Raw genomic sequence first — 55,171 nt, forward strand, 5'->3', positions numbered from 1 at the left:
TCCCAGGGTGCTTCGATGGTTCAGGTTGCCGACGGCGGCCTGGCACGTATCGGCGACGTTCTGCAGCGGATGAAAGCCCTGGCGGCGGCCTCGCTGTCCGGTGTTCCGACCGATAACGAACGTGCTTTCATCGACGCAGAATTTTCCGAGCTGACCAACGAAATCAACGGTATTGCGTCGACAACCCGCTTTAACGGTGATTCGCTGCTCAGCGGTACCACGACAAACACGTCCTTCTTTGTCGGTACCGATGCTGCCGATCTGATCTCGGTCAACTTTACGTCGCTGGCCGGCGGTACGGCCGGAACAACCTTCGGTGCGACTGCCCTGGGTATCGCATCCACCGTTGCGACCGCAGCCAATGCGGCCTCCGCGATGGCCCAGGTTGATACGGCCATTGACACGATCTCTGAAGCGCGTGCCAACGCTGGTGCGTTCATCTCGCGTTTTGAGTTCCGTGGTCAGCAGATTGCGACTTCTACCGAGAACATCCAGGCCGCTGAATCGGCCATCTCCGACGTCGACCTCGCGGCTGAACAAGCCAAACTGGTGTCGTCGCAGGTGTTGGTCCAAGCCTCGGTCTCGGCCTTGTCACAGGCAAACCAGATCCCGCAGTCGCTCCTGCGAGTTCTTCAGTAGGCTTAGTAGACACTTTTTAGGGAAGGGCGGCGTGCGCATTACGCCGCCCTTTCTGATTCTATGACTGGCTTCATTCCACGCCCAGGCGCTCGCTCGCCATCCTGGTTCCATCGACACGCGCCTTGATCTTGGCGAAAGCTGTTGCTCGTGCGGTCACGATGTCGTCGCCGAAGGGCGAGAAACCACAGTCGTCGGTTGTTCCCAGATTGCTGACGCCGATATGCTCCGCAGCCTCCATCGCGCGTTCGCAGACGGTTTCAGCCGATTCAACGGTCTCGTTGATCGGATCAATGACTCCGATATAGATTTTTTGCCCGGCACGCCGTTCGCGCGCGATGATGTCCAGCACCCGGGGACGGTCCGGTTCGCTCGCCATCTGAATAAAGAAACGTCCCGCGTTGAGGGCGAAGAGATCAGGCAGAAGTTCGGCGTAGTCGACATCGGCGGAATGGGTGGAATCGTGATCGCCGCCGGGGCAGGTATGAACGCCGATCATGGACTTTTCGTCTTCCGTGAAGCGATCGATCACCGCATTGTTCAGCGCGATGAAGTCTCTCAATAGGCTCCGGGAGGGATCAATTTTGCAGGACAAACGGCCTTCGGTGAAATCGATCTGCACGCTGACGGCGCCGGCATCGATTGCCGACCGGATGTCTTTGGCGCATTCGTCGATAAGGTCGGCGATGAAGGCGTCGCGGCTGTAGCCTTCGATCCCGTCCTGCGGATAGATCAGGCTCAAGGCCGAAGGGGCAATGACCGCCTGTTTGATCATCTTGCGGCTATGTCTGCGGGCCTGTTTTACATAGTCGCCGGTGAAGGCACCGTAGCGAAATGGGCCCTGGGTCAGGCGCGGTAACTGCCGCGTATGGCCATCCTCGAAGGGAATGACAACGCCATCTGCGGCCAGATTGCCCATACCCGCCAGTGGATAAGACACGAAGCTCGGTTTCGACTGTTCGCCATCGGTGATGATTTGCGAACCGGTGGCTTCCATCTCGGCGATGGTTTCTGCAACCGCCTGGTCCGCGGCAGCCGCGAAGCCGACATCGTCAAGCGTTCCCTCCGCGTGTTTCTGCATTGCCTCGATAAGATAGGCCGGGCGCGGCACGCTGCCGATCGCCTCTGTCGGAATCCCCATAACAGCCTCCCGATTTATATTTATTTTTTTGGATGCTTTAGGCTCGCACCCTCTTCACAGAATTACAATGCTGCTTACGGCGGTGCAGGTGGTCATGCTGCCCAGTTCCCAATCCTCAATTCCCAGTATCCAGCATTCAGCCCGAGCGTGGTGCTGTCAGAGAGCAAAGGTCTTGAACGGCAACGCCAGCCTGTTACAGACGCAGCTCCATCTTCGCCTTCACGCGGTCCATTGACACAAATGTACGAAACTTGCGCACGATCTCGTTCTCAAAAAACAGACTCCGCGTTAGTTCTTCATATTCAGCCATGCTTCCGACGACCATCAACAGCATGAAATCAACTTCACCTGTTACGTAGTAGCATTGCTGTATTTGTGGGGTTTCAGAGAAGAGTTTCTTGACCGTGTCGATCCCCTCGGCCGTTTCACTCACCAGTTCGACTTCAACGATGATCGTCAGAGGCAACTCGACTTTCGTGGGATCGACAATTGAGACGTTGGCCGCAATGACACCGGAGTTCTCCATACGCCTGATCCTTCGCTGAACGGAAGGGGCGGAGAGATTCACCTGCTCACCAATCACACGATGCGGGACTGCATTGTCCTTCTGCAGAATCCTCAAAATGGCCAGATCAAATGTGTCCAGCACGGCACTGGTATTTTCTTTCAAACCGCGGCCCTCTATGAACAAAACTTGCAAAATATAGGCTGTTATAGAGCAAACAAACCAACCGTTTTGCAATAAATATACATATCTATCTCATTGAAGGGTCAGGAAGCCGAACCATGCTGAGCAACTTCGAAACCGCGACAGTCGCCCACACCAAAGGCCCCCGTCTTTCCGGGCAGGCCGCCGAAAGCGTGATCAATTCAAAGGACTTTGATGCCGCGAGAGTGGAGATTACCGCCTGGCCAGGCTACGCGCCGACCCCACTTGTGGAGCTCGGAAACCTGGCTGCGAAACTGTCGGTCGGAAATGTGCAGTACAAGCATGAAGGGCCACGCTTCGGACTTGGCAGCTTTAAAGCGCTGGGCGGTTCCTATGCGGCCTTCCGGGTCCTGCAGCGCGAGCTTTCTAAGGCGCAGGGTTATACAGTGCCCCTGGCAGAAATCAGTGATGAGAAGTTTTCGGATTTTGCATCACGAACCACCGTCGTTTCCGCAACCGACGGCAATCACGGGCGCGCTCTTGCCTGGGGTGCGCAACGCCTGGGGATGCCCTGCCGCATCTATATTCATGCAGAAGTCGCGGAAGAACGCGCCGAGGCGATACGCAGCTTCGGCGCCGAAGTGATCCGCGTCGATGGCGATTATGATGCATCGCTCGCGATGACCCGTGCGGAGGCGGCGGCAAACAATTGGTTCATTGTCTCGGACACGTCCTGGCCGGGTTACACCGATACACCCAGGGACGTGATGGCCGGCTATGGCGTCATGGTCCATGAAATCAATCAGGAGCTTGAATGCGCACCCACACATGTGTTCCTTCAGGCTGGCGTCGGGGGACTTGCGGCCGCGGTAACGGCGGCGCTCCGCCAGCATTGGGGGGCCGATAGTCCGAGAGTCATTATCGTGGAACCCGACTTGGCGCCGTGCCTGATGGCCAGCGCGAAAGCCGGAAAACTGACGGTGGCGCCAATCTTCAATGAAACCTTGATGGCGGGCCTGTCCTGCGGCGAACCTTCGCAAATTGCCTGGGAGATCCTGGCGGAAGAAGTGTCAGATTTTATGACCATCCCCGAGAGCCTTGTGGCACCTGCCGTAAGACTGATGGCAAAGCCGATTGACGGCGATCCAGCTCTTGAGGTTGGAGAAAGCGCGATTGCCGGATTGGCCGGGCTGATCTGTGCGGCAACACAAAGTGGATTGCGCGACAAGGTTGGCCTTGATGAAAGTTCCCGGGTTCTGCTGATCGGCTCCGAGGGCGTGACTGACCGTTCCTCCTTCAACGAAATGACAGCCGCGGCTTAGCAAAATCCTGGATGCGGGTGTAAGAGCTCGGCACTCGGCTCGATTCTGAGAAATCACTTGTTTGCCATTAATAGTTATGTAATAACATTACAATTGATGGGCTATGGATGACGGCGAGGTCGGCAATCGACATATGAGTTGCGTAGGAGTGAAGGAGTTTTTGGGGAAACATTTCTAATGCAGACTTCTTTCTGCGTTTAGGTAAACCTAACGACGACAACGGGTTTCGCACCTTCAAGAACCCGACAAATCCAAACTTGACAAGTTGCGTGATTCGCTTCTTTCTGAGCGCGATGGTTCTCGGAGTCTGAAGCTGCCTCCGGGATTAAAAGGGAACACGGTGCGGCGTACCCATCAGGGACCAAAACCGTGGCTGCCCCCGCAACTGTAAACGGTGAGTTTTTTCCGAACGAGGCCACTGGCCGGACGAAGTCCGGATGGGAAGGCAGGGAAAAATCCGTAGCCGTGAGCCAGGAGACCTGCCGTCGCTTGTTCAACTCAGCCCGGACGGGGTGTTCCGGTGGAGCGACGAACATGATCGGAAGTACGACCCTTTCCGGATCTTTGTCGGCCCGCTGACTCCACCTTGCAGTGCTGTAGGGGTGTGCATGGAAAAGAGCGGGCAGAAGCGGTGGCGCCATCGCATTCGCGTCTGGAATGGCGGACAATTTTCGACCCTTGCGGAGCGGGCGTGATGCCGGCTGCGCTCGAGGTTCGGAATCTCTCCTGGGGCGTCGACGGCAAGGCGCTTTTGGCGGATGTCAGCTTCACAGTTGCGCCGGGTGAAACCCTGGCTGTTGTCGGGCCGAACGGCGCCGGCAAATCGAGCCTCTTACGCTGCCTCTATCGTTATATCAAACCCGCCCAGGGCACCGTTCGGATCGACGGCGAAGACATCTGGGCCTTGAGCGCCCGGGCCTCCGCCCGCCGGATCGCCACGGTGCTGCAGGAACAGCCTGCGGACTTCGGACTGACAGTGCGTGAGGTCGTGGCACTCGGCCGGACACCCTACCGGAAAGGCCTCGCGGGAATTGGTTCGCATGATCGATTGATGATCGACGCCTCACTCAGCCGGATGAAACTCGGCGATCTGTCCGGACGTCAACTCACCTCCCTGTCAGGTGGTGAAAAGCAGCGGGTGATGGTCGCCCGTGCGTTGGCGCAGGAACCGGAACTGATCATTTTGGACGAACCGACCAACCACCTGGACATCCGTCACAAGCTCGAACTGCTGACCATGATGCGCGGCCTGAGCCCGACGGTGATCGCAAGCCTGCATGATCTGAACCTGGCGTCCGTATTTTCCGATCGCGTCTTGCTGCTCTCCGGCGGCCGGGTTCTCGGTGAGGGCGCGGCGGTTGATGTTCTGACCGCTGAACGGGTCCGCGACGCTTTCAAGGTCGACAGCTTTATTGACGCGGAACCCCTGACCGGTGCGCCGCGATTTTCGTTTCAACTGCCATCCAACACCTGAAAGGATACCTCAAAGATGCTCCGAGCGTTTTCCCGGCTCACTTTTGGTTTAAGCGCGATCCTGCTGAGCGTTTCCTCTGCCGCGGCCGAGCCTGTCACCGTCAAGAGCTGCAATCGGGACGTGGTCTTCGATGCGCCGCCGCAAAGGGCCGTCTCGAACGACGTCAATCTGACTGAGATGATGCTGGCGTTGAAGCTTCAGGACCGTATGGTCGGCTATACCGGCGTCTCCGGCTGGAAGACCCTTGATGAAAAACTGCGCGCCGGTATCGAGGAACTGCCTGAGCTCTCGCCGAAGTATCCGAGCAAGGAGGTTCTGCTGGGAGTCGATGCGGATTTCTATTTCGCCGGCTGGAATTACGGCATGAAAGTGGGCGGCGACGTCACGCCGGAGAGCCTCGATCCCTTCGGCATCAAAGTCTACGAACTGACCGAGTCCTGCATCCACATCATGAAAAAGAACAAGGCCTCCATGGAGGACATGTATGCGGATCTGCGCAATCTCGGCGCGATTTTCGACGTGCGCGAGCGGGCAGAAAGTCTTGTCACCGGCTATCAGGCAGAGCTGGCGGCCTTTGCTTCGAAACTCAGCGCCAAGGCGGAACCTGTCCGCGTCTTTGTCTATGATTCCGGTGAGGATCAGGTCTTTACCTCGGGCCGCTATGGCATTCCCACCGCAATGATCGAGGCTGCGGGCGGGCGGAACATTGTCGATGATGTCGAGGCTAACTGGGTCAAGATCGGCTGGGAAGCCGTGGTCGAGCGTAATCCCGAAGTGATCGTGATCGTCAACTACGGCCAGGTGACCGCCGAACAGAAGCGTGCCTTCATGATGAGCAACCCGGCCTTCAAGGATATCGATGCAGTCAGAAACGACCGATTTGTTACCCTGGAATACGTCGAGGCGACACCCGGACCGCGCAACATCGGCGCAATCAAGCGTCTGGGTGCTGCTTTCCATCCCGAAATGTTCTAACCGGCCGTATTTGAAGCGAGCCCGAGCGGAGAAAATTTGATGTCCAGCGAAACCATAGGAGCAGGTCGGATTGCCTTAGAGCGTGGCCTTCCAAGCCTGGGTTTCTATGGCACGGGCTTCATTCTGCTGGCCGTTTCAATCCTGGTGGCGGTTTCTCTTGGGGCGGTCACGATCCCCCTGGAGACCGTCTGGGCAATCGTGGCCAATAAAATTTCTCCTGACACGATCGACGTGACCTGGTCGCGCGGGCGCGAAAACATCATCTGGGAGATCCGCTTTCCGCGGGCGTTGCTCGCCGCACTGGTGGGGGCCGGGCTTGGCATGGTGGGGGCAGCGCTGCAGGCGGTGACCCGCAACCCGCTCGCCGATCCGCATTTGCTCGGTATTTCTTCCGGGGCGGCATTCGGTGCCATTCTGGTGTTGCTGCACACCGGGTTGTTTCTCGGCCTTGCGACCGTACCCTTGTTCGCTTTTTTCGGTGCCCTGGCCGCGACTGCCGTCGTCGTAACGGTTTCACGACTTGCCGATGCGACCAGCGTTGGGCGCCTCGTCTTGGCCGGTGTTGCGGTCTCCTTCGTGATCATGGCACTGGCCAACCTTTTGATCTTTCTGGGCGATCCCAAGGCGACACATACAGTCGTGTTCTGGATGCTCGGCGGATTGGGTCTCGCGCAGTGGAGCCATCTGCTATACCCCCTGGCAGCACTGGTGATTTGCGGCGCTTATCTGCTGTTCCATGCTGGTGAACTCAACGCCATGACCATCGGCGACGAGACTGCCACGACCCTCGGCATCCAGGTGACACGCTTCCGTTTGGGCGTCTTCATCTGCACGGCATTACTTACCGGCGTACTGGTCGCTTTCTCCGGGACCATCGGCTTCGTCGGGCTTATGATCCCGCATATCGTTCGCTTCATTGTAGGCGGCGACAATGCCAGGGTTCTGCCGCTCTCGGCGCTGGCCGGCGCGATTTTTCTGGTCTGGGCCGATGTTTTTTCCCGCCTGATTCTGGCACCGGAGGATATGCCGATCGGCATCCTGACGGGTTTTGTCGGCGGTCTGTTTTTTATTTTCTTGCTGGGCCGCAGACGCCCCTGAACCGATAGGCTCGAGCGCTTTGCTCAGGCAATCTCCGTGGGGCTTCATTACCGACCCACGGATTTGGCCGAATCTGTTGGTGACCAGCGATTCCGGATGAGGAAATTCACCGGAAACCGATCTCAGAATGATATTATCGCTGCTCGGTTCTTTATTCGTTCAATTGAAATCCATCGTTCAGTGCAAGCTAATCGGGGGAATCGTTAATGGCTTACTATGATCTTGGAACACATTCACGGGCGGTGACAACGTCCTCACCAACCGCCCAGCTCTGGTTCGACCGCGGGCTTGTATGGATCTACGCCTATAATCACGAAGAGGCGATCGTCTGCTTTCAAAAGGCGCTTGAGGCCGACTCAGACTGCGCCATGGCGCACTGGGGCATCGCCTACGGGATCGGTCCCAACTACAACAAGCCCTGGGAAGCATTCGAAGACGACGAGAAACCCGATGCGTTGACTCAGGCCAGGAATGCGGTCGCGCAGGCATCAAAGCTCTTGGACAAAGTGACGCCGGTCGAAAGAGCGCTGATAGAGGCGATTTCACACCGCTATCCCGAGGATGCCTCCATCGAGGATTTCGCACCCTGGAACGACGCCTTCGCCGATGCCATGCGCAAGGTCCACGAGGCCCATTCCAATGACCTAGACATCTGTTCCCTCTTCGCCGAGGCCATCATGAACCGGACCCCCTGGCAGCTGTGGGACCTGCCGTCCGGCCAGCCAGCTGAGGGCGCGGACACGCTGGAAGCCATCACTGTGCTCGAGACGGCTTTTGATCGGCTTGATGGTGCCTGGGATCATCCTGGCCTGCTTCACATGTACATTCACCTGATGGAGATGTCGCCGCATCCCGAACGCGCGCTGCGGCAGGGCGACCGCTTGAGCACGCTGGTCCCTGACGCCGGCCATCTATTGCATATGGCCACTCACATCGACGTGCTCTGCGGCGATTACATGAATGTCGTTTCCAGGAACCATACGGCGATCCTGGCCGACCGTAAGTTTCTGGAACGGGATGGCGCCGAGAATTTCTATTCCGTCTATCGCTGCCACAATTATCATTTTAAGATCTATGGGGCGATGTTCCTTGGCCAACCTACGCCGGCGCTCGAGACCGCCGATGAGTTGATCAAGACGCTGCCTGCGGAGACTCTGCGGCCCCTGGCGGATTGGTTCGAAGCCTTCGTTCCCATGAAGCAGCACGTTCTGATACGTTTCGGCCGCTGGCGCGACATCCTCGCCCAGAGACTTCCGGAGGACGAGGCGCTCTATTGTGTGACCTTCGCCATGATGCGGTACGCGCGCACGGTTGCACTTGCCAACACCGGCGATATCGCCGGCGCGGAAACCGAACGGGATTTTTTCCTCGCCGCGCGGGACCGCGTGCCGGAAAGCCGGATGCTCTTCAACAATACCTGCCGGGATATTCTCCAGGTCGCCGAGCAGATGCTGCTGGGCGAGCTGGAATACCACAAGGGCAATCACGAGGGCGCCTTTGGTCACCTGCGCCGCTCGGTCGAGCTGGATGACAACATGCCTTACGACGAACCCTGGGGATGGATGCAGCCAACCCGTCACGCTCTTGGCGCGCTGTTGTTGGAGCAGCGCCAGTATGACGAGGCGGAAGCGGTTTACCGGGCGGATCTCGGTCTGGACGCAACGCTCAGCCGTGCGTGCCAGCATCCGGGGAATGTCTGGAGCCTGCACGGCCTGCATGAGTGTCTGACTCAAAGAGGTGAGGCGGTCGAAGCGGCCCTGATCAAGCTGCAACTCGACAAGGCGATCGCCCGCGCAGAGGTGCCCATCAAAGCCTCCTGCTTCTGCCGCCGAAAGGCCGCCGCTTAGAGCAATCTCAGAATATTGCATCTGGTTTGGTGTCATATGCGATCTGTGTGGCTGGCAAAGACAGAGTAGAGAAATGCGAACGAACTACCCGCCACTTGATGAAGTGCGAAAAGATCTTCGAGTCAGGTGGTATCGAAGCCCCATCGGCCACGAAAGACTTCGCGAGCTTTCGAAGCGAAGCGACCTTCAGGGATGGTTTCAGGCAGGGGGACACCTCGCTTTGTTCGCTTGCTCCGGCGCCCTTACGTACTTTTTCTGGTCGCAGCAAATGTGGCTTGGGTTTGCCCTGGCTCTTTTCGCCCATGGGACGATTGCCAGCTTCTTTGCCGGGGTGGCGCCGCACGAACTTGGCCACGGCACGGTGTTTCGCACAAAATGGCTGAACAAGTTCTTCCTGTATCTCTTCAGTCTCTTCAGCTGGTGGGACCCGTTTGACTATGCTTGCAGCCACACCTATCACCATCGCTACACACAGTATCCGGAAGGGGATCGTGAAAACCTGATGCCGCTCGAGCCGTCGTTGGACTTCACCTTGCTGCTGCAGATCTTTACAGCGAATCTGTTTACGCAACCGGGCCGCAATTTTGGCAAGGGCGGGCTCTTCTCTGCGATCTTCGTCACCATCAAATCCGCCTTTGGCACAATCGGCTCCACGGAAATTCCGAGCCGGGAATGGCTGCAGGCTTTGCACAGCGATCAGCCGAATTCTGCTCGCAAGTCGATGCAGTGGTCGCGCCTGCTGCTCCTGTTCCATGGCGGCTTGATGGCGGTTTCGATTGTTACCGGCCTATGGATACTGCCGCTACTCCTGACTTTCCCATCGTTTATAGCGAATTGGAGTGCCTATTTCGTCGGTAAAACACAGCATTGCGGCCTGCGCGAATCTGTCCCCGATTTTCGAAAGAGCACACGTTCGATCACGCTCAATCCGCTCGCGGAGTTCCTCTACTGGCGAATGAACTGGCACACCGAGCACCACATGTACGCCGGTGTACCCTGCTACAATCTGAAGAAGCTCTCTCGCGAGATTGCCGAGGACATGCCGGCCCCGCGCAGCCTGTGGGGCGCCTGGCGCGAAATGCGTGAGACCTGGCGGCGGCAACAGACCGACCCGGACTATCAATTCGACACACCCTTGCCGGCGAACGCGAAAACCCGCCGGACCGATACACCGGATGAGCTTGAGAGTTCTATCGGGGAGTTGGCTCCCAAGAATTTGAAGTAAGAGGGGGAACGCGCTGTATTGAGCATAGGTGCGATCGAGGAGAGGTAAAGCGAGCCAAACACACAACAGAGTATCCATTGCGATTGGAGTAATCTGTTTTAATCTCTATCCCGTTCCCGGCCAATAGTGGCTGTCGGGCGTAGCGCGGGGGCCGAAAATCGCCTGACCGACCCGCACGAGGGTCGAGCCTTCCTCGATCGCGAACTCGAAATCACCGGACATGCCCATGGAGAGTTCGTCGAAGGACAGGCCTGCCGGCGCGTCCTGTTGTAGCTGTTCCCGAAGATTGCGCATGCGCCGGAAACAGGCCCGCACACGATGCTGGTCCTGTGAAAAGAGGGCGAGGGTCATGAGGCCGCGCACGCGAAGAGTCTCGAAAGCAGGAAGCTGCCTGACGAACGCCAGCACCTCTTCCGGCGGCAGGCCGAACTTGCTTTCCTCGTTCGAGGAGTTGACCTGAACGAAGACATCAAGACTGCGCCCCTCGATCTGCAGCCGCCGGTCCAGCGCGCCTGCCAGTTTGAGGGAATCCAGCGCCTGAAACTCATGGGCAAAGCGCGCCACGTACTTGGCCTTGTTGCTCTGGAGATGACCGATAATCGACCACTTTAGGCCGGTGAGGTCGATCATGGACTCCGCCTTCTCCTGGGCCTCCTGAACCTTATTCTCTCCGAGAAAGCGGCAGCCGGCGGCATAGGCCATCCGAATCCGTTCTTCCGGAACGGTTTTGCTCACGGGGAGCAGGCGGACCTCGCCCGGATCGCGGCTGCTGCGCTCGCAGGCAGCGTTAATCTTTTGCTGGACGGCATCCAGATTTTTGCGGAACTGGGTGACGCTAGATGCGGCTTCTGCCGGGACGGTGGATTTAGTAGCTTCCTGCATAGGAACGACTCAACGGGAATTTGACTCTCTCAGCAAGAGGTAGCTTGTGCAGCGGCTGATGCGAAGTGCCACTTGCCGTTTTGCAGGAGGGCCATGTCGGTTTCAGCGGGCCGCAGCACATAGTCTCCGGAGAGGTTCGCAATCAGCCAGTCTATATCTTCCTCTGTCGCGCGGTTGCTCGGACGCCGTTGCGGAAAGATTGCTTTCAGGCCATTGGCTGTCTCTTCCGCGATGGAGAACCGGAAAACGTATTCGGGCGTTAAGCCCATGCGCAGATCCGAGACAACCACCCGGCCATCCTCACGGTCAATCCGGTAAAAACCTTTACTGAATTCCGCCAGTTTCTGCAGGCTCGACGCGTCATCGAGACAGCCGATGGATCTGGCGCCGCGGGGGTGCGCATAGGCGGTGATGCTGTCCGTGTCGCCCAGCAAGGGGATGTAGAGATTATAGTAGCGGTCGCCGTCGATGGCGGTGGCTTTCCAGAAAATGCTGTTGAAAGGTGCGGCCGTCGCGATGATGCGCTCGGGCACGATATCCTGGCGGGCCAGGACATCGCTGGCTTTCGAGAGGGCGATCTGCTGTGCGATCAGGCCCCAAGCCATATAGGCCGTCGAGATCGCCAGGCTGAAGGTGACCGCGCGTCTCAATCGTGCCGACCAGGAACCGACGCATAGGGCCCAGATAGTGATGACAAGAAGGGGCAGCGTATAAAGCGGATCGATAATGAAAATCGACCCGGTGCCGAGCGGTTCCTTCCAGACCGGCCAGAAGAGCTTGGTGCCGTAAATGGTTGCCGCGTCGATCAGGGCGTGAGTCGCGAAGCAAAGATAGATGGCCAGATAGGTCAGGATGCGCTGGTCGCGCAGACCCTTGAACAGGCGAATCAGTCCTTCACCGAAGAGTGGTGTCACCAGGGCTTGCAGGATCAGCGAGTGGGTTGCACCTCGGTGCAGGATGAAGGAATCAATCGGATCATCGAAAGGATACAGGACATCCAGGTCCGGTACCGTGCCCAGAAGTCCACCGGTGATCGCCGCCTTACGCGGCCCTATCTTGCGGCCGAGGACGGCCAGCCCGACGCCGGAGCCGAGTACGAACTGAGTGACTGAATCCATAAAACCTTCTGCTTACAGGATTGAAACGAGTTTTTTAGTGCGCAATACCAGTGGTCATATAGCGCGGCAGGGTCGATTGTCACGTTCTCGGTTCGGGATTGGATCTGCGAAAGGCAATGAGAGTCATGGCGAAAGCCAAAGGCAGCAGGACCCAGTCCTGCGGCATTGGCAGCAGGTAGGCGACGAGGGCGCCGCTCAAACAACAGAGAAGCGGGAAGATCAGAAGGCGCTTTTGTTTATCGGGTTGACAAAAACATAAGATCCCCAGCGTAAAGACAACGGTCCCGGTCGGGCTGACTCCGACCCAGGCAATTTCGGCCAAATCCTGCCCGGCAAGGATTGAGGCCAGCGGATAAAAGATCAGTGCGATCGTCAGGCAGATTAAACCCAGCCAGCGCGCTGGTTCGTTCATTGCGCGAATGGGCTTCAGCCGGTTGCTCAGGAGTCCGCGCCAGACGAAAGCCAGGCCCTGGAGTATGAACAGGACACCGAAGCCCTGATCCCAGAAATTGATCGAGGCGAAAAACTGCAGGTGATAAACGGAGCCCGTCCAGAGCCAGAAGGCCGTCAGCACAACGCCGACGCAGCGGCCGGAGTGAGGCGCGGGTTTCAAGGCGCAGAAGATAGCGATGCCCGCCAGAATGTAGGCCAGGATCTGAAACGGCCATATCGCTGCATTGTACTGCGCCAGAAAGCTGAAAAAGACTTCCGGAGAAAAGGGGATCATGCGGCCGTTGCGGACATTTGGTCCGGTCGTTGGATCATAAGGTTTCGATGTCGGCGATCATGCGTTTGCGTAGAGCGGCGTCGGGCATCGCGCCCCGGCAGGCCGCCATATTCTCGGCCATATGATCGATCCGTGAGGTTGCGGGAATGGCGCAGGTGACTGCTGGGTGGGAGATCACGAACTTCAGCAGGACTTGCGCCCAGGTCGTGCAATCGATTTCCGAGGCCCAGCCGGGTAAAGGATGTTTCGCCAGCTTTGCGGTCAGTTCGCCCCGGCGGAAAGGCCGGTTGATGATCACGGCACGGCCATTGTCTGCGGCCAGAGGCAGTAGACGATTTTCGGCTTCGCGATCCTGAATGTTGTAGGTCAACTGTACGAAATCGAAAGGCTGTTTCACGAGGATATCGGCGAGCTCATCGTGGCGGCGTCCATGGGAGGTCGTGATGCCGGTGTAGCGTAGCCGGCCTTCAGCCTTCCAGTCCTTGAGCGTCTCCAGATGGGCCTCCCAGTCGAGCAGATTGTGGATTTGCATGAGATCGAACTGCTGCTCGCCCCAAAGGCTTTCCGATTCCCGCATCTGGCGGACTCCGAGCCACTTGGAGACGGTCCAGACCTTGGTCGCTGAAAAGAGAGGCTTCCGGTCGCCGATCCGATCCATGCAGTAGCCGATCACCTCTTCCGACGACCCGTACATCGGTGACGAGTCGACCATGGCGCCACCGGCAGCAAAGAAGGTCTTCAGGATCTCAGTGCGCTGTTCCCGGAGCTTTTCATCGTTGCCGACGTTAAAGGTGATCCAGGTCCCCATACCGACGGCCGGAATTTGCTCGCCTGTAGCCGGAATTGCATGAGTGAGGAGTGTCGGCGCTGGATCTGCTGCCATAACGGAAGAGGGTAGGATGCGGCTCGCCAGCATCTGACCGGCAAGCGCCGAAGCGGAAGCCATCATGCCTCGCCGGCTTATTCTCCTGACCGTCGTCCGATCGATCATCGTTCACCTATGCCGTCGTCTTGTTGTCTGATTTCGCCATTTTGCCAGAAACGGCCTGCATCTTCGATCAAGATTCCGCGACCTCAGCACAAGTTGCTCTTTGTTGAGTCATACTCCGGCGTCGGTATTGGGGAGTGGGGCATGCGGATTGCGTTTCTTCTGACAATTGTATGGCTTTTTGTTTCCCTGAGCGACTTTACCAGGGCCGCGGCCAGTGACTTCGATTTGGTCGAGGTTCCTGCAGGACGTGTGCAACTGGGCGATGCTCAGGGTGACGACAACGAGGTTGTCCGGAAATTCGACATTGTGGCCTTTCGCATTATGCGCCTGGAAGTCACTAACGCTCAGTTCCGCCGTTTCGTCGCAGAAAGCGGATATCGCACGACCGTGGAACAGAAAGGCGCAGGGTTTGTGTGGTGGTCCCGCTGGGATCTTCTGACGGGCGCCGACTGGCGGCGACCGCAAGGCCCCGGCAGCACGATTGCAGACAAGGCAGAGCATCCGGTCGTGCAAATTTCAGCACAGGATGGCGATGCTTTTTGCCGCCACTACGGTTTGCGCCTGCCAAGTGACGAGGAGTGGGAGTATGCCGCGCGTGGGACCGATGGCCGCCGGTTCCCCTGGGGAAACAATGCGCCCGTGTCATCTGGCGAAAAGCTGGCCAATGCGGGAACCATCGACTGCTGTGGGCCGGATGATGGTGACGGCTTTGATCGTACGGCGCCGGTTGGAAGCTTTCCTGCGGGCCGGTCGCCGTTCGGTCTGCTCGATATGGCCGGCAATGTCTGGGAATGGACCGCGAGCAGCTTTCCGGGAAGACCAGACGAGCGTGCCTTGCGCGGCGGTGGCTGGGGCAACAATCCCTATTGCCTGCGAACGGCGTACCGTCACGGCAATCCGCCGACCATTGGACTCGACATGGTTGGGTTCCGTTGCGCCGCGGACAGTGGGTGAGGCTCTGACGATTCGAAAAAAAACCGCGCATAGAGCTCTCTAACAAGCCTTGATCTAAGTCAATGCGCCCCCGCGGCGCCAAAATTATGTTATCCTCAATCGACGCTGAGAAGTCTTACGACGTCGAGCCAACAACAAGGTGAGGTGACGAGATGACTGAGACCGGCGAGAGCGGGGGTATGGCCGTGTCTGGCCAGTCACTGCGAAAACTCGAAATACGAATGTTCCTCTTCCTGACGGTCGTCCTCGCACCTGCACTGTCGGTGGCGCTGGTCGGTGGCCTGGGTTTGGCGATCTGGATTTTCCAGGCGATAGCCGGACCGCCGGGGCCGCCCGCGTGAAACCCGCGATGGAGCTTGTTCCGCATTCGGGCAAAACGTCCAACACGGCGCCAATCGAGCGACGTAGCTTTCTGCGCGGCCGTTTCAAGAAACCCAAAGAGACAGTCAAAATCCGACCGCCCTGGACAGATGAAGCCAGGATTGCAGAGGCCTGTACGGCCTGCGGCGACTGTGTTCGCGCCTGTCCGGAAGGAATCATCGTCCGGTCTGAGAACGCTACGCCGGAAGTCGATTTTTCGGCTGGCGAGTGTAGCTTTTGCGGCGCCTGTGCAGACGCATGCCAGGAGCCGGTCTTTTGGGAAAGACAGGCTCTGCCTTGGGAGCTGTCTCTGGCGATTACCGAGACTTGCCTTGTAAAGAAAGGCGTCTACTGCCGCAGTTGCGGTGACGCCTGTGCCGAACGAGCGATCACTTTTCAGCCGAAAATCGGAGGCGAAGCCGAAATAGAGTTTGTGCAATCCAATTGCACTGGCTGCGGTGCCTGCGTTTCAACCTGTCCTGTCAATGCGACCTCTCTGTCGCCGACTACGCTAATTCAGGGAGGCGGCGTTGGCTGAAGACATCAATATTTCGAGCCTGGTCGTTCAAGTCCATCCGGAATCCATGGCCGGTATCATGAATGCAATTGAGCGATTGCCCGGTGCCGAAATTCACGCCAGCAGCCCTCTCGGCAAAATCGTTATCGTCCTCGATCTGAATGACGACAGCGCTCTGTCCGACCGGATTGGGCAGATCCAGAAAATGCAGGGCGTGCTGAGCGCCTCGCTGGTCTTTCATCACGTTGAAGACGCATTCGATAGCACAACAGACGCCTCGGTCGAACAGGCGTAAGGACGAGTAACATGACACACAAAACCCCCATTTCCAGACGTGACGCGATCAAAATCAAAGCGGCGGCGGTCGCCGCGACCGCTGCTGGAATATCCGGCGGCGCTTCTGCGGCTAACTTGGTGACGGACGCTGAAGAAACTGAACTCAAGTGGTCAAAGGCGCCCTGCCGCTTCTGTGGTACCGGCTGCAGCGTGATGGTCGCGACCAAGGATGAACGGGTGGTGGCGACTCACGGCGATGTTCTTTCGGAAGTCAACCGCGGTCTGAACTGTGTCAAAGGCTATTTTCTGTCGAAGATTCTTTACGGACGTGACCGCTTAACCCAACCGCTGTTGCGCAAGACCAATGGCGTTTACGACAAAAACGGCGAGTTCACCCCGGTTTCCTGGGACGAGGCCTTCGACACGATGGCCGAGAAGTTCAAGAAGACGTTGAAGGAGAAGGGGCCGACGGCGATCGGCATGTTCGGGTCGGGGCAGTGGACGGTTTGGGAAGGCTACGCCGCTTCCAAGCTGATGAAGGCCGGTTTCCGCTCCAACAATATCGATCCCAATGCGCGCCACTGTATGGCCTCGGCGGTCGGCGGCTTTATGCGGACCTTCGGCATCGATGAGCCCATGGGGTGCTACGATGACATGGAGCACGCTGACGCCTTCGTGCTCTGGGGATCAAATATGGCAGAGATGCACCCGATCCTCTGGACTCGGGTGACTGACCGGCGGCTCAGTGCGCCTCATGTGAAGGTTGCAGTGCTATCGACCTACGAGCATCGCTGTTTCGATCTCGCCGATATTCCGATGGTCTTCTCGCCGCAGACCGACCTGGCGATACTGAACTACATCGCAAACCACATCATCCAGACCGGGCGGGTAAACAAGGATTTTGTGGGTAAGCACGTCAATTTCCGGCGCGGCAACGACGATATCGGCTATGGGTTGCGCCCTGACCATCCACGCGAAAAGGATGCCAAGAACCGCACCAAAGCCGGCGGTTCCAGCGAAATGACGTTCGAGGAGTTCGCCGACTTCGTGAAGGATTACACGCTGGACAGGGCGCATGAATTGTCCGGTGTTCCGAAGAACAGGCTGGAAGCTCTGGCGGAGCTCTATGCCGATCCCGACACCAAGGTTACGTCCTTTTGGACTATGGGTTTCAACCAGCACACCCGCGGCGTCTGGTGCAATAACCTCGTCTACAACATTCATCTTCTGACGGGGAAGATCTCCGAACCCGGCAACTCGCCGTTCTCTCTGACCGGTCAGCCTTCGGCCTGTGGCACAGCCCGCGAAGTCGGCACCTTTTCGCACCGCCTGCCGGCTGATCTGGTGGTCGCCAAGAAGGAACACCGCGACATCGCAGAGAAGATCTGGAAATTGCCCGAGGGCACCATTCCGCCGAAACCGGGCTATCACGCCGTGCTGCAGAACCGCATGCTGCGAGACGGTAAGATCAATGCCTACTGGATCCAGGTGAACAATAATCTGCAAGCGGCAGCCAACATGAACGAGGAGACCTATCCCGGTTACCGCAACCCGGATAATTTCATCGTCGTGTCCGATGCCTATCCCACCGTCACCGCCCAGGCCGCTGATTTGATCCTGCCGACCGCCATGTGGGTCGAAAAGGAGGGGGCATACGGTAACGCGGAACGGCGCACGCAGCTGTGGCACGAGCTTGTGCCCGCACCGGGCGAGTCGAAGTCCGATCTTTGGCAACTGGTGGAGTTTTCCAAACGCTTTAAGATCGAAGAGGTTTGGTCCGAGGAGCTGCTTGCCAAGAAGCCGGAATACCGCGGTAAAACGCTTTACGATGTCCTCTACCGCAATGGTCAGGTCGACGCTTTTCCAAACTCGGAAATCACCGGCGGATACGCGAACCACGAGGCCGAGGACTTCGGCTTCTACATTCAAAAGGGATTGTTCGAGGAATACGCCACCTTCGGCCGCGGACACGGTCACGATTTGGCGCCCTTTGAGACCTACCACGAGATTCGCGGGCTGCGCTGGCCGGTGGTCAACGGCAAAGAGACGAAATGGCGGTTTCGTGAAGGGGAGGACCCTTACGTCACGCCAGGCAGCGAGGTTGAATTCTACGGTCACAAGGACGGCAGGGCGCGTATCTTTGCGTTGCCATACGAGCCCGCAGCAGAATCTCCCGACGAGGAGTATGATTTCTGGCTCTGCACAGGGCGTGTGCTCGAACACTGGCATTCCGGCAGCATGACCCAGCGTGTCCCTGAACTCTTCAAGGCCTTTCCGGATGCGGTTTGTTTCATCCACCCGGAGGATGCAAGGGAACAGGGGCTGCGTCGGGGCGATGCCGTGCGGATTGTATCCCGGCGCGGGGAAATTCAGACCCGTGTGGAGACCCGGGGAAGAAACAAGCCGCCGAAAGGCCTTGTCTTTGTTCCCTGGTTCGATGCCAGCCAGTTGATCAACAAGGTTACATTGGATGCCACGGACCCGATTTCAAAACAGACCGACTACAAGAAATGTGCGGTCAAGCTGGTGAAGGCTTGAGGCTCATGAGGAGGACTAGTCAGATGTTCAGATTCTCGATTGCTCTCTGCAGCCTCGTCGCAGCAGCCTTATTGATTTTTGTGTCAGATCAGGTCTCGGCCGACGGAGTTGCGACGCTGCGCGGAGAAGCGGTGTTGAATGGTCAAAACGAAGCGCCGCGCATGATGCCCTTTATAAACAACGACATTCGGGAAGCGCGGAACTATCCGGAACAGCCGCCGGTCATCCCCCACAAGACCGACGGCTATATCGTCGATCTGAACAGCAACAAATGCCTGTCCTGTCACGCCCGTTCGCGCACCGGGGAAAGTCAGGCACCGATGGTTTCGATTACCCACTTCATGGATAGGGAAGGGCAATTCCGCGCTTCGGTGTCGCCACGCAGGTACTTCTGTAATCAGTGTCATGTGTCACAGCGCGAGGTGAAGCCTCTGGTAGGGAACGACTTCGTCGACGTCGATACCTTGCTGCTCAATCGCGCAAAACAACAATAATCCAGCCGGGAAGGCAGGCAGATGCTGAATTTCATCCGTAAATACTGGCAGGTGCTGGCACGGCCCAGCACGAGCATCGGTCTCGGTGTCCTGACACTCGGCGGTTTCGTCGCGGGGGTCATTTTCTGGGGCGGTTTCAACACAGCGCTGGAGGTCACCAACACCGAGACCTTCTGCACCGGGTGCCATGAGATGCGGGACAACGTTTTCGCGGAGCTTCAGACCACGATTCACTTCACCAACCGCTCCGGCGTGCGTGCCACCTGCCCAGACTGTCATGTGCCTCATGAATGGACGCAGAAAATCGCGCGAAAGATGCAAGCGAGTAAAGAGGTCTGGGGACATCTCTTCGGGACCATCGACACGCGCGAAAAGTTTCAGGACAAACGCATCGATCTGGCGATTCATGAATGGACCCGTCTGAAAGCAAACGACTCTCTGGAATGCCGCAACTGCCATAGTGATGAATCAATGGATATCACGCGGCAGAGCGTGCGTGCCGCCGATGCCCATGAGCGCTTTCTTTTCACTGGAGAAAAAACCTGTATCGATTGCCATAAGGGTATCGCGCATCGTCTGCCGGACATGTCACAGGTGCCGGGCTGGCAGTAACCGAGCAGTAACTGAGCAGTGTTTTCCAGCGTGGAATTTGGAGCGACTCTGCCTTGCCATAAAATGGCCATTCTTGTGCCATTGTCTGCTACTAGAAGTAGGTATATCAACCGCATCCTCTGATCTCCATGGAAGGATTTTTAGCGGTGCCTACTTCAGATGATTCCAAACGGGTTTTGGGCGGATGTTTCGCGATGATGAAAAAGCGGTCCGCGGTGGTTCGCGGCGCTGCGTTTTTGACCATAGCCGTCCTCGCTTCGGCTCCAGCTTTGCTCCTGGCAGCAACAGTGTCGCCACCCGAAGTGATCGACGTTCGCGATTTATCGGAAAAGATTGGCGAGCGCGAGGTCGTCTTTTACGCGCTGGATCTGGAGAACGGTGAAAGCTTCGCCGTGCAGCCGGGCCGGCTGGACGAACCGCACTCTCCCTGGTCGACCTTCAAAGTTCCCAATCTTCTTATTGCCCTTGAGAGCGGTGTTGCGGGCGACCTCGACTATGCAAAACAATGGGACCAGGAAAAGTATCCTGCGCGTGATTATTGGCCGAAAGCCTGGCGCAACGATCATACCTTGCGCTCGGCCTTCAAGCACTCCGTGGTTTGGTACTTCAAGGAAATAGCACTTGAAGTCGGGCTGGAACGCTACAGACAGGACGTCGTGAAATTCGGTTACGGCAATCGCGAGATCGCTGACAAACTGGACAGTTTTTGGCTCGGTGACCCCCTTGAGATTTCTCCTCGCGAGCAAGTGGCGTTCCTGACCCGTCTGCTTTCAGGTGAACTGGGCGTGTCGGACTCCAGTATGAAGGCTCTCGGCGAGGTTTCGATGTCGAGTGCCAAAGATGGCTTTGTTCTTCACGGTAAGACCGGCGCTGGACCTAGCGAATCCGGAAACTTCAAAGGTCCCTTCGACGGCTGGTATGTGGGTTGGGTCGAGCGACCGGATCAAGACCCGCTTGCGTACGCCCTGTACATAAAGGGCAAAGGCTTCAAAGCCATCCAGAACAACATCCGGCAGGATCTCTCCGTAGATCTATTGATGAAAATCGGCGCTCTGCCTGCGAACTGGAAGTAACACCTGAGCGCGATCGCTCTCGACGGAAAGGCTAGAGAGCGATCGCATATCACGTCGTTACTTGAGAGTCTGCTACACTCACTCCATCAGGTGACAATGGAGACCGAGTTTATGACCAAACCAGATGATCGCCCCTACAGTATTGAAGGGCGGCAATTGATTGCCGAAACACCGGACCTGCGGGTACAGATCCTGACTTTGGCTGCGGGTGAGGAAGTTCCTTGGCATTATCACAGCGAGATTGCCGATAGTTTCATCTGTCTCGACGGTCCCATGCTTGTCGAGACCAGGGCGCCGCGCGTGAACCATCGGCTCGAGACAGGCGAAAGCTGCGACGTGCCGGCGAAGACAGCACACCGTGTGAGCGGGGAAGAGGGCGGTGCCTGCCGCTTCGTGATTGTCCAAGGTGTCGGCACCTATGATTACATTCCAATCACCCAGGCTTCGGACGGTTAACCCTCTGTGAGGGATGTTTCCTTTTTAAGCCAGTCGATTGCAGTTGTGACGGCGACACGCTCCTTCGCTTGAGGATCGCGGACGATCCAATAGGCGTCTGGTATTTCGATGCGATTTTCCCCGAACGGACGCACCAGCGCTCCCGAAGCGACATCGTCACGGGCGAGCCTGTCGCGCGCGAGGGCGACGCCCTGGTTTTGACTGGCGGCTCTTAACACCAGATCCGACGAGGCGAACCGCGGGCCCGTGCGCAGGTTCAATCCTTTGAGTGGATAACGCTTTTGCCAGCTCTGCCAGGCTGCCTGCGGATCCCGGTCGTGGATCGCCCGGATGCCAGTCAGATCGTTGTTTGACAGCTTTCGCCGCTTCTCTTCCCACAGGTTACGGCCGACCACCGGATAGAGTGCGTCATCCATCAGTGCTTCACACACAAGGTCTCTCCAGGGGCCGCGCCCCATTCGGATGGAGAAGTCGCTAGTGCCTGTGGCCTGATCCGTCAGCTTTTGCTCGATGACGATGGAGACTTCGATCCAGGGGTGTGCTTCTTCCAGAGCGGGAAGACGTGGTAGGAGCCATCTAGCTGCGAAGGAAGGTGTGGTCTCGATTGTGATGCTGTTGCCCCTGCGCTGCTCCCGCAACGATTCGACCGCCGACTCAAGCGCTCTCAAACTGGAAAGCGATGCGCGTCCCAGGGCTTCGCCTGCTGGAGAGAATATGAGCAGACGATGCCCCTCGCGTTTTTCAAACAGCTCGACCCCAAGCCAAGCTTCGAGTTCGCGCAGATGACGGCTGACCGACGAGTGGGTGACTTCCAGCAGGCGGGCGGCCGGGCGGACGCCCCCGGAATCGTAAACAGCGGCAAATGCTCTGAGCGCATTCAGAGGAAGGTTTTTCATGGTCTCAATAATAGACCAAAAATATTAATTTTGAGAACAGTAAATTCTGCAATCTGTCTTTATGTTCCCTGCGTTAGCTTTTTGAACGTGGAGTGAAGCGATGGGAACGATGGTTAAAGGCCGATGGGTTGAAGAGGACCGCATTATTGAAGATGGCGGTTTCAAACGGCGACCGAGTGTTTTTGGTACGTCGCTCGCGTCGGATCTTGCATCTGCTATCCGCACAGAGGCCGGGCGGTATCATCTGATTGCATCGCTGAGCTGTCCCTGGTCGCACTGCACGATCATCGCGAGAACACTGAAAGGTCTGGAAAGGGAAGTGCCTCTGCAAATCGCGGGCGGCCCTCGGGTGCAGGGTTATCCGGTGAACGCTGGCGCAGCTTGGACCGTCCCAGGCAGCGACCATCAGATCGTCCATATGCACGAACTCTATAGCCTATCCGACCCAAATTACAGTGGGCGCTCCACGGTCCCCGTGCTCTGGGACAGTGTTCGACAAGAGATCGTAAGCAACGAATCTGCTCAAATCCTGCGCCTTTTCGACGCTGTGCCTCCAAGTTCCGATGGCCTCGATTTTACCCTCGTTCCGCCCGGCCTGACCGAACAGATCGATGCTCTCAACCAGCGTCTATATGGTGATCTCTCCAATGCCGTCTACCGGGCCGGTCTGGCTCAGCGCCAGGATCTCTATGAAGAAGCCGTCGATCAAGTATTCGCCATGTTGGACGATTTGGAGGCAAGGCTTGTGGCACAGCGCTTTCTTTTCGGTCCGGTACTGAGCGAGAGCGACTTGCGTTTGCTGCCGACGCTTCTGCGCTTTGATTCAGTCTACCACGGTCACTTCAGATGCAGCCGCAGAAGGCTTGCCGACTACCCCAACCTTTGGGCCTATGCCCGGGATCTCTACGCCTGGCACGGGATTGCTGCGACGACCGACTTCCAGGTCATACGTGAGGGCTACTACCTGAATGACGGTGCGGGAAATCCTTTCGGGATCGTCGCGGTTGCACCCGATACTGATTGGTCAGTAGCGCATGGCCGTGAAGAGCTTTCGCCTGCGTTTCTTTTCGCCCGAGACGGCAAGCCCTTCGAAGTGGATCCCCTGACGCTGCAAAGAAGGGGTAAAGGGTGACTGTCATGGAGACGCTCATCGCGGTCGCGGGTCTGATCACCGTCGCCGCCATTACGCCTGGTCCCAACAATTTCATCGTCCTGGAGCGGACGGTACGGGGTGGATTTCGTGCCGGCCTTCCGGCTATTGCAGGTGTGATGGCGGGAACGCAGCTGCTCCTCCTTTTGATCTGGTTAGGGGCCGGCGCGTTGTTTGCAGAAGAACCGCGGTTGCGCGACGCACTGATGCTGATCGGCGCAGGCTATCTCCTGTGGCTTGGTTTCAATATGGTCCGGCAGAGCTTCGCACGCTCCACAGATAACGAGACGGCGTCGCTGGTGCCAATCCGCTCGTTTGCCAGTCTGGTTTTGTTTCAGTTCCTCAATCCCAAAAGCTGGGTTCTGGTGTTAACGGCAACGGCTGCGTTGTCCGGAGACGTCTCCGACCTGTCTACGTTATTGAGCCTGACGCTGTTATTCCTTGTGATAACCGGCACCTGTTTGACGCTCTGGGCACTTATGGGAGCAGGCTTGACACACTTGCTTGCTGATCAGGCGTGCAGCCAATGGTTCGACCGTGCCATGGGTGTTCTTCTTATCATTTCTGCGGCATTGCTTTTGACCTAGAGCTCTTCTGTTACGATGAATAGCAAACGGACCTCGTGTGCGTTTTCATAGTCATGGCATATTCCCGCGGATGCCGATTATGCTAGCGCGGGAGAAACGCCAGAATGAGGAGTTGGCAGAGCGGTTGAGAGTGGTCGCTGCCAATCGTGGCAACATTGGCGATGTAGACTCGCCCCGTGATCAACTCCAATACGATCTGATCAGGGCTTTTCGCAGTTAAGCCGAAAATCATGAATGGACCTTCACTGCGACGTGCATTAACAACGACGCATGTTTTCTGACTTTACCTCCTTCGATATCGATAGTGATGGGGCACGTATTCATGGCGTAACGGGCGGGCAGGGGCCTGGACTGCTTCTGCTCCATGGTTATCCGCAGACCCATGTCATGTGGCACAGGATCGCACCGGCCCTGGCGCAGCATTTCACTGTGGTCGCTGCCGATCTGCGCGGGTATGGCCATTCGTCAAAGCCGCCGAGCACTGAAAATCATGACAGCTATTCCAAGCGCGCCATGGCGCAAGACATGGTCAGCGTGATGGATGAACTGGGGTTCGAGCGCTTCATGGTGGGGGCCCATGACCGCGGGGCACGGGTTGCACATCGCCTGGCATTGGATTGGCCCGATAAGGTCTCGCGTCTGGCGGTGTTGGACATCGCGCCGACACGGGAAATGTACGCCAATACAAGCGACGGCTTTGCCCGTGCCTACTGGCATTGGTTTTTCCTGATCCAGAAAGCGCCTTTTCCAGAACGGATGATCGAGGCTGACCCCAAAGCCTACTGGCTGAAGAAGTGCGGATCCGGCTCTGCGGGGCTCTCGGCCTTCAGCGAAGCTGCGATGGCGGCGTATCTGGAGGCCTTTCAAGACCCGGAGGTCATTCGCGCATCCTGCGAAGACTATCGCGCCGCAGCGACCATCGACATCAGTCATGACGATGCCGATAATGGTCGCAAGATCGCCTGTCCGCTTATGGCCTTGTGGGGTGAAAAGGGCGCCATCGAGGCTCACTTCGACTGCCTGGCTCTCTGGCGGGAGCGTGCCGAAAAGGTGCGCGGCCGGTCGCTTCCCGGCGGACACTATCTCGCCGAAGAACTTCCCGACCAGGTGCTGCAGGAATTTACCGATTTCTTTTCCGAGGACTCATCATCGTGACAAACCGTATCTACAAGATCGCTTCCATTCCAGGTGACGGCATTGGCAAGGAGGTGATTCCGGTCGGACAGGCCGCTGCTGACGCCGCGGCTGCAAAGCACGGCTTCGCGATTGAATGGACGGAATTCGATTGGTCCTGCGAGCGCTTTGCGGAGACCGGCCGGATGATGCCGGAGGATGGCGTCGAGCAGATGAAAGCGTTCGATTCTATCTATTTGGGGGCCGTCGGCTGGCCGGGCGTACCCGACCATGTCTCGCTTTGGGGACTTCTGATTCCCCTGCGCCGCGAGTTGGATCTCTATGCCAATGTGCGTCCGGTGCGACTGCTTAAGGGGGTCAGCTCGCCGCTTGCCGGGCGGGGGCCTGAGGACATCGATTTTATCGTGGTGCGCGAAAACGTCGAGGGCGAGTATTCGGAAATCGGGGGCCGGATCTTTGCCGGCACTGACCAGGAGATGGTTTCCCAGCAGGCCGTCTTTACCCGGCGCGGCACAGACCGCATCATGGACTATGCCTTCAAGCTGGCGCAAAACCGCAAACGTAAACACGTCACTTCGGCGACGAAATCAAATGGTATCGTCCACACCATGCCCTTCTGGGATGAGCGCTTTGCCGAGATGTCAAAACGCTATCCTGAAGTGGGTACGGCCCAGTTTCACATTGATATTCTGACGGCGCACTTTGTGCAGCATCCCGATTGGTTCGACGTGGTCGTCGGCTCAAATCTCTTTGGGGATATCCTTTCTGACCTGGGTCCCGCCGTCGCCGGTTCAATCGGCATCGCGCCGGCAGCGAACATCAATCCGGAAGGCGTTTTTCCTTCCATGTTCGAACCGGTGCACGGTTCTGCGCCTGACATCGCTGGCCAGGGAATCGCTAATCCCATTGCCGCCGTCTGGACGGCTGCCATGATGCTGGAACATCTCGGCGAACAGGAAGCTGCCCAGACATTGGAGACGGCAATGGAGGCAGTGCTGTCGGACCCTGCTTCCCGGACGAAGGACCTTGGCGGAACGGCGGATACGCAGAGCTGTGGCACAGCCATCCTCAAAGGAATTCAAGAGGACGATGGGTCTTAATGCTATCAGTTAAGAGCCATCGTCCTTCCGAAATTTTACTTCAACGGCATATGGATGTTGGTCATCAGGTCGTTCGGTGCCGTGTCCTGGGGGTTGTTGAGGTATTCTTCGAAGCAGGGGGCGTTGGCCGCCTCCCGGCCGGATTCGGTTAGCCACTCGCCGTAGAACCATTGGTAAGCCGCCTTCATGTCGGCGTAAGGCCCTTTGTATTTCAAGACCGCATAGGAGCCGCCCTGGATCTCGGTGTATTCAAAGGGCGCCGTCAAATCAGGCGAACTGGACAAGACGGCGCCGGCTTGCGAACGAAGTTCCGCTTCGGGAATTGAATCCGGATCATCGTAGTAAACACCGATAATCCGCGTGGTGTCCTTCATCAGATCCTGCGCTGCCAGCCAACCGAACAGGCGGTCAAAAGCTTTTCCGACTTCCATGTAGGAACCGCTGTGGGACGTGGTTGCGGCTTTCATGGCGGGGACGTTTTTTATTTCAACACTGTACATAATCGGGGCCCTTTCCGGCGATCCATTGGTAAACCGGCTGTGGCCGCCGTTCTTCCGGTATTGTGCCGGCGGCATGCCATAGACGGATTTGAAGATGCGCGTGAAGGACTGACGGTTCGGATAGCCGCTGCGTTGAGCGACCTCGTCGACCGGCATATCGCTATGAGCCAGATAACCGGCCGCCCGATGGAGGCGCAATCGCTTTACCGTGACCGCGATCGTCTCGCCGCGGACGGCGTGATAGACCCGGTGCCAGTGATAAGGCGACATGCAAGCCACGTCGGCCAGTTTCTGCAGATCGATCTCTTCGTCGAGATGGTCGTAGATATAGGCGATGACGCGGTTCAACCGCTCTTCGTAGTTGCTTCTTAAGGTCACGTGTGTCGTTACCACTCAGTCTCTTCAATGTGCGGAAGGGACCAAACCATAGATCGATTTGACAAATCTTGCTGACTTGAAGCGAGGGGGCAAACACCTCTGCTGCCGGTTACTTCCGGGAGGCTTCGATAGCCTCCTGCTTGTGCCAATAACCGAGCCACTTCACGGTATCACTGTAGCTGTGACCGTCTTCGAATTGTGTCCAGGGCCAGTCACTACCCCAGAGCAGGGCATTCTCGCCGATCGAATCCCTAAGCGCCTGATAGCTGTCCCGGCATGCCATGGCGGCGCCTTCTGGATCCAACGAGGGATACACCCGATAAGGCGCCGAGGTCTTTACCCAGAGGTTTTGACCCTGGTAGGCGCAAATCATTCTGAAACCCACGCAGCCAAAAGGGTTGTGAACATCCGGCAGACCGAAGTGATCGACCACCAGGCGTTCGCAGCAATCGGCCAGCTGTTCGAAGGCCTGGGGCCAGCGCCAGCCTTCCAACTGAACCTCGACGTGCCAGTTCAATGCATTGACGCGGGAGAAGAACCTGCGCCAGGTCACGTTGGAAAAATCGGGAATATCCTGACGTAAAAGATTGAGACGAACCCCGACGACTCCAGCGGCGTCGTAATCCTTGAGTTTACGCACCGGCGTGCTCGGTGGGACCACGACGACACCGCGGAGCCATATGGGGCTTGGATTTTTTCGGATGGATTCCAGGCAGGAAATCAAAAAAGAATTATCTCGGCCCAGGAAGCTTGGCTGAACCAACAGGCCGCCGGATTTGTTGTGTTTTTTCAAGAGCGCGACGTAATTTTCCAGCGGCGCGTCGTAGGCTGGCGCATAGCGTCTGTTTTTCTGCATCGGGAGCGATTTCATGAAGACATGCGCGTGCCAGTCGACAGCCTGACGGTCTGTCTCTTCGGAAATTAACGGCATTTGGCTCAAATTTTCTTGATTCATTTATTCTTATATAAGAATATAGCTACCGAAGAATGTTAGCAAGGCGATTCCCATGCAACTGACTCTCCCAAGTGACAGTAGACTGCCTCGGTATCATCAGGTCGCTGATACGATTCGCCAAGCCGTAAGTCGCCGGGAATGGAAGCCTGGTCAACAGCTTCCTTCCGAAGTCGAATTGGCCGAGAGATTCGGTGTGGCGCCGGGTACGGTCCGGCAGGCCATCACACGCCTTGTCGACGAAGGGATGCTGGAACGCCAACAAGGGCGCGGGACCTTTGTCCGCAGGCCTGATTTCAGTAGCTCCTTTTTCCGCTTCTTTCGCTTCCAGGGTCAGGATGGAGAACAGTTGACTCCTGAAAGCAAGATCCTGAAACGCAGCATCGAGACTCCTGAGCAGTCCGTACGCGATGCCCTGGATCTGGTGGAGGATGAAGCTGTCGTCGCTATTCAGAGACTGCGCCTCGTCGAAGACCAGCCGGTCCTTTATGAAGAGATCTGTTTGCCTCATCTTCGCTTCGCGGCGTTCCTGACTTTGAGATTGAGCGAGATTGGACCGCTACTCTATCCGATTTACGAGGAATTTTGCGGGCAGATCGTTGCGCGCGCCCAAGAACAGCTGACCGCTTGTTCTGCAGATGCGCTTGTCGCCAAAAATCTGGGTATCGAAAAGGGCGCCCCCGTCGTCGCTATCAAGAGAATCGCGATGGGATATGATGGACGTGCGCTTGAATGGCGGCGCTCCTGGGGGGCTGCAGAGACGTTCCAATATCATGTAGACATATTTTAATGCAAACAGTGAGGGAGGAAATCATGAAGTTGATACCCGCAGTCGCCGTTATAGGGGCGATGCTTGTTTCCACGACAACGGCGGTTCTTGCCGATCCGGTCAAAGTCAGAATTGCCAGTCACGTGTCGGCACTATCGCCTCTGCACCAGCAGTCGCAGATGTTCGCTGCCGAAATTGAAAAACGCCTGCCAGGTCAGTTCGAGTTTTCACTGTTCCCAGGCGGTCAGCTGGGTAAGGAAAAAGCTCTCATTACCAATGTGAAGGCCGGCTCGATCGAGATGATCAATGTCGCCTCGGGCGTTATGAAACTCGATAAAAAACTTGGCCTGTTTGATCTGCCTTGGCTGTTCGCTGATCGGGAACATGTTCAACGGGCCATGACTGGCGGTCTTGAAGAGGCGGTTCGTGCGCGGATCGAGGAAGTGGCGGGCGTCAAGGTTGTTGGTGTCTATGAAAACGGTTTCCGGCACGTCGTGAACGGAAAGCGTTCGGTCAGCGAACCGAAGGATCTCAATGGGCTGAAGATCAGGATCTCGGGCGGAAAATTCCGCCAGGGTGTGTTCCAGCAAATGGGTGCGACGCCGCAAAAAGTTGCCTGGAAAGAGACTTTCACTGCATTGCAGACCGGTGTTGTCGACGGCGCGGAAGCGGCAGCCTACGGTTTTTACGAGCAGAAACACTATGAGGTAGCTAAGCACCTGAGCTTGACGGGACATGTTTACACGCCGTCGTTCCTGCTGGCATCGCAGTCTTTCTGGGATGGCTTGAACGATGAGCAGAAGAAGGCTTTTTCGGAAGCAGGTGCGGCTGTCACCGCCGATGCATACGAAGGCGCTGCGGCTCTGGAAAACAAGTACTTCAAGGAAATGGAGTCAAAGCTGACGATCAACAAAGTGGATCTCAAAGCTTTCCAGGCGGCGACTTCGAAGAGCTACGATGACTATCTGTCCAGTCAGGGCGATGACTGGCTGAATCTGGTGCGCGGCGCCGCTCAAAAGAACTGACCTTGGGGCTGGGCAGAACTCTCGGCTGCCCAAAATAGGAAGCCGGCAGGACGAAAGCGCCTGCCGGCGGTCGGATAAATCACCATGTTGAAACTTGCCGACAGGATTGTGCAGGCAGTGGCGGTGCTTTGCCTAATTGTCTCCACCGCCATGATCTGCTCGAACGTTTTCTATCGTTACGTTGTGCTGGATTGGCTGCGGGGGCTGTCCGACGAAGTACAGTCTCTTCTCCCTCTTTACGAGATTCTGAGCGTATTTTTCGGCTCTATCAGCGTAACAGCAGATGAAGTGCCTGGATTACTGCTGGTCTGGATTGCGTTTCTAGGGGCTTATATGGCACTGCGGCGTGGTGGACATATTGCCTTTGATCTGTTGGTTGAACGCCTGCCGCCAAAACCGCAGGCCTTCCTCCGTCACGCAACCGACACGGCAATCCTGGTTTTTCTTGCTCTGTTGTTTTTCCAATCAATTCGGATGATCCGTGTTGACGGTGCGACTGAAATCGAAACTGCGGAGATCGCGCAGGGTTGGTTCATGTTGATCATGCCTTTGGCGGCGGTTCTACTCGGTCTTGCAATCTTGGTCCAGATTGTCGAACGGCGCCGGCCGGCGGCCAAGAGTCAGGATCTCTAATCATGGCTTGGCTGGTGATCGTTCTGCTGTTTGCGCTGATCGGGTTCGGCGTACCCATTGGTTTTGCGTTGATGATCACGGCGGCGATTGCCATGGCGCTGTCCGGTATAGATCTCATCATGGTTCCCATTCAGATGTTCTCCGGTACGAACTCGGTGGTTCTGCTGGCAATCCCATTGTTTATTTTCATGGGCGAGCTGATGGGGGCGACCTCCATTTCGGAACGGATCATTGCACTTGCGGCGGCTTTGGTCGGTTGGATCCGCGGCGGACTGGGGCACGTCAATATCGTGACATCCATGTTCATGGCGGAGATGTCGGGTTCGGCTGTGGCGGACGCGGCGGTCATGAGCAAGGTCTTCGTGCCTTCCATGGAGAAGCAGGGTTATCCGCGCAGCTTTGCAGCGGCGGTTACCGCGACCAGCGCAACGCTCGGGATCATTATCCCGCCGTCCATTCCCATGGTGCTCTACGGGGTGACCAGCAACACCTCGATCAAGGAGCTGTTCATCGCCGGCATAGTACCCGGCATCCTGTTGGGCGGTGCCTTCATGGTGACCGTCTACATCTTTGCTCTTAAGGAAAACTACCCGGTCGACAGGCGTTTCGAGATTGCCCGGCTTGGCGGTGCCTTTTTGGGGGCTTTCGTGCCTCTGTTAATCCCAGTGCTGGTTGTCGGTGGTTTGATCTTCGGTTTCGTGACGCCGACAGAAGCCGCCGCGGCAGGCGTGGTTGCGGCTTTGTTGTTCGGTGTAGTTCTGCAGCGCGATCTTGGGGCCGCAAAGCTCTATGAGCTGATGGTCACAACCGTTCGCCAAACATCTGTCGTGATGATGATCATCGCGGGCTCGGCTGTGCTTGGTCAGTTTCTCGCCAATGAACAGCTGCCGCAGCGCATTGCCGAAGCCTTGGGCGGCGTCACCGACGACTATGTTTTTCGCCTCCTTCTGATCAATGTCTTTCTGTTGCTGTTGGGCATGTTCCTGCACGCCTCGGCCGCGATCATTGTCGTCGTGCCGATGTTGCTGCCATTGGTCAGAGAGATCGGCGTCGATCCGGTCCACTTCGGTGTCATCGTGTGCCTGAACCTGGGGATTGGACAGCAGACACCGCCGGTTGCGTCCGTTCTGCTTACGGTCTGTTCGACCACAGGACTCAAGATCGAACAAGTTATGGGGTACGGAAAATGGCTGATTTTGGCTATGTTCGTCACGCTCATGATCGTGACTTTCACGCCACAGACGGCCATCTGGTTCCGTTAGCGAGGGAGTTGTCAAATGTCTGATACTAAGGAGCTTACACGGCACTACAGTCGAAGCGATCTGCTCGGGGCGATCAAACGTGGACTTGAAGCACTGGGTAAAAAGCGGGAGACAGCCACACTCGATGATCTGGCACTGGTTGACGAGTTTCACGTTGGCGGGCGGCAGGCGTCAATCGAGTTGCTCGACCAGATGGATGTGTCGGCGGATCAATTTGTACTCGACATCGGTTGTGGCCTCGGCGGGCCTGCGCGTTTCGCGGCCGATTACTACGGCTGCAAAGTGGCGGGTGTCGATCTGACGGAAGACTATGTGACTGCGGGGCGGGTGTTGTGCAACTGGGTCGGGCTCAGCGACAAAGTCTCACTCCGGCAGGGCAGCGCCTTAAACATGCCGCTCGTTGATGGAACCTTCGACGCTGCCTACATGATGCACGTGGGCATGAATATCGCGGACAAGGCTGCGCTCTGTAGTGAAGTCTACCGCCTTTTACGGCCGGGTGCCCGTTTTGGTATTTACGATGTCATGCGTGTAGGAGAGGGGGAACTGACATTTCCCGTGCCTTGGTCATCCGTGCCGGAAACCAGTTTTGTCGCTCGCCCGCAGGAATATAAAGACGCCCTGGCGGCCGCCGGCTTCAAGATCGTCGCGGAGCGTAACCGGCGTGACTTTGCGTTGGATTTTTTTGAGAAACAGCGTGTGAGGCTCGCTGCGTCCGACGGTCTGCCCCCGTTGAGCCTTCACATTGTGATGGGGGAAAACACTGGCGAAAAACTACAGAATCTCGTTACCAACATCGCGGAAAACCGGGTCGCTCCGGTTGAGGTGATTGCACGGAAGATTGCATAGCGTCTCTTGGTTGGAGCGATACACAATCTTCCGCTTGCGGTTTTCGTTCAGGCTGCAGTGGGTTTGCGGGTCCAGAAATAGTCCAGCGACAATAATCCCGGTCCGCGGACAACGAGGTAGATCAGTAGAAATACCCAGAGGCTGCGCTGATCCACGATCACGGAGTCCGAGAAACGGTCAAAGAGCGCGCCTGTGGTTTTTTCGTCGGCCCCATGAAAAGCGACATCGACAAAACTCTGTACAGTGACGAAGCCGATCATGCCGATTGCTGCGGCACGAGTGAAGAGCCCCAACACAATCAGGATTGGCAGGATGAACTCGCTGTAGGTGCCGGCCGCGACGATGATGTCGTAGGGAAAGAAGGGAACCTGCGCGGCGTCGTAATCGAATTGTTCGACGACACTGGGCAGGATCTGGAAGTAGGCGTTGTCTGTGATCGTGAAGAAGCCCAGAAAGCCATCACCAACCTTTGTCAGGGCGGAATTGAACAGATATACGAACAGGACGCCGGCAAAAACGAAGCGGGCGGCGAGACCGAGGAACCAGTCTTCCAACGCACGCTGAATCTTTTCGAAGATGAGATTGTACCATCCGGCAAGTCGGGAAATCATAGCACTCTATCCTTCCTTGGGGTTTGTCGTTAATCGTGGTTTTTGGTGATGCCAATCACGGCACCGAGTTGGAAAAGTCCTTCCAGGTGATTGGCGAGATCGAAAGTCTGCGAAATTTCCGCGGCCAAGCCGGCGGCTTCTCCTAATGTCGCGCCTTCACGCAATGCCTTGATAAAGTTGTAGCCGTCAGAAGGTAGGCGGCGGGTGTCGACGTCGAAGGCCGGCCGAACAACAATCACCTGCTCGGGTGCATCCATCTTAACTGCGTCCTGGGGGGCTAGGCCGGACGTTGCAGCCCAGAGCGAGAAGAGAGGCCAGCGAGACGAGAAGAGTTCCAGTGAAGGATGTAGCTGAAATGTGACCGCGCCGAGTTGATCCGGCCGTATCTCGGCAAGGCTATCGATGCTGATCGCTGTCCGGTCAGCGGCATGGTAGGCCGACAAGCGAGCCCATTCCAGCCGGGCGACGTCACCCAGATAAGGGATTGAAGCTGCCGGCGGAAAGCGATCCAGAAAGTCGCCAAAGGTTTTGCCGTAGAGAAACATGAGCGGCGAACGCGGTGGCTCCAGGTCGATGTAAACCCGTGCCGTTGCCTTGAAGAATTCGTCGCCCACCAGATGCAGGACAGCCGGAAAGCTGGCTTTCAAAGCTTCGATCAGGCTCGCAACAACGTTGTTGCGGTAAACGTCGAACCGACGTTTGGGCAGCGTTCCGCCGCGCGCCTTTAAACTATCGGGTGGCGGCGCAGAGGGATCCCGCAAGCCGGCGATGAACTCGGATTGGATTTCAGAGAGAGACACGATTCTGCTCCGGAGTGCTTAACGCTGCGTCTGTGGCAACGAGAAGACGATCCGCGGTTTGGGCTTCGCCGAAAAGCCTCTGCCAACTGGGTACGTCATTGTCCCATTCGATCAGTGTCGGCAGGTGGCCGGTGCGTGCGATCACGCGGCTGAACAGAGCCCAGACCGGGTCGGCCACGGCCCGGTCATGTGCGTCGATCAAGAGCAGTGCGCCGTCGTCGTCGAGGTCTTCCGCGTGGCCGCCAAGATGGATCTCGCCCACTTGCTCGAGCGGGAAGGCATCCAGATAGACTTCTGGTGAGTAACCGTGATTGCTGGCCGATACGAAAGCGTTGTTGACGTCGAGAAGTAATCCGCAGCCGGTCCGCCTAGCGAGGTTGGTCAGGAACTCGATTTCGCTCATGCTGCTTTCGGCAAAGGTGACATAGGTTGAGGGATTTTCGAGCAGCATCTGCCGACCGAGGGTTTCCTGAACCTGATCTATATGCTCGCTGCAGCGTGCGAGTGCTTCCTCGGTGTATGGCACCGGCAGCAGGTCGTTGAAGAAAAAATCGTCATGAGTCGACCAGGCCAGGTGTTCGCTGAAGAGACCGGGTTCATAGCGCTGGTTTAGCTCTTTCAGACGTGAGAGATGATCTTTGTCAAGCGGCCGATCCGCGCCGATGGACAGGCCCACGCCATGTAAGGAAAGAGGGTAATCCCGGCGAATAGCCTCAAGATAGCGGTGAGGGGGACCGCCATCGCCCATGTAGTTCTCAGCGTGAACCTCAAACCATCCGATATCCGGGCGATCCTCGATAATCGCGTCGTAGTGAGCGGCCTTAAGACCGACACCGGCGCGTCCCGGAATCCTTGCGGGGAGGGTGGTTGGGGTATTTGCCGGGATTTTCATGGGATACCTCTTAAGAGACACGAAGGCCGGAAAAAATCCGGCCTTCGGTTCATGGCCATCCTAGTTCATGGCCATCCTAAAAGAAGATCAGCCGGTCGGGAGATCGCGCTCGATGGCTTCCAGAGAGCCCTGACGATCACCCGGCAGTTCGTAACTGGCTTCCTGACCTTCGGCACCATATTTTGTGCAGTCGCCTTTGGGGACCAGCGTCCAGGCGTTGCCTTGGTAATCAATTGTCGAGGTTCCGGCACAGGTGGTGCCTGGACCGGCGGCACAGTCGTTCTGACCGGCGAGGGAGACACCGTAGCACTTTTCCTTGCCTGCCGCGCTTGCGGGCGCGGAGACTGATGCGGAAAGCGCCACAGCAACAGCACCGGCGATCACTGCCGACGACATGACTTTGGTCTTGGTACTCATCTTATTAATTCCTATTCAGTGAGTCTGGCTATACATCAGTGGTTTGTGGAGGACCGCCAGTCTCTGACCTAGCAAAGGTGAGACTGACGGTTATCGGCTACTCGAGTTAGCTGCCCGAGTTAGCTGCCCTGGGGGGCCGGCTTGGAATAGGTGCCATCGTTGGCGTTGATCGCCTTCCAGCTCTTGGAAGAAGCGTCCTTCGATTCCAACTTGGTCCATTTGGTTCCGGCTGACGAGATATGACCGTTGACGTCTTCTTCCCAGAACCCAACCACGTTCGGCGTGATGTTCAGGAAAAGCTTGCCATCGACAATGCGCCAGAGATTGGGATTGCCGGGTACCTTGCCGCCCTGAGCGACACCATAGGCGCAGTGGCCATCGAACTGCGGAGCGTATTTGGCTGGATCAGCCAGGAATTTTGCGCGGTTTGCTTCCGATGAGAAGGCCCAGACCGAACCGTTGTAATCGGCAGTAATACTGGCGTTGCCCGGCACTGCCTCAGGCTGCTTCTGGCCGACCGGCACCTGTTCAAGGTCGAAGTAGGCGACGGGGTCGTAGCCGCTGAGTGCGTACTTGGATTCATCGACATACTGCTGACCGGCAAAGGCGGAGCTCGCTGCCATTACGGCAAAAGCGGACGAAAGCATCAGGGAGCGTAACATGTAATCCTCCAGAACGTTTGAGCTCTAATTTGGGAATGGTTTCTGCTGCTGAATTGGCGCCGTTTGTACAGAGCTTCAACGCACGGTGAAGACACATGGGCGTGAGCAAAGGATCACTTCTGCTCACGAAAACGTTGACGAGGCGTTACTTGTTAATGCGGCGGAAAATGATCGCGGAGCAATCACATCGAGTCGCGTTACCGTGCGCCTACTAGTCTGTGGCCGCATCCAATCAAGCGTGACAGCAGCGTTATGCTGCATTTAAGGTAAATTCAATAAGTCCTCCGCTGTTTTAACCGAAGTCCCGCCGTACATATTTTTGCGTCTGTGCAAGGCGGCAAAATCTGCCCGGAAAAATTTGCCGGATCCCCCTCCATTGGGCAAATCTTTCCTAGCAGAAATAGGCAAATATTACCTGCAGCCTATAAGGGAAATGTGTAACACATTGTAATATAAAGAGAAAAAAATTGTTCCGTCGAAGTCGGTTTTTGGCATTGGAATTGCGATGAACAGACTGGTGCTATGAGTCTCTATTTTGGATTTCTGGTATCGGGATGGCCAAGTAGGCGGTCTCTTTCAGGCCTCTCCAGGAAGGAGGGGTTGTGAACTTCAAGTAGAAGGATTTTTTAACATGCCTGTAGTTGCTACGAATACGGCTGCCAATACGGCCACACGTTTTCTGAACAACAACACAGCTATGGCTTCGTCCTCGGTCGGTAAGCTGGCCTCTGGTTCGCGCATTGTGCGGGCTTCTGACGATGCTGCCGGTCTGGCGATTGCCTCACGTCTGAATTCCGACGTTGTTGCTCTTCAGCAGGCCTCGATCAACGCTTCCCAGGGTGCTTCGATGGTTCAGGTTGCCGACGGCGGCCTGGCACGTGTCGGCGACGTTCTGCAGCGGATGAAAGCCCTGGCAGCGGCCTCGCTGTCCGGTGTTCCGACCGATAACGAACGTGCTTTCATCGATGCTGAGTATCAGGAGCTGATCAACGAAATCGACGGTATCGCGGCCACGACCCGCTTTAACGGCGATTCCCTGTTGGACGGTACCGGAACAACCTCGGTTGCTTTCTTCGTTGGTACCGATGCCTCTGATACCATTACAGTCAACTTCGCAGCCCTTGCTGCCGGTGCAGCGGACTTTACGTCAGGTACACTGGGCGTAACGACCGCTGTCGACACGGCGGCCAATGCTACGACAGCAATGGGGCAGGTCGACGCCGCGATCGATGAGATCTCGGAAGCACGGGCGAACGCTGGTGCGTTTATCTCGCGTTTTGAGTTCCGTGGTCAGCAGATCGCAACTTCAACTGAGAACATCCAGGCCGCTGAATCGGCCATTTCCGACGTCGACCTTGCGGCCGAACAGGCCAAACTGGTGTCGTCGCAGGTGCTGGTCCAGGCTTCGGTCTCGGCCTTGTCTCAGGCAAACCAGATCCCGCAGTCACTCCTGCGAGTTCTTCAGTAAACGGTGGCGAGGCGGGGTAAGGGCCTTACGCCCACCCCGCCTTACCCTGTTTGAAAAATATAAAGGAGGTCGTGACAGATGGTCGACGCCTCGTTTAACCCAACTGGTCAAAAAAATCCCGCTCCAGCGTCTAAGGCGCCGGCAGCGACATCGAAGATCAACGCCGCACCGGCTGCGGGCATTGCCCCTGCGCCCGTTGAGAATGCCTCTGCGTCCGCGGCGGCGAGCTCGGTCAGCGTGGCCGCTAAGCAACCCGCCACACAGCAGGCGGCGCCCATTGTCTCGAAGGTTTCCGGATTGGCAACCTATCGCGACCATGAGTCCGGACGCCTGGTGGTGCAGATCTTCGATCAAAAGCGCGGTGATGTGATCCTCGAATTCCCGACGGAAAACATGCTGCGGGCTTACCCCACGTCTTCACCTCTGACGGCGATCGATCACGTTATCGAAACAAAGGCTTAGAAGCCTCGGATATTTAACGAATTTTAGGGAATCAGAGGGATACTGGGCCGTAAAGGAGTAAGGTAATGGCACTCGCGGGTACGCAAGGCACTTTATCGCTGTCAAACGGCACACCGGTTCTCAGCGGATCGTTTTCAGGACTTGATACGGCCGCGGTCGTCGAAGCATTGGTTCAGGCCAAGAGTTTTCCGATCGTCAGGCTTCAGCAGAAGATCTCTGATAACGAAATTAAGTCAACGGCTTACACAAATCTTCAAACCCTCGTCAACAACCTGCAGTCTGCTGCTGAGGGCCTTCGTAATCCGCCGGGACTCAATGGCGATCTCGAAAACGTATTCGAGCAGAAATCGGCCTTTCTGACCTCCAGCTCCGCGACCGCCGCCGGCGATATTATGGGCGTTACGGCAGCCAATACAGCAATTGCAGGTATCTACGAATTCGAAGTCCAGCAGATCGCCACGGCGCACAAGATCTCCGGCGGCACGATCGCGGACAACACGGCGGCCATGGGTGTCGCGGAAAACCTGACCATTGGTCTTGCGGGCGGTACAACGGCCAACATCGCCGTGACTGCGGATATGACTCTGGACAGCCTGGTTTCAGCGATAAACTCGCAGTCAGATGTGACCGGCGTCCGTGCATCTTCACTGAAGATAGCTGACGGCGATTTCCGTATTGTCCTGACCGCTGAAGAAACCAACAAAGCCATTACCTTTACGGGCGATGCCGGCGGTGCCCTTGCAACCGCATTGGGTATTTCCGCGGACAACGGAGCAACCTTTTCCAACGAGCTGGAAACACCTCAGCCCGCCCAGGTTCTGGTCGACGGAATCCCCGATCCCATAACCCGGGATTCGAACGAAATCTCCGATGCCATTACGGGTCTGACCTTTGATCTCTTTAAAGCCGAACCCGGAACCACCGTCCAGGTCGAGATTGACCCCGATCTAACCGCGGTTCGTGGTCGGATCGACGCTTTTGTCACTGCTTACAACGAGTTGCGTGCTTTCTCTCTCGGTCAGCAACAGGTCAATACTGAAGGCGAAGTTTCGGCGGATTCGGTCCTTTTTGGTGATAACACGCTGCGGACGATGGAATCAGCGCTCGGTTCGGATATCTCGGGCTTCACCGACAACCTTCTGTCCGGGGCCCTGACGACTCTGCGCGATATTGGTATCGAACTTGATTCCAACAACTATCTGACGGTCGACAGTTCGACACTCGACTCAGCCCTGGTGAGTAAGCTCGACGAGGTCCGCGATCTCTTCGAGTTCAGCTTTACCGCCGATTCTGCCAAGGTCGCGATGATCAGCCGCTCGGCGCAGCTCTCGGTCGGTGATTTCGAGCTCAATATCACCGGTACCGATGCCGGAGGCAATATTCTGGGTGTCAGCGTTACCGGCCACGGCAATGTCTTCGATATCGACGGCAGCAGGCTGGTTGGTATAGAAGGCACGGCCTTCGAGGGCATGACACTGGCCTATGCGGCAACGCCATCGACTGGCGCGGAAACCATCCAGATCTCAACGAGCCTCGGGTTTGCCGAAAAGATCTTTCAGACTGCGGACAATTACGCCAGATCCGATGGCGGGCTGATCGCGGAACAGATCAGCACCCTGGGTGGGTTGAACGAAGATTACACGACGGAAATCGCGAAGATCGAGGAACGCATGGTCGCCTACCGCGCGTTCCTGCTGGAAAAATTTGCCAAGATGGAGCAGGCGGTCGCGTTCGCTGAAAATATGACGAACCAGCTGAAATCCTTCATCGAATCAGATCGTTAAACACGCCAGGGAGGTGTGAGTATGAGTTACCATTCGCAGGCCCAGTCTGCCTACGCTGCGGCGTCAAAAGCCGTATCACCGCTTCAGGCAGTCGTAATGCTCTACGATGGTATGATCCGATCTATCTCCGCCGCCAAGCTCGCAATCGAAGAAGAGCGGATCGAAGACCGCTTCAATCATACGAAAAAAGCCTCGCAAATCTTACTTGGATTGCAGGCCAACCTGGATTTCGAGAAGGGTGGAGAAGTCTCGCCCATGCTTAGTCAGTTCTATGATACGATTTTCATGCGTATTCAACGCATTAACTCATCAAACTCTATCGAGATCTGCGATGAAATCGTTCGCAGCCTCAGCAATGTGCGCAAGAGCTGGCACGAACTCGCAACGACGCCCAATGCACAGGTGTCGATGACGGATGCTATTCAGGAAGCTGGCGGCAGCGTCGGCCTGTCCGCCTGATCCAGGCTCTGTCTGCGTCTCCGCACACCGGAAACAAAAAAGCCGCCTCGATTATGGGCGGCTTTTGGTGTTCAGGGCTACGAAGTTCGCCTGAACCCGGATGGTTTGCTCCGGGTTCGCATGATTATCCAAGCATATGGCGGACGTCGTAGCGATCGTTCCGGAAGATATACTGCCAAGCCTGTTTGGAATCGGAGTCGATAAGAAGCGGGGCACGAAGGTTCACGGACTGCTGGAGCCCCTGCGGGGTTCTGTGAAAGGTCGTGAGCAGAACGATACTGCCCACGCCGACATCGATTGAGAGAGCATCAAAGGCTTCCGCAATGTCTTTTTCTTCGATCAAGCCTGTTCCAGTATCGTAGGGGCGCACGACAAAGGTCAGGTCCGCGGACTCAATTGACTGCAAAAGCAAGAGAGGGGCCAGTGTTTCATTGGGAATGGGCGTAATTCCGAATTCGCTGAAATCACTGAAGCCGAGGAGACCCTTGGGCAGACGAATGCAGAGATTCCGATCGAATTCGAACACACCGAAACGCGACTCTACAGTGACGATGTCGGCGTCACCTGTCATCGGTGAAGAATTTGCCATGCCAACCAAAATACTTGGCTCCTCGGAGTAAACTGCTTGCGAAAAGGCGTTCATGTCTTGCCGTGCTCTCTAGATTAGTCGGTCGTGGTTAAGGAAAGGTATCTGCTAGTGCATTTGTTTTATTAGGAATTTGTTAGCTCAAGAAGCTGATCAAGTTGAGCGAAGACAGGCGCGACAGGGCGAGGTAGGACCCTTGCAGTGTCAACTCATCCATCGACAACTGAGTCGTCGCAGCCGCGATATCCGTATCTTCGATCGATGACACGAGGTTTTCGGCATAGGTCTTGAAGTTCTCGTGACCTTCCTTGGTCTTTTCCAAAACCAGAGAGTTTGCGCCGATCTGGCCGCGCATGTCGCCCAGGCCGTTGATCGCCGATTTCATCAGGGTGTAAGCTTCGGTCAGGACTGCGGTATCCAGATTGGCCCCGGCGTAATCCATATACTCCAGCGCACGGAGAAGCTCTTCGAACGCAGGGTTATCGCCGGTAACGCCGTAGACCGTTTCAAAGGAATCATCTGCGCGGACCGAAAGCAGAGTCTGATCTCCCTGATAGTAGTCGACGTCGGCGGTAAAGACCCCTGGCAAACCGGCGGCGGGCGTGTAGGCTGGATCTGTCAGGTCGACGGGCACAACGTCTGTCAAGGAACCGCCAAAGAGATAGCGGCCTTCGTGCTGCGTGTTGATCAATGCAGCCGCTTCCGAAAGAAACGTTGCGGAAAATTCCTGTAGTGGGAGATCGTCGATGTTCGAGCCGCTGAGACCCTGGCTCATGATGCCCAAAACCTCTGTCGCGCGATTGACCATGGTCGCGACCGAACTCTCCATGATGTTGAGGCGGGCAACCGCCTGATCGATGTTCTGGCCAAATTTCTCCGACAATTGAATGTCACGTTCCAAGCTGACAAGCTGATTGGCGTCGCGTGGAATCTCTGCGTATTGCTGGGCGGTCTTTCCGCTTGCAATCTCAATCTGCGTCTGTGCCGCCTTCGACTGGGTCTGAAGCGTGTAGGACAGAGTGAGCTGGTGCTGGGCAAAGTTTGCAACCCTATACATGACTGCGTTCCTTAGTTGCCGAGGTTAAGCAGCGTGTCGAACATTTCATTCGCCGTTTGCACGATTCGGGCAGAGGCTTGATAGGCGTTCTGGAAAACGACCATGTTCGAGAGCTCTTCATCAATGTTTACGCCGGATTCCGAAAGCACGCGGGTTTCGATGTCCTGATGGAGGAAGGTCCGGTACTCCTGCTCCGACGCGGCGGCGGAGGTGATGGCGGAATTGTAGGACAGGATTGTGCCGGCATACCCGGACAGTGACGTGGTCACGCCTGGCGGGCCGTTTGCAATGCTGGCAAAGGCGAAGTTCTCGCCAAAGGCGTTCGCGAGTTCCTGCGCAACTTCGTTGTTGCCTGCGCCAAGGACAAAGTTGGGCGTGGTGCCGGAGACACGGCCACGCGAAATGTACTCGGGGTTGGTGATCAGATCGTCGCGCACCCGGATCGTCTTCGATATCCCGGTCTGGGTGCCTTGTAATTCCATGGCGCCTACACCGCCGCCGAGCTGCGGGGTCTCGTACAGATTGTTCAGTCCGAAGAAGTTGGAAAGGCCGTAAAAGGTGTCGGCGGTCGCATCGCCGTCGGCATCGAAATCGATCTGGGAATCTCCGGCTTGGGTCGTCGGTCCATTGTCCAGAAATGCCAATCGGTTGCCTGGCGCCAGCTTGATTTCCATTTCGTTGTCGGCGGTCCAGGTGGCTGAACCGAGAGCACCCAGAAAGGTGTCGATATCATTGCGAACGCCATCGGGACTCGTGGCACCGGCTGAAATAGTGCCTGGCGCACCGACAATATTCCCATCCACATCCAGGATGACCATAGTGACGTCGTCGCCGAGCGTGAGCGGATCACCGGTGTTGGTAAAGGCCCGTGTGCCGGACATTGTGGCCGGATCCGCGCCGGCCGTGCCCAATCCGAAAGGCGTGTTGGCACCCCGGTTATGGACCCGGTTGATCTCATCGCGCGTCGCGCCTGCCAGCTGATCGATCTGTGCGGTAATCGCAGGCAGCGTGACGTCGCGCATTTCCAACAGCCCGGCCAGGCGCCCGGAATTAATCTGATCATAGACGTCGTTTGCCGGTGTCGGGGTGCCGCCGGCGTTAAGGTGTATACCGCTCAGATTGGCCGGATAGACCTGCGTGGCCGTGATCAGGGTCGATTGGCTATGTTCCAGGGTGCCCGAATTCGGGCCGCTGACAAGCTGAGATCCGCCGCCGGTAAGAACCGTCATTTCACCTTCGTTGTTGATGAAATGCTGTACGTCCATGTAGTCGGCGATCGTCTCAAGAGCAGTGTCCCGCGCGTCTTCCAGGTCGCCGGTGGGCTGGTTCAAGGCCAGTGTCTGAGGCATCTTGCTGTTGATTTCAGCAATGATCTCAAGTTGCTGGTTGATTGTGGTGACGGCTGAATTGATCTCGATGTCAGCCTGTAACCGCATGGCTTCAACGGTGTCTTCCATCTGATTGAAGCGCTGAGCGACCGAGACCGCCTGGTTCACGGCCGAGAACTGATGCGCGGAGATTTCCGGGCTGACCGCCATGTCTTCGAATGCGGTCGCCAGCGAGGTGATGGAATTGCCTAGGGCATTGTTGTTTCCAACCGATCCGAAGAGGGTCTGGGTCCGGTTCAGATAGTCCGCCGTGACGTTCGCATAACCGACCGCGGTGGTGTTCGCCACCAGGTCGCGTTGCAGGAACTGATTAATCTGCCGGTTGATGCCGGCAACTTCGACACCCACACCGGCGTTGGCAAGTGTCCGGGTCTGCTGTGCAAGGACCTTGCGCGAATAGCCCGGTGTGTTGACGTTCGCAATGTTATTCGAGATGACCTGCAAGGCGGACTGGTTGACCTGCAGTCCGCTCAGTGCGTTGTTCATTGCGAGGGTCAGGGACATGGGGTTTGGCTCTTAGCTGTTGCTGGTCGTTATTGGGTTGATCGCAGATCTCGGGAGCGCATTAATCCGAAGCCGGATTCAGAGCTGCTGATTGACCTTTATCGAAACGGCGCCCGTTGCCTGCTGAAGGCCCTGGTTCGAGTAGCCGATATGGCTGTTCTGTGCTGTCTGGACAGCCGTCGTGATGGCTTTGACCAGCTTTTCGTTGGTGGTCTTGGCAGCCCGGATCGCAGCTTCGTTTTCGCGCATAGTGGCCGTCATCCGTCCAACCACGTCGCGCAACTCTTCCCGCAGGCTCTCGTCCAGGCGCTCGGTTGCCAACTGGTCTTCGCGCAAGGCTGCAGTCTTGTTTTCGTAATCGCTGATCAACTCGAGCTTCTCACCCTGCAAGACAGAGAACTCCTGGATCTGCATGGCGCGCAGCAGCTCGACTTCGCGGCTCATCAGGCGCGTGAGGTTGCGCACGACATTGATAATCGAATGGATCGAAGCTCCGTCATGCTGAATTTCGGCGCCTGCGTTCTGGTGGTCTGCCGACTGAGGAATCAAAGCCTCGGGGACTGCAGCTTGCATCACTGTGCTACCTCCTGAAGTTTAAGGATCTCGCGTTGAACCGAGTCGGAAATACCGATGCCGCCCGATTTGGCTATGGACTTGCCGTACTCCTGAACCATCAGAGAACGGTAGATTTTTTCACTGGGACCGCCGCCGAATGGCCCGTCGGTCTCCAAGGTGTCAAAAATCGGACCCAGCATCTGAGCGATGAAGACCGCTTCGAAGTCTTCAGCAGCCTGTTTGGCATTTTCAAGCTTCTGGGCTGACTTCGTGGCAAGGGCGGTGGCGCCCGCATTACGTACATCAGAGTTGGCTTTTTGAGTGGATGCGCTGCTGGTTGCGTTGGCAAAAAGAGCGTTGTATTGGGCCAGGCTGTCCATCACATCACCTCGATTTCGGCCTGTAGCGCACCGGCGGCTTTGATGGATTGAAGGATTGTGATCATGTCACGCGGTCCTACGCCCAGGGCGTTCAGGCCATTGACCATTTCCTGGAGACTGATCCCTGAAGGCAACACAGCGAGCCGCCGGTCCGAGTCTTCATCAACTTCAATGGTCGTGCGGTCGACGACTTCCGTGTCTCCGGTATTTGAGAAGGCGTTCGGCTGGCTGACCTGTGGCGTTTCAGTGACCCGGATTGTCAGATTACCCTGGGCGATAGCGACTGTGCTGATCCGCACGTTTTCACCCATCACGATTACACCCGACCGCTCGTCAATCAGGACCCGCGCAACTTGATCGGTCGTTACACGAAGCTGCTCGATGTCGGTCAGCATGGCCACGGCATCGCCGTCGTATTTCTTGGGCACTGCCACCTGGACGGTCGCGGGATCAAGAGAGCGGGCGGCAGGCGCACCCAAAAATGAATTGATGGTGTTTGCAATCCGGCGTGCAGTGGTCAGATCCGGGTTCCGCAGTGCGACCTTTACGCTCTGCATGTCGCTAAGCGCAAAATCCAGCTCGCGTTCGATGATGGCGCCATTGGCGATGCGCCCGACGGTCGGTACTCCACGAGTGACCGTTTCGGCATTTCCGCCGGCGGAAAAACCGGCAATCGCGATCGAGCCCTGGGCGACGGCGTAGACCTCGCCGTCCGCGGCCAATAGAGGCGTCACCAACAGGGTCCCCCCGAGCAGGCTCTCCGAATCGCCGAGTGCGGAAACTGTTACGTCAAGACGGGTGCCCTGGCGCGAGAAGGGGGGAAGATCGGCGGTGATCATCACTGCTGCGACGTTGTCGGTATCCAATGAAGCATCCCGGGCGTTGACACCGAGGCGCTCAAGCATGCCGATCAGGCTCTCGCGTGTGAAAACCGCACTGCCCAGATCGTCTCCCGTTCCATTCAGTCCGACAACCAGCCCGTAACCGACCAGCATGTTCTCCCGAATGCCTTCAAAATCCGCAATATCCTTGATCCTGTGCTGCATCTGGGCGGCGGCGGGGCAAGTAACGGTCAGCAACAAAGCACAGATGCTCAGCTTTTTGACCGCGAATCCGATCGCTGCGGTCGTTGCCGGCATCGTGTCTCTTAGGAAGTCTTGGACTCGCTGGAACATTCATTTCTCTCGGTTCTGGGTCATGTCTTTGCCGATTCGTCACCGGATGACGTCTGACCAGATGCGAATGTCGTGCCAAGAACCCGGAGTGCTGTAGGAGGTAGGAAATCCGCGGGTTGTAAGCTGGATCCGATTTATCAAGAGCGTTCAAATAGGCCTGCCCGGCAATTCATGACCGCTTGAGCAGGTAAAAATTTCCCCGTTAACACAGTAAGTTAACTGGTTTTTAACGATAAAAGGCCAGCTTAGCGGTCATATTTGATCGAGCGGTAGGCGATGAAAATAGGTCACGTTTCCTCTCCGAGGACGTCAACGACAAAGCGCAGTGAGCGCAGCGGGTCCGCGAAGGCGGGAGGCTTTGCTCAGGCGCTTGGTTCGGAGCGTTCCGCACCGGCTGCGCTGGAGAATAGTGCGCCCCTGGGGGCCATCGATTCCCTGGTCGCACTGCAGGAGGTCGATGATCCGACCACCGGACGCAAAAAAGCGCAGCAGAGAGGCGAAGATTTACTGGAACGCCTGGACCGTTTGCGGATGGGGCTCCTGCTTGGGCGGGTGTCTATCGGTGAATTGGAACGCCTGTCAGAGATGGTGAATCGCGAGACGGCGGCGACGAGTGATCCGCGGTTACGTGAGATCCTGAGTGAAATCGAACTCCGTGCTGCTGTCGAGCTGGCGAAACTGGGCCGCTGACGGAATTTGCATGGAGGGTGAGCGACAAATTCGAACGAATGAAGAACATTTGTTCGTTTTTGGTCACCGGAACGGGGTTTGTGAGGGTGGATTTTCAACAAAAATCCATTAATGCGCCTTCAAGGCGTTTCAGAAGCTTGTCGAGCGCAGCAAAATTCATATACTCCGCGGCGCTGCAATTTGACCATTTGTGGGATTAGGAATGACGATACCATTGCCCCACGACTATCGTCCTGCTGATGACGAGAGTTTTATGAACCCGCTGATGACGGAGTATTTCCGCCGGAAGCTAATGGGCTGGAAAGACGAACTTCTCAGGGAATCGAGTGAAACCCTGCAGAATTTGCAACAGGACAATGTGCCGGAAGCCGACATTGCGGATCGGGCGTCGACCGAAACGGATCGTTCGCTCGAACTCAGGACTCGGGATCGGGAGCGTAAATTGATTGCCAAGATCGATGAAGCGCTGGAGCGAATCGAGACCGGCAATTTCGGATACTGTGAAGAAACCGGTGAGCCGATAAGCCTGCGTCGACTGGAAGCGCGGCCGATCGCAACGCTCTCCATCGAGGCGCAGGAACTTCATGAGCGTCTCGAGAGGACACATCGGGACGATTGACCCGAACAGATAGATCAAACCGGGCGATCTCGAGATTGCCCGGCTTTTAATTGAGGCTGACCGATGTTTATCGGCCAGCCCTTTTTTTATGAAACAGCGGCGTGATCAGAACGGCCAGATGATGTCGAAGACCTGCTGTCCGTAACGCGGCTGCTGGACATCGGATAGCTGACCGCGTCCGCCGTATGCGATGCGCGCTTCAGCGATCTGGTCGTAGTTGATCTGGTTGGTGTTGGTAATGTCCTCGGGCCGGATCAGGCCAGCGACCTGAAGCTCACGGACTTCGAAGTTCACCCGCACTTCCTGGCGGCCTGCAACGACCAGATTTCCGTTAGGCAGAACCTGAGTCACCAGGGCAGCGACCCGCAGATTGATGGATTCATCACGTGCGACTGCGCCGGCACCTTCGGAACTGCTTGTGCTGTCCAGGTCGATCAGATCGGTTGCATCGACAGCCTGAGGCAGAATGCTCGCTAAGCTGGCCTCGTATCCGAGGAAGGACGTCGCCGAGGCATCCTCGGCGTTGACCCGACTGCGGTTGGTTTTGTTCGAAATCGCGGCGGAATCGTTAATTTCAATAATAACCGTCAGGATGTCGCCGACTTCGCTGGCGCGCTGATCCTTTAGGAATGCACGCGAACCTGGCCGCCAGAGCGAGCTTGGTGAGCGCTCGACTTCGACTGGTGGCGGCATGGGGATACTGACGTGTTGTGCACCCGCGACAACCGTGGCTGGATTTTCAATGGTCGAGAGAGTAGGGGCGTCGCCAACCTGCGCGAGCCGGTTGATCATGTTGCAGGCACTCAAGGTGACGGCGATGAACGAGACGGCGGCGGTTTGCTTCAACAGTGTCAGGAGTGGACGTCGAGGGGCTTGAGTGTGGAGATTCGGCATGGTCGCGCCCTTCCTTAATTACGAACTATATTCTGGGACATAGCTGCCCGGACGAGGCCTCGGCCGGTCACTTCCGCGCTGATGATGCTGTTTGATTTGGTGTTTACGACCCGGATCGCTTCGCCCAACGCGCCGGCTTCCAAAGCGCGTCCCTGGGCGGTCAAGACCAACCTGTTGGTCTCCAAGCGGATGGTGACGAGACTGTTCTTGCCCACCACTTCTGGGGTCTGAAGCTCGTTTGCCTTGAGCACCACACCGGCGCCGATAGGGCGCCGGGCGCTTTTACCGACAATGGAGCCGGTGTCCAGGAGAGCATTCCGTATCAGTCGGTCGGCGCGATGGCTGACCCAATCCAAATCGTCGTTGCGGATGACCTCACCCGCGTCAATGCGGCGGCGTAAGACGGGAACTTCGACGACACGGATTGCTCGGCCTCTGACCGTTGTTTTTGCGACCGGAATACCCTCCGCCGGTGCAGCGATCTGAGCCGTAAAGCGGCCGTTGGCCGGATTGTAGGAAAGACTGCTGATCGTCATGCCTTCGCCCTGCTCCCGGGGGAGAATCAGCTGAACCGCAGGAGTATCGAATTCCAGGGTTGCGTTGTGTTGCAGGCCTTCGTTCGACAGAGCTTCCTTCACCCGGTTTTTGATCTGATGCGAAGGAATCACGTGGGCGGCGCGCTGGATGACAGACCGATCGAGCCGGGAACTTGGGCGCCAGGGCAGGGAGTACTTTTGAGCGACTGCGGTCAGCCAGCGTACGCCGACCGGAACTTTTTTGCCCAGGGCCGGTGCGCGAGCGATCGCGGTATCGGCTTTGTCTCCTAAACCGGTAAAAATATCTCCGAGCCGGACGATCTCGCCTTCCACCACCACGTCGTTGTTCAAGGTCACGGGACTCTCGTTGTTCTGCACTGGAACTGCAGCGTCGAGAGGTGAGCCGGAGATTGTGAGCATCAAGAGCAGAAAGCCTGCCAAAAGGACCATGCGGGTCATGTGTTTCCTCTTTCTTTAGCGAAGCTGTACGACGCTCTGCATCATTTCATCGGACGATTGGATGACCTTTGAATTCATTTCATAGGCCCGTTGCGCGGTAATCAGGTTTGTGATTTCAGAGACCACGTTGACGTTTGAAGTCTCCAATGCACCCTGCAGAAGAGACCCGGTGCCTGTAGAGGCCGGCGCTGCGACCGTTGCCTGTCCCGATGCGGCGGTCTGCAGGAAGGTGTTGTCACCAATTGCGTCCAGTCCAGCGGGATTGGGAAAGGTCGCGAGTTCGATATTGCCGACGACCTGAGGCGCCACCTGACCGTCGATATCGACCGAGACTTCGCCGCTGGCATTGATGGATATAGAGGTGGCATTGATCGGTATGGTTATGCCCGGCTGAATCACATAACCATCTGGAGTCACAACGTCACCGTTCGGCGAGAGCTGAAAAGCGCCGGCGCGGGTGTAGCCAGTCTCGCCCGATGGCAGTTCGATGGTGAAGTAACCCTCGCCGTTGATGGCGACATCCAGCGGGTTGTCTGTGATCGAGATATTGCCCTGTTCGGTGATCCGGTACACTGCGGCAGGCTTAACGCCCAAACCGAGCTGCACACCGGTGGGAACCACGGTCCCCGTATCCGATGAGGTCGAACCGACACGGCGCAGGTTCTGGTAGAGCAGATCGTTGAATTCGGCGCGTTGGCGTTTGTAGCCTGTCGTATTCATATTGGCGATGTTGTTCGAGATGACTTCGACATTGAGCTGCTGTGCCAGCATACCCGTAGCGCCAATGTTCAATGATCTCATAGGTTTATTCCTTTACTGCTACTGCTGAGCCGCTGCGAGAACCTGGATTGCTCTGCGCTGGCGTTCGTGTTCCTGATCGACCATCTTGCTGATGGCCGTATAGCTGCGGACCGTGCTGATCATCTTGGTCATCTCGACAATGCCCTGTACGTTCGAGCCTTCCGACATACCCTGGATCACCTCGGCATCGTTGGCGGCCTGCGGTTCCTGTTCACCTTTGGCGAAGAGACTGTTGGATTGCTTTTCCAGTGCCTGCTCGTTTTCGAAACTGACCACCTGGATTCGGCCGATCAGGGTTTCACCTGCCGACACGCTGCCGTCACGGGCGATCGAAATCTGCGGTTCGTTCTGCGGTATGGTAATTGCGTTACCGTCAGTTCCCAGCACGCTGTCACCCTGCGTGGTTACGATCCGGCCCTGAGCATCGAGGGCAAAGGTGCCGTTACGGGTGTAACGCTCGCCGTCGACCGTTTCGACCGCAAAGTAGCCATCGCCGCTGATCGCCAGATCGAGAGGGTTGTCCGTCTTGGTCATCGGACCCTCGCTGACGTTGCGCAGCAGGGCCAAATCCTGTACCAGGCTGACCCGGTCGTTCTCGCCTGTTTTTTTCAAGTGTTCGACAAACATCATGTCTTCGCCTTTGAAGGCCGGAGTCGTCATGTTGGCCAAGTTGTTAGCGATGACCGTCAGCTTGCGACCGAGAACCGCTTGGCGCGATAAAGCTATGTAACCGGTATTTTCCATCGATCTCCGTCCAGCCGTGGTTTGTATCTCCGGCAATATTGAGCCGGCGACACGCATTCGGATCAGAGCTGTGCACGACCCATGCCAAGAAATTGTGCCGTGAAGAATGGCGGTTTAATGGGGTTTCGGCGGCTCGAAGAAGGATCTGGGGCCACCTGTTCGGCAGGGCTTGCCGGGTAGTTCTTGCCTCGAGTTGACGAAAGGGTGACTCACCTGGGATCCAGAACAGGATTTCAACTAGTTTTTAACCATCCGGGCGTAGGGTTAGCGCCAGTTAAGTTTCTGGAAAACCGAAGAGTCTGCGTATATGTCCGATCAAGCGGTATCTGAAGACATCGGCGAAGAGCTGGAAGTCGAAGCGCGACCGAAAGGGGGAATGAACGGGAAGAAGTTAATTCTCTTCATTGTTCTGCCAATTCTCCTTTTGGTAATTGCCGGTGCCGGTGTTTATTTCTCCGGTTTGGCTGATTCGCTCCTCGGTAAGGAGGAGACAGAAGAACATGCCGAGGAGGAAGTGGTTGAAGAGATTCCGGTTGGGCCGGCTGTCTTCTACGATCTTCCGGAAATGCTGGTCAATCTGACCTCGGGCGGGCGCCGTGCGAACTTCCTCAAGATCTCGGTCAGCCTGGAATTGCAGTCTGAAACCGACCTGCCTCAGGTCGAGGCCGTGCTGCCACGGATACGGGACAATTTCCAAGTTTATCTGCGCGAGCTGAGGATCGAGGATCTTCAGGGATCCGCCGGTCTGCAGCGTCTGCGCGAGGAGCTTCTGCTCCGTGTAAATGCAGCTGCGCGTCCGGCCGTGATCCAGGATGTCCTGTTCAAAGAAATGCTCGTTCAGTAACGGTTCGCGTAAATGGCAGAAGAAACAGAAACCGAAGAAGTCGATCAAGATGCCCTGATGGCCGAATGGGAGGCCATGGAGGACGACGACGGCGAGGGGGGCGGCGACGATGATATGGCCGCCGCTATGGAGGGCGGTTCAACCCGTGTTCTTGATCAAAGCGAAATCGATAGCCTGCTGGGCGTCGACACCAGCGCCGAAGACGATGTCGCCCAATCGGGCATTCAGGCGATCCTCAACTCCGCGTTGGTCTCCTATGAACGGCTGCCGATGCTTGAGGTGGTCTTTGACCGCCTGGTTCGCATGATGTCGACGTCGCTGCGAAATTTCACCTCCGATAACGTCGAAGTCAGCCTGGACAACATCACATCGGCGCGCTTCGGTGATTACCTCAATTCCATTCCGCTTCCGGCCATGCTTTCAGTCTTCAAGGCTGAAGAATGGGACAACTTTGGACTGATGACGGTGGATTCAGCCCTGATTTACTCCATTGTCGACGTACTTCTCGGTGGACGCCGCGGGACGGCAGCCATGCGGATTGAGGGACGGCCTTACACAACAATCGAACGAAATCTGGTTGAGCGGATGGTGCATGTCGTTCTGGCGGATCTCTCCAGTGCCTTCGACCCCTTGTCCCCCGTTAACTTTCGGTTCGAGCGTCTGGAGACAAATCCACGCTTCGCAACCATCGCCCGCCATGCCAACGCGACCATTGTGATCACCCTGCGGGTCGATATGGAGGATCGGGGCGGACGCATAGAACTCCTGATCCCTTACGCGACCCTTGAGCCGGTCCGAGAACTGCTGCTGCAGCAGTTCATGGGAGAGAAGTTCGGCCGGGATTCGATTTGGGAAGGGCATCTGACAGCGGAACTGTGGCAAACCGACGTTCCTATTCAGGCAGTGCTGGAACAGGTCGAATTGCCGCTTGGCGATGTCATGAACTGGGAAGTGGGCAGTCATCTCGAGCTGGCCTGTACACCGGCGTCGGCGATCGAGATGCGCTGCGGCGACGTTCCGATGTTCCAGGGCAATATGGGCCGCAAAAACGGCAGCATTGCAGTCCGTGTGGTTAATAAATTGACGCGGGAGAGCGAGGCGTCGTGAGTACAGGGTTTGATTTTAATTTGATCTTCGAAATTGTTCTGGCGGGCCTGTTGGTCGCGACCATCGTCTATGCCGCCATTCTCGACCGTAAACTGGGCGCGATCCGCAAATCCAAATCCGAAATGGAAAGCCTTATCAGAGACTTCGCCGAATCGACTGTGAAGGCGGAGCAAGGCCTTGCCGAGCTGAAGCAGCACGCCGGTTCGAGCGGCACAGAGCTGCAGCAGCAGGTTGATGGCGCCGCGAAGGTGTTGACGGACCTGAAATTTCTGGTCGAACGAGGCGAATCTTTATCGAACCAGTTAGAGTCGGTTTCCGCCCAGGCGCGCGAAACGCTCTCCGATACGCGGAATGGGCCTGGCAAAGCTGACTTAGCTGAGAAAAATCTCAATAAAGTCAAACGAATGCAGGCGAATGTTGAAGCGAACGTAAAAGCTCAGCAATCGGGTAAATCAACCGAGAAGAATCGGGCGAGGCATGATCCCGATACGCCGATTTCCGAACGCCTCAATTTAACCTCGGAGAACCCGGGCGCCGGCGCTTTGCTCAAGGCGCTGCAAAGAATGCGTTAATTCGCCTGATGTAGTTTGGTTTTCGAAATGACCCTCGGCCGGTTGCCATGGCTTCCAAGGATGGAAGCATTCGCCGGTCTGGAGATCGATGATTAGGAAGGTATCCATGCGTCTGCGTTTGCTCCCGTTTCTCATTCTTGCCGCCGCCGCGCTCTTTACGGTGAAGATCGGCAATATTTGGCAGGGAGTTTCCTCGGCGACCGCAGCGAAAGCCGGGCTCGTACAGCTCGCCGCAAATCCTCCAGCAGAAGAAGCTGCCGGCCAGGACCAGGCGGAAGGCGACGACTCTTACGTAGAGGACGCAAAGGAAGGCGCCAGCCCGGAAAATTCTGCTGATACGGAAAACGTGGCGGAAAAGAGTGACGGTCATGCGGCAGACGAAGACGATGCAAATGGCCAAGGCGAAGGGGCAGAGCAGCAGCTTGCCGCGAGCCAGCCCAAGGGTGCAACTCAGCAGGACCCCTTTTCTCTGACCGATGAGGAAATCGACCTCCTGCAGTCCCTGTCCGAGCGGCGGGAAGCCATCGAACTGCAGGCGCGGACACTTGATCAGAGAGAGATTTTGCTAAAGGCCGCTGAAAGCCGGATCGATGAAAAGGTCGCAGAACTTGAGGCTCTGCGTAAGTCAATCGAAGAGCTGCTCGGCGAGCATGACGAAGAAACCGAGGCACAAATGAAAAGCCTCGTGAAGATTTACGAGGCTATGAAGCCAAAGGATGCCGCGCGCATTTTCGAACAGCTCGACATGGTTGTTCTGCTCGAAGTCATTGAGCGCATGAAAGAGCGTAAAACTGCACCAATCCTCGCAAATATGGATCCGGAGCGGGCCAAGACCATCACATTGGAGCTGGCGCAGCGCCGGACGCTGCCCATTGCTAAAGAGTAAACGGATATCAAGGATTTGAAGGCTTCGCCGTTTACGCTGCGTTAATCGAATATCGTTAGAGTTCAATAGGTTTAGCGAGCGGATTTCGAGGATCCGTTTTGTGGGGACCGCCGGTAACTAAAGGAGACTATTATGTCCGCTGTTGACATGAACATGCCGATCCTAATCGTTGACGATTATAAAACGATGCTTCGGATCATTCGTAATCTGCTTAAGCAGCTTGGTTTCAACAATGTTGACGAAGCCGCCGACGGCAGCGCCGCGCTGCAGAAACTGCGCGACAAGTCCTACGGCCTGGTCATTTCCGACTGGAACATGGAGCCCATGAGCGGGCTGCAGCTCCTCAAGGAATGCCGCACCGACAATCAGCTTCAGGCTCTGCCGTTCATTATGATCACGGCTGAGAGCAAGAGCGAAAACGTCGTTGCCGCCAAGGAAGCCGGTGTGAACAACTACATCGTCAAGCCGTTCAATGCAGCAACGCTGAAGAGCAAGCTGACTGCCGTACTCGGTGCGTTTTAAAGGCTGGATTTATGTCGTTGCCGGCTCGCAAGGATATTGCCGAGGAAATTGCGGATTTGGATGATGGCGAAGGCCGTCTAGACATCAAAGCCGTAAGAAACCTGGTAGATAAGCACATGCAGTCCGCCGAGGAGGATTTCTCGGCGGCGAGCATGAAGATGTACTCAGAGGTCGAGGAGGTCGCGGAGTTCATCACTGCCGCTAAGGCGGAGATTGCGTCGCTTCGGCCGGACGAGATCACGAACGAGCACCTGCCGACGGCAACGGATGAGCTTGAAGCGATTGTCGGCGCAACCGAGAACGCAACCAACACCATTCTCGAGGCCATGGAGCAGCTCGAAGAGCTGGCCGAAAGCGTTGACGAGGGGGTCTCGGAAAAGATCAACGAATCAGTAACCCAGGTCTACGAAGCATGTAGTTTCCAGGACATCACGGGACAAAGGATTGGCAAGGTTGTCAATGCTTTACAGCACGTCGACAACAAGGTTTCAGCGCTGCTGGAAGCTTTCGGTGATCAGCTTCAATCTGCGGGCGTGAGCCGCCCCGCCACGCCGAAGCGTGCTGACGGTAAGGTTGAGAGGCCGGACGAAGATCTGTGTAACGGTCCTCAGTTGCCGGGAAATGAAATCAGTCAGGATGACATAGACGCCCTTATGGGCTTCGACTGATCCGCGATGGCTGGTCCGCTGGAAAGGAC

62 protein-coding genes and 1 riboswitch (1 of these 63 cut by a window edge) are annotated in these 55,171 nt (G+C 56.7%); of the genes, 38 read left to right on the forward strand and 24 right to left on the reverse strand.

All coding sequences use genetic code 11. The features are described 5' to 3' along the window. Positions 1-639, forward strand: a 639-nt coding sequence (locus QMZ18_RS18975; protein WP_282607918.1) for a flagellin, incomplete at its 5' end; no start/stop codon positions are given. A gap of 70 nt (positions 640-709) precedes the next feature. Here QMZ18_RS18975 and QMZ18_RS18980 read toward each other — a convergent pair. Next, positions 710-1,777, reverse strand: coding sequence for a hypothetical protein (locus tag QMZ18_RS18980; protein WP_282607919.1), 1,068 nt, complete (start codon positions 1,775-1,777; stop codon positions 710-712). A gap of 193 nt (positions 1,778-1,970) precedes the next feature. Beyond that, positions 1,971-2,447: an Lrp/AsnC family transcriptional regulator gene (locus QMZ18_RS18985; protein WP_282607920.1), complete on the reverse strand. Its 477-nt coding sequence runs from the start codon at positions 2,445-2,447 to the stop codon at positions 1,971-1,973. Positions 2,448-2,563: 116 nt separating this feature from the next. Here QMZ18_RS18985 and QMZ18_RS18990 point away from each other — a divergent pair, with 116 nt between their 5' ends. From QMZ18_RS18990 to QMZ18_RS19015, 6 genes are all read left to right on the forward strand, one after another. Then, entirely contained in the window at positions 2,564-3,748 is a 1,185-nt protein-coding gene (locus tag QMZ18_RS18990) for a diaminopropionate ammonia-lyase (RefSeq protein WP_282607921.1), read from the forward strand. A 277-nt stretch (positions 3,749-4,025) separates the two neighbouring features. Then, a riboswitch (cobalamin riboswitch) is annotated at positions 4,026-4,250 on the forward strand. A gap of 192 nt (positions 4,251-4,442) precedes the next feature. Next, positions 4,443-5,222 (forward strand): ABC transporter ATP-binding protein, encoded by a 780-nt coding sequence (locus tag QMZ18_RS18995; RefSeq protein WP_282607922.1) that lies wholly within the window; start codon positions 4,443-4,445, stop codon positions 5,220-5,222. Between the two features lie 15 nt (positions 5,223-5,237). Next, a complete protein-coding gene (locus QMZ18_RS19000) occupies positions 5,238-6,197 on the forward strand; it encodes an ABC transporter substrate-binding protein (RefSeq protein ID WP_282607923.1) in 960 nt (319 codons plus the stop codon). A gap of 39 nt (positions 6,198-6,236) precedes the next feature. After that, entirely contained in the window at positions 6,237-7,295 is a 1,059-nt protein-coding gene (locus tag QMZ18_RS19005; protein ID WP_282607924.1) for an iron ABC transporter permease, read from the forward strand. 206 nt (positions 7,296-7,501) lie between these two features. Then, positions 7,502-9,142: a tetratricopeptide repeat protein gene (locus tag QMZ18_RS19010; RefSeq protein ID WP_282607925.1), complete on the forward strand. Its 1,641-nt coding sequence runs from the start codon at positions 7,502-7,504 to the stop codon at positions 9,140-9,142. Positions 9,143-9,215: 73 nt separating this feature from the next. Further along, positions 9,216-10,367 carry a fatty acid desaturase gene (locus QMZ18_RS19015; RefSeq protein ID WP_282607926.1) on the forward strand — a complete coding sequence of 384 codons (1,152 nt, stop codon included), beginning with the start codon at positions 9,216-9,218 and terminating at the stop codon, positions 10,365-10,367. A gap of 105 nt (positions 10,368-10,472) precedes the next feature. Here QMZ18_RS19015 and QMZ18_RS19020 read toward each other — a convergent pair whose 3' ends face one another. The 4 genes from QMZ18_RS19020 to QMZ18_RS19035 form a co-directional block, all read right to left on the reverse strand. Then, positions 10,473-11,249: a YggS family pyridoxal phosphate-dependent enzyme gene (locus tag QMZ18_RS19020; RefSeq protein ID WP_282607927.1), complete on the reverse strand. Its 777-nt coding sequence runs from the start codon at positions 11,247-11,249 to the stop codon at positions 10,473-10,475. Positions 11,250-11,278: 29 nt separating this feature from the next. After that, a complete protein-coding gene (locus QMZ18_RS19025) occupies positions 11,279-12,367 on the reverse strand; it encodes a metal-dependent hydrolase (RefSeq protein WP_282607928.1) in 1,089 nt (362 codons plus the stop codon). A gap of 79 nt (positions 12,368-12,446) precedes the next feature. Then, entirely contained in the window at positions 12,447-13,094 is a 648-nt protein-coding gene (locus QMZ18_RS19030) for a DUF6064 family protein (protein WP_282607929.1), read from the reverse strand. A gap of 34 nt (positions 13,095-13,128) precedes the next feature. Further along, the gene (locus tag QMZ18_RS19035; protein WP_282607930.1) at positions 13,129-14,040 is read right to left on the reverse strand and encodes an aldo/keto reductase; all 912 of its coding nucleotides are present in this window, start codon (positions 14,038-14,040) and stop codon (positions 13,129-13,131) included. A 186-nt stretch (positions 14,041-14,226) separates the two neighbouring features. On the opposite strand from QMZ18_RS19035, the gene QMZ18_RS19040 reads away from it, so the two are divergent. The 9 genes from QMZ18_RS19040 (at position 14,227) to QMZ18_RS19080 (ending at position 21,365) form a co-directional block, all read left to right on the forward strand. Continuing rightward, a complete protein-coding gene (locus QMZ18_RS19040; RefSeq protein ID WP_282607931.1) occupies positions 14,227-15,039 on the forward strand; it encodes a formylglycine-generating enzyme family protein in 813 nt (270 codons plus the stop codon). Between the two features lie 152 nt (positions 15,040-15,191). Next, positions 15,192-15,380 (forward strand): periplasmic nitrate reductase, NapE protein, encoded by a 189-nt coding sequence (locus QMZ18_RS19045; RefSeq protein WP_322097241.1) that lies wholly within the window; start codon positions 15,192-15,194, stop codon positions 15,378-15,380. Positions 15,381-15,388: 8 nt separating this feature from the next. Next, complete coding sequence (napF, locus tag QMZ18_RS19050) at positions 15,389-15,937, forward strand: ferredoxin-type protein NapF (protein ID WP_282607932.1); 549 nt, start codon at positions 15,389-15,391, stop codon at positions 15,935-15,937. Further along, the gene (locus tag QMZ18_RS19055; RefSeq protein ID WP_282607933.1) at positions 15,930-16,211 is read left to right on the forward strand and encodes a chaperone NapD; all 282 of its coding nucleotides are present in this window, start codon (positions 15,930-15,932) and stop codon (positions 16,209-16,211) included. Before napF ends, QMZ18_RS19055 begins: the two co-directional genes overlap by 8 nt. 11 nt (positions 16,212-16,222) lie before the next feature. Next, entirely contained in the window at positions 16,223-18,730 is a 2,508-nt protein-coding gene (gene napA, locus QMZ18_RS19060; RefSeq protein ID WP_282607934.1) for a nitrate reductase catalytic subunit NapA, read from the forward strand. Positions 18,731-18,753: 23 nt separating this feature from the next. Then, positions 18,754-19,224 carry a nitrate reductase cytochrome c-type subunit gene (locus QMZ18_RS19065; protein WP_282607935.1) on the forward strand — a complete coding sequence of 157 codons (471 nt, stop codon included), beginning with the start codon at positions 18,754-18,756 and terminating at the stop codon, positions 19,222-19,224. Between the two features lie 21 nt (positions 19,225-19,245). Next, positions 19,246-19,836: a NapC/NirT family cytochrome c gene (locus QMZ18_RS19070; RefSeq protein ID WP_282607936.1), complete on the forward strand. Its 591-nt coding sequence runs from the start codon at positions 19,246-19,248 to the stop codon at positions 19,834-19,836. Between the two features lie 194 nt (positions 19,837-20,030). Beyond that, complete coding sequence (locus QMZ18_RS19075) at positions 20,031-20,909, forward strand: penicillin-binding transpeptidase domain-containing protein (protein WP_282607937.1); 879 nt, start codon at positions 20,031-20,033, stop codon at positions 20,907-20,909. A gap of 111 nt (positions 20,910-21,020) precedes the next feature. Continuing rightward, positions 21,021-21,365 carry a cupin domain-containing protein gene (locus QMZ18_RS19080; protein WP_282607938.1) on the forward strand — a complete coding sequence of 115 codons (345 nt, stop codon included), beginning with the start codon at positions 21,021-21,023 and terminating at the stop codon, positions 21,363-21,365. Here the strand turns inward: QMZ18_RS19080 and QMZ18_RS19085 are convergent. After that, positions 21,362-22,261, reverse strand: coding sequence for a LysR substrate-binding domain-containing protein (locus QMZ18_RS19085; protein WP_282607939.1), 900 nt, complete (start codon positions 22,259-22,261; stop codon positions 21,362-21,364). The genes QMZ18_RS19080 and QMZ18_RS19085 overlap by 4 nt on opposite strands. Positions 22,262-22,361: 100 nt before the next feature. On the opposite strand from QMZ18_RS19085, the gene QMZ18_RS19090 reads away from it, so the two are divergent. The 4 genes from QMZ18_RS19090 (at position 22,362) to QMZ18_RS19105 (ending at position 26,232) form a co-directional block, all read left to right on the forward strand. Continuing rightward, complete coding sequence (locus QMZ18_RS19090) at positions 22,362-23,393, forward strand: glutathione S-transferase family protein (RefSeq protein WP_282607940.1); 1,032 nt, start codon at positions 22,362-22,364, stop codon at positions 23,391-23,393. A gap of 5 nt (positions 23,394-23,398) precedes the next feature. Next, on the forward strand, positions 23,399-23,998 hold the full coding sequence (locus QMZ18_RS19095; RefSeq protein ID WP_282607941.1) for a LysE family translocator: 600 nt from the start codon (positions 23,399-23,401) through the stop codon (positions 23,996-23,998). A 270-nt stretch (positions 23,999-24,268) separates the two neighbouring features. After that, complete coding sequence (locus QMZ18_RS19100) at positions 24,269-25,153, forward strand: alpha/beta fold hydrolase (protein ID WP_282607942.1); 885 nt, start codon at positions 24,269-24,271, stop codon at positions 25,151-25,153. Beyond that, a complete protein-coding gene (locus QMZ18_RS19105; protein ID WP_282607943.1) occupies positions 25,150-26,232 on the forward strand; it encodes a tartrate dehydrogenase in 1,083 nt (360 codons plus the stop codon). The genes QMZ18_RS19100 and QMZ18_RS19105 overlap by 4 nt, the downstream gene beginning before the upstream one ends. A 35-nt stretch (positions 26,233-26,267) precedes the next feature. On the opposite strand, the gene QMZ18_RS19110 is transcribed toward QMZ18_RS19105, so the two are convergent. Then, entirely contained in the window at positions 26,268-27,125 is an 858-nt protein-coding gene (locus QMZ18_RS19110; protein WP_282607944.1) for a GyrI-like domain-containing protein, read from the reverse strand. Between the two features lie 94 nt (positions 27,126-27,219). After that, on the reverse strand, positions 27,220-28,041 hold the full coding sequence (locus tag QMZ18_RS19115; RefSeq protein ID WP_282607945.1) for an amidohydrolase: 822 nt from the start codon (positions 28,039-28,041) through the stop codon (positions 27,220-27,222). A 76-nt stretch (positions 28,042-28,117) separates the two neighbouring features. Here QMZ18_RS19115 and QMZ18_RS19120 point away from each other — a divergent pair, with 76 nt between their 5' ends. The 5 genes from QMZ18_RS19120 (at position 28,118) to QMZ18_RS19140 (ending at position 32,600) form a co-directional block, all read left to right on the forward strand. Continuing rightward, the gene (locus QMZ18_RS19120) at positions 28,118-28,852 is read left to right on the forward strand and encodes a GntR family transcriptional regulator (RefSeq protein WP_282607946.1); all 735 of its coding nucleotides are present in this window, start codon (positions 28,118-28,120) and stop codon (positions 28,850-28,852) included. Between the two features lie 23 nt (positions 28,853-28,875). After that, on the forward strand, positions 28,876-29,856 hold the full coding sequence (locus QMZ18_RS19125; protein ID WP_282607947.1) for a TRAP transporter substrate-binding protein: 981 nt from the start codon (positions 28,876-28,878) through the stop codon (positions 29,854-29,856). Positions 29,857-29,940: 84 nt separating this feature from the next. Further along, on the forward strand, positions 29,941-30,489 hold the full coding sequence (locus QMZ18_RS19130) for a TRAP transporter small permease (RefSeq protein ID WP_282607948.1): 549 nt from the start codon (positions 29,941-29,943) through the stop codon (positions 30,487-30,489). Between the two features lie 2 nt (positions 30,490-30,491). Then, positions 30,492-31,751 carry a TRAP transporter large permease gene (locus QMZ18_RS19135; protein ID WP_282607949.1) on the forward strand — a complete coding sequence of 420 codons (1,260 nt, stop codon included), beginning with the start codon at positions 30,492-30,494 and terminating at the stop codon, positions 31,749-31,751. Between the two features lie 15 nt (positions 31,752-31,766). Beyond that, positions 31,767-32,600: a class I SAM-dependent methyltransferase gene (locus QMZ18_RS19140; RefSeq protein ID WP_282607950.1), complete on the forward strand. Its 834-nt coding sequence runs from the start codon at positions 31,767-31,769 to the stop codon at positions 32,598-32,600. Positions 32,601-32,647: 47 nt separating this feature from the next. Here the strand turns inward: QMZ18_RS19140 and QMZ18_RS19145 are convergent, their stop codons facing one another. From QMZ18_RS19145 to QMZ18_RS19165, 5 genes are all read right to left on the reverse strand, one after another. Further along, a complete protein-coding gene (locus tag QMZ18_RS19145) occupies positions 32,648-33,211 on the reverse strand; it encodes a DoxX family protein (RefSeq protein WP_282607951.1) in 564 nt (187 codons plus the stop codon). A gap of 29 nt (positions 33,212-33,240) precedes the next feature. Next, positions 33,241-34,011, reverse strand: a complete 771-nt coding sequence (locus tag QMZ18_RS19150; protein ID WP_282607952.1) for a DUF2063 domain-containing protein — start codon at positions 34,009-34,011, stop codon at positions 33,241-33,243. After that, complete coding sequence (locus tag QMZ18_RS19155; RefSeq protein WP_282607953.1) at positions 33,998-34,903, reverse strand: DUF692 domain-containing protein; 906 nt, start codon at positions 34,901-34,903, stop codon at positions 33,998-34,000. The genes QMZ18_RS19150 and QMZ18_RS19155 overlap by 14 nt, the downstream gene beginning before the upstream one ends. 87 nt (positions 34,904-34,990) lie before the next feature. After that, positions 34,991-35,320, reverse strand: a complete 330-nt coding sequence (locus QMZ18_RS19160) for a DUF2282 domain-containing protein (protein WP_282607954.1) — start codon at positions 35,318-35,320, stop codon at positions 34,991-34,993. Positions 35,321-35,439: 119 nt separating this feature from the next. Then, a complete protein-coding gene (locus QMZ18_RS19165) occupies positions 35,440-35,982 on the reverse strand; it encodes a YHS domain-containing (seleno)protein (protein ID WP_282607955.1) in 543 nt (180 codons plus the stop codon). Between the two features lie 631 nt (positions 35,983-36,613). Between QMZ18_RS19165 and QMZ18_RS19170 the strand changes: the two genes are divergently transcribed. The 4 genes from QMZ18_RS19170 (at position 36,614) to fliS (ending at position 40,155) form a co-directional block, all read left to right on the forward strand. Then, a complete protein-coding gene (locus QMZ18_RS19170; protein ID WP_282607956.1) occupies positions 36,614-37,450 on the forward strand; it encodes a flagellin in 837 nt (278 codons plus the stop codon). Positions 37,451-37,528: 78 nt separating this feature from the next. After that, positions 37,529-37,912, forward strand: a complete 384-nt coding sequence (locus QMZ18_RS19175; RefSeq protein ID WP_282607957.1) for a flagellar protein FlaG — start codon at positions 37,529-37,531, stop codon at positions 37,910-37,912. Positions 37,913-37,977: 65 nt separating this feature from the next. After that, positions 37,978-39,696, forward strand: coding sequence for a flagellar filament capping protein FliD (fliD, locus tag QMZ18_RS19180; protein WP_282607958.1), 1,719 nt, complete (start codon positions 37,978-37,980; stop codon positions 39,694-39,696). A 21-nt stretch (positions 39,697-39,717) separates the two neighbouring features. Beyond that, the gene (gene fliS, locus QMZ18_RS19185; protein WP_282607959.1) at positions 39,718-40,155 is read left to right on the forward strand and encodes a flagellar export chaperone FliS; all 438 of its coding nucleotides are present in this window, start codon (positions 39,718-39,720) and stop codon (positions 40,153-40,155) included. A gap of 124 nt (positions 40,156-40,279) precedes the next feature. Here the strand turns inward: fliS and fliW are convergent, their stop codons facing one another. The 6 genes from fliW to QMZ18_RS19215 form a co-directional block, all read right to left on the reverse strand. Further along, entirely contained in the window at positions 40,280-40,798 is a 519-nt protein-coding gene (gene fliW, locus QMZ18_RS19190) for a flagellar assembly protein FliW (RefSeq protein WP_282607960.1), read from the reverse strand. Positions 40,799-40,877: 79 nt separating this feature from the next. Further along, entirely contained in the window at positions 40,878-41,798 is a 921-nt protein-coding gene (locus tag QMZ18_RS19195) for a flagellin (RefSeq protein WP_282607961.1), read from the reverse strand. Between the two features lie 11 nt (positions 41,799-41,809). Continuing rightward, positions 41,810-43,690, reverse strand: a complete 1,881-nt coding sequence (gene flgK / locus QMZ18_RS19200; protein WP_282607962.1) for a flagellar hook-associated protein FlgK — start codon at positions 43,688-43,690, stop codon at positions 41,810-41,812. A 78-nt stretch (positions 43,691-43,768) separates the two neighbouring features. Next, positions 43,769-44,263, reverse strand: coding sequence for a hypothetical protein (locus QMZ18_RS19205; RefSeq protein ID WP_282607963.1), 495 nt, complete (start codon positions 44,261-44,263; stop codon positions 43,769-43,771). Then, positions 44,263-44,625, reverse strand: coding sequence for a rod-binding protein (locus tag QMZ18_RS19210; protein WP_282607964.1), 363 nt, complete (start codon positions 44,623-44,625; stop codon positions 44,263-44,265). Before QMZ18_RS19210 ends, QMZ18_RS19205 begins: the two co-directional genes overlap by 1 nt. Continuing rightward, complete coding sequence (locus QMZ18_RS19215; protein ID WP_282607965.1) at positions 44,625-45,764, reverse strand: flagellar basal body P-ring protein FlgI; 1,140 nt, start codon at positions 45,762-45,764, stop codon at positions 44,625-44,627. Before QMZ18_RS19215 ends, QMZ18_RS19210 begins: the two co-directional genes overlap by 1 nt. Before the next feature lie 312 nt (positions 45,765-46,076). Between QMZ18_RS19215 and QMZ18_RS19220 the strand changes: the two genes are divergently transcribed. Together QMZ18_RS19220 and dksA are read left to right on the forward strand one after the other, a co-directional pair. Continuing rightward, positions 46,077-46,490: a flagellar assembly protein FliX gene (locus QMZ18_RS19220; protein WP_282607966.1), complete on the forward strand. Its 414-nt coding sequence runs from the start codon at positions 46,077-46,079 to the stop codon at positions 46,488-46,490. A 202-nt stretch (positions 46,491-46,692) separates the two neighbouring features. After that, positions 46,693-47,109 (forward strand): RNA polymerase-binding protein DksA, encoded by a 417-nt coding sequence (gene dksA / locus QMZ18_RS19225; protein WP_282607967.1) that lies wholly within the window; start codon positions 46,693-46,695, stop codon positions 47,107-47,109. A gap of 105 nt (positions 47,110-47,214) precedes the next feature. Here the strand turns inward: dksA and flgH are convergent, their stop codons facing one another. From flgH to flgF, 4 genes are read right to left on the reverse strand one after another with little or no spacing between them, the layout of a single operon-like run. Beyond that, positions 47,215-48,003 carry a flagellar basal body L-ring protein FlgH gene (gene flgH / locus QMZ18_RS19230; RefSeq protein ID WP_282607968.1) on the reverse strand — a complete coding sequence of 263 codons (789 nt, stop codon included), beginning with the start codon at positions 48,001-48,003 and terminating at the stop codon, positions 47,215-47,217. A 14-nt stretch (positions 48,004-48,017) separates the two neighbouring features. Continuing rightward, entirely contained in the window at positions 48,018-48,998 is a 981-nt protein-coding gene (gene flgA / locus QMZ18_RS19235; protein WP_282607969.1) for a flagellar basal body P-ring formation chaperone FlgA, read from the reverse strand. Between the two features lie 15 nt (positions 48,999-49,013). Continuing rightward, entirely contained in the window at positions 49,014-49,799 is a 786-nt protein-coding gene (gene flgG, locus QMZ18_RS19240) for a flagellar basal-body rod protein FlgG (protein WP_282607970.1), read from the reverse strand. 18 nt (positions 49,800-49,817) lie between these two features. Further along, a complete protein-coding gene (flgF, locus tag QMZ18_RS19245; protein WP_282607971.1) occupies positions 49,818-50,543 on the reverse strand; it encodes a flagellar basal-body rod protein FlgF in 726 nt (241 codons plus the stop codon). A 376-nt stretch (positions 50,544-50,919) separates the two neighbouring features. Between flgF and QMZ18_RS19250 the strand changes: the two genes are divergently transcribed. From QMZ18_RS19250 to QMZ18_RS19280, 7 genes are all read left to right on the forward strand, one after another. Then, on the forward strand, positions 50,920-51,387 hold the full coding sequence (locus QMZ18_RS19250; RefSeq protein WP_322097254.1) for a flagellar basal body-associated FliL family protein: 468 nt from the start codon (positions 50,920-50,922) through the stop codon (positions 51,385-51,387). Positions 51,388-51,399: 12 nt separating this feature from the next. Continuing rightward, complete coding sequence (fliM, locus tag QMZ18_RS19255) at positions 51,400-52,494, forward strand: flagellar motor switch protein FliM (RefSeq protein WP_282607973.1); 1,095 nt, start codon at positions 51,400-51,402, stop codon at positions 52,492-52,494. A gap of 50 nt (positions 52,495-52,544) precedes the next feature. Continuing rightward, positions 52,545-53,066 carry a DUF6468 domain-containing protein gene (locus QMZ18_RS19260; RefSeq protein WP_282607974.1) on the forward strand — a complete coding sequence of 174 codons (522 nt, stop codon included), beginning with the start codon at positions 52,545-52,547 and terminating at the stop codon, positions 53,064-53,066. A gap of 106 nt (positions 53,067-53,172) precedes the next feature. Further along, a complete protein-coding gene (locus QMZ18_RS19265; RefSeq protein WP_282607975.1) occupies positions 53,173-53,952 on the forward strand; it encodes a MotE family protein in 780 nt (259 codons plus the stop codon). Positions 53,953-54,084: 132 nt separating this feature from the next. Beyond that, a complete protein-coding gene (locus QMZ18_RS19270; protein ID WP_282607976.1) occupies positions 54,085-54,474 on the forward strand; it encodes a chemotaxis response regulator CheY in 390 nt (129 codons plus the stop codon). An 11-nt stretch (positions 54,475-54,485) separates the two neighbouring features. Beyond that, positions 54,486-55,142 (forward strand): protein phosphatase CheZ, encoded by a 657-nt coding sequence (locus QMZ18_RS19275; RefSeq protein ID WP_282607977.1) that lies wholly within the window; start codon positions 54,486-54,488, stop codon positions 55,140-55,142. 6 nt (positions 55,143-55,148) lie between these two features. Continuing rightward, positions 55,149-55,171, forward strand: the start of a protein-coding gene (locus tag QMZ18_RS19280) for a flagellar motor protein MotB (RefSeq protein ID WP_282607978.1). It continues 643 nt past the right edge of the window; 23 of the gene's 666 nt are visible here — the first part of the coding sequence; its start codon is at positions 55,149-55,151; its stop codon lies off the right edge, out of view.

It is taken from the genome of Pelagibius sp. Alg239-R121, from assembly GCF_947331435.1.
Classification (GTDB): domain Bacteria; phylum Pseudomonadota; class Alphaproteobacteria; order Kiloniellales; family Kiloniellaceae; genus Denitrobaculum.

Coding starts and splice junctions, on each gene's coding strand:
- QMZ18_RS18980 (WP_282607919.1), bottom strand. CDS start 1,777: ATGGGGATTCCGACAGAGGCGATCGGCAGCGTGCCGCGCCCGGCCTAT.
- QMZ18_RS18990 (WP_282607921.1), top strand. CDS start 2,564: ATGCTGAGCAACTTCGAAACCGCGACAGTCGCCCACACCAAAGGCCCC.
- QMZ18_RS18995 (WP_282607922.1), top strand. CDS start 4,443: ATGCCGGCTGCGCTCGAGGTTCGGAATCTCTCCTGGGGCGTCGACGGC.
- QMZ18_RS19000 (WP_282607923.1), top strand. CDS start 5,238: ATGCTCCGAGCGTTTTCCCGGCTCACTTTTGGTTTAAGCGCGATCCTG.
- QMZ18_RS19005 (WP_282607924.1), top strand. CDS start 6,237: ATGTCCAGCGAAACCATAGGAGCAGGTCGGATTGCCTTAGAGCGTGGC.
- QMZ18_RS19010 (WP_282607925.1), top strand. CDS start 7,502: ATGGCTTACTATGATCTTGGAACACATTCACGGGCGGTGACAACGTCC.
- QMZ18_RS19015 (WP_282607926.1), top strand. CDS start 9,216: ATGCGAACGAACTACCCGCCACTTGATGAAGTGCGAAAAGATCTTCGA.
- QMZ18_RS19020 (WP_282607927.1), bottom strand. CDS start 11,249: ATGCAGGAAGCTACTAAATCCACCGTCCCGGCAGAAGCCGCATCTAGC.
- QMZ18_RS19025 (WP_282607928.1), bottom strand. CDS start 12,367: ATGGATTCAGTCACTCAGTTCGTACTCGGCTCCGGCGTCGGGCTGGCC.
- QMZ18_RS19030 (WP_282607929.1), bottom strand. CDS start 13,094: ATGATCCCCTTTTCTCCGGAAGTCTTTTTCAGCTTTCTGGCGCAGTAC.
- QMZ18_RS19035 (WP_282607930.1), bottom strand. CDS start 14,040: ATGGCTTCCGCTTCGGCGCTTGCCGGTCAGATGCTGGCGAGCCGCATC.
- QMZ18_RS19040 (WP_282607931.1), top strand. CDS start 14,227: ATGCGGATTGCGTTTCTTCTGACAATTGTATGGCTTTTTGTTTCCCTG.
- QMZ18_RS19045 (WP_322097241.1), top strand. CDS start 15,192: ATGACTGAGACCGGCGAGAGCGGGGGTATGGCCGTGTCTGGCCAGTCA.
- napF (WP_282607932.1), top strand. CDS start 15,389: ATGGAGCTTGTTCCGCATTCGGGCAAAACGTCCAACACGGCGCCAATC.
- napA (WP_282607934.1), top strand. CDS start 16,223: ATGACACACAAAACCCCCATTTCCAGACGTGACGCGATCAAAATCAAA.
- QMZ18_RS19065 (WP_282607935.1), top strand. CDS start 18,754: ATGTTCAGATTCTCGATTGCTCTCTGCAGCCTCGTCGCAGCAGCCTTA.
- QMZ18_RS19070 (WP_282607936.1), top strand. CDS start 19,246: ATGCTGAATTTCATCCGTAAATACTGGCAGGTGCTGGCACGGCCCAGC.
- QMZ18_RS19075 (WP_282607937.1), top strand. CDS start 20,031: ATGATGAAAAAGCGGTCCGCGGTGGTTCGCGGCGCTGCGTTTTTGACC.
- QMZ18_RS19080 (WP_282607938.1), top strand. CDS start 21,021: ATGACCAAACCAGATGATCGCCCCTACAGTATTGAAGGGCGGCAATTG.
- QMZ18_RS19085 (WP_282607939.1), bottom strand. CDS start 22,261: ATGAAAAACCTTCCTCTGAATGCGCTCAGAGCATTTGCCGCTGTTTAC.
- QMZ18_RS19090 (WP_282607940.1), top strand. CDS start 22,362: ATGGGAACGATGGTTAAAGGCCGATGGGTTGAAGAGGACCGCATTATT.
- QMZ18_RS19095 (WP_282607941.1), top strand. CDS start 23,399: ATGGAGACGCTCATCGCGGTCGCGGGTCTGATCACCGTCGCCGCCATT.
- QMZ18_RS19100 (WP_282607942.1), top strand. CDS start 24,269: ATGTTTTCTGACTTTACCTCCTTCGATATCGATAGTGATGGGGCACGT.
- QMZ18_RS19115 (WP_282607945.1), bottom strand. CDS start 28,041: ATGCCGTTAATTTCCGAAGAGACAGACCGTCAGGCTGTCGACTGGCAC.
- QMZ18_RS19120 (WP_282607946.1), top strand. CDS start 28,118: ATGCAACTGACTCTCCCAAGTGACAGTAGACTGCCTCGGTATCATCAG.
- QMZ18_RS19125 (WP_282607947.1), top strand. CDS start 28,876: ATGAAGTTGATACCCGCAGTCGCCGTTATAGGGGCGATGCTTGTTTCC.
- QMZ18_RS19130 (WP_282607948.1), top strand. CDS start 29,941: ATGTTGAAACTTGCCGACAGGATTGTGCAGGCAGTGGCGGTGCTTTGC.
- QMZ18_RS19135 (WP_282607949.1), top strand. CDS start 30,492: ATGGCTTGGCTGGTGATCGTTCTGCTGTTTGCGCTGATCGGGTTCGGC.
- QMZ18_RS19140 (WP_282607950.1), top strand. CDS start 31,767: ATGTCTGATACTAAGGAGCTTACACGGCACTACAGTCGAAGCGATCTG.
- QMZ18_RS19145 (WP_282607951.1), bottom strand. CDS start 33,211: ATGATTTCCCGACTTGCCGGATGGTACAATCTCATCTTCGAAAAGATT.
- QMZ18_RS19155 (WP_282607953.1), bottom strand. CDS start 34,903: ATGAAAATCCCGGCAAATACCCCAACCACCCTCCCCGCAAGGATTCCG.
- QMZ18_RS19160 (WP_282607954.1), bottom strand. CDS start 35,320: ATGAGTACCAAGACCAAAGTCATGTCGTCGGCAGTGATCGCCGGTGCT.
- QMZ18_RS19165 (WP_282607955.1), bottom strand. CDS start 35,982: ATGTTACGCTCCCTGATGCTTTCGTCCGCTTTTGCCGTAATGGCAGCG.
- QMZ18_RS19170 (WP_282607956.1), top strand. CDS start 36,614: ATGCCTGTAGTTGCTACGAATACGGCTGCCAATACGGCCACACGTTTT.
- QMZ18_RS19175 (WP_282607957.1), top strand. CDS start 37,529: ATGGTCGACGCCTCGTTTAACCCAACTGGTCAAAAAAATCCCGCTCCA.
- fliD (WP_282607958.1), top strand. CDS start 37,978: ATGGCACTCGCGGGTACGCAAGGCACTTTATCGCTGTCAAACGGCACA.
- fliS (WP_282607959.1), top strand. CDS start 39,718: ATGAGTTACCATTCGCAGGCCCAGTCTGCCTACGCTGCGGCGTCAAAA.
- fliW (WP_282607960.1), bottom strand. CDS start 40,798: ATGAACGCCTTTTCGCAAGCAGTTTACTCCGAGGAGCCAAGTATTTTG.
- QMZ18_RS19195 (WP_282607961.1), bottom strand. CDS start 41,798: ATGTATAGGGTTGCAAACTTTGCCCAGCACCAGCTCACTCTGTCCTAC.
- flgK (WP_282607962.1), bottom strand. CDS start 43,690: ATGTCCCTGACCCTCGCAATGAACAACGCACTGAGCGGACTGCAGGTC.
- QMZ18_RS19205 (WP_282607963.1), bottom strand. CDS start 44,263: ATGCAAGCTGCAGTCCCCGAGGCTTTGATTCCTCAGTCGGCAGACCAC.
- QMZ18_RS19210 (WP_282607964.1), bottom strand. CDS start 44,625: ATGGACAGCCTGGCCCAATACAACGCTCTTTTTGCCAACGCAACCAGC.
- QMZ18_RS19215 (WP_282607965.1), bottom strand. CDS start 45,764: ATGCCGGCAACGACCGCAGCGATCGGATTCGCGGTCAAAAAGCTGAGC.
- QMZ18_RS19220 (WP_282607966.1), top strand. CDS start 46,077: ATGAAAATAGGTCACGTTTCCTCTCCGAGGACGTCAACGACAAAGCGC.
- dksA (WP_282607967.1), top strand. CDS start 46,693: ATGACGATACCATTGCCCCACGACTATCGTCCTGCTGATGACGAGAGT.
- flgH (WP_282607968.1), bottom strand. CDS start 48,003: ATGCCGAATCTCCACACTCAAGCCCCTCGACGTCCACTCCTGACACTG.
- flgA (WP_282607969.1), bottom strand. CDS start 48,998: ATGACCCGCATGGTCCTTTTGGCAGGCTTTCTGCTCTTGATGCTCACA.
- flgG (WP_282607970.1), bottom strand. CDS start 49,799: ATGAGATCATTGAACATTGGCGCTACGGGTATGCTGGCACAGCAGCTC.
- flgF (WP_282607971.1), bottom strand. CDS start 50,543: ATGGAAAATACCGGTTACATAGCTTTATCGCGCCAAGCGGTTCTCGGT.
- QMZ18_RS19250 (WP_322097254.1), top strand. CDS start 50,920: ATGAACGGGAAGAAGTTAATTCTCTTCATTGTTCTGCCAATTCTCCTT.
- fliM (WP_282607973.1), top strand. CDS start 51,400: ATGGCAGAAGAAACAGAAACCGAAGAAGTCGATCAAGATGCCCTGATG.
- QMZ18_RS19265 (WP_282607975.1), top strand. CDS start 53,173: ATGCGTCTGCGTTTGCTCCCGTTTCTCATTCTTGCCGCCGCCGCGCTC.
- QMZ18_RS19270 (WP_282607976.1), top strand. CDS start 54,085: ATGTCCGCTGTTGACATGAACATGCCGATCCTAATCGTTGACGATTAT.
- QMZ18_RS19275 (WP_282607977.1), top strand. CDS start 54,486: ATGTCGTTGCCGGCTCGCAAGGATATTGCCGAGGAAATTGCGGATTTG.